The sequence below is a fragment of the Sphaerisporangium dianthi genome, assembly GCF_042654065.1.
GTDB classification, from domain to species: Bacteria; Actinomycetota; Actinomycetes; order Streptosporangiales; family Streptosporangiaceae; genus Sphaerisporangium; species Sphaerisporangium dianthi.
In genome coordinates this window covers 113083-156790 of the sequence record NZ_JBHSFP010000022.1, presented here as the reverse complement: position 1 = coordinate 156790, position 43708 = coordinate 113083, and the positions used below count along the sequence as shown (strand labels likewise).

Here is a 43708-nt window from a genome sequence, read left to right as displayed (position 1 = left end):
CCGGCGGCGAGGGCGGCGCGGGCGGCGGAGGCCGCCGCCGGGGCGGGGCGGGGGGCGCGCGCGGCGGCGGAGGCGTCGGCGCAGGCCGCGGTCACCAGGCACAGTCCGGCGAGCGCCGTGGCGGCGAGGGCGCCGCGCCTCGCGGGGCGGCGGAGCTGGTTGGGAGTGGTGGTGTGAATCATGGGACAGACCCTGCATGCCGGATATGAGGAACCTGTCAGGGACCGATCAGCTTCCGGTGGCGCCGGCCGAATGTCAGGAAGGTGTCAGCAGGTGGTGGTCATCCCGTGAGCTGGGGGCGGGCCGTGGCCAAGCGGGGGAAGGGCACGGGCCGGCTCGCCTAAGCTCGGCGATATGTGCGCTTATGTCGTGGTCGCGGAGGACGACGTCAAACAGGCGGAGCTGGTCCGCCGCTACCTCGAACACGAGGGCCACGAGGTCGTCGCCGTGTACGACGGCCGGGCCGCGCTGGACGCCGTCCGTGACCGTGCCCCCGACCTGCTCGTGCTGGACGTCATGATGCCCAAGGTCGACGGGCTCGACGTGTGCCGCGTGCTGCGCGCCGAGTCCGACCTGCCGGTGCTCATGCTGACCGCCCGCACGACCGAGGACGACCTGCTGCTCGGCCTCGACCTGGGCGCGGACGACTACATGACCAAGCCGTACAGCCCGCGCGAGCTGATGGCCCGGGTCCGCACGCTGCTCCGGCGCACCCGGGCGGCGGTCGCCGTCGCGCCGCCGCCGGTCGCGACGCTGCGTGCGGGCGGGCTCACCGTGGACCCGGCCCGCCACGAGGTGCGGGTGGACGGCGTGCCCGTCGAGTGCACCCCCGGGGAGTTCCAGCTGCTGGAGCTGATGACGTCCCAGCCGGACCGGGTGTTCACCCGGCAGCAGATCCTCGGTCACCTGCACGGGTTCGACCGCTACATCACCTCCCGCACGGTCGACGTGCACGTGATGAACCTGCGCAAGAAGATCGAGCCGAACCCGCGCAGGCCCGTGCGGCTGGTCACCGTCTACGGGATCGGCTACAAGATCGCCGCCGTGGGAGGGCGGTCACCGGGCGATGCCTGAGGCGCCCCGCGGGCTCCGGCGCACCGGCGGGGTGACGCCCGAGACGGGCCGGGTGACGCCTGAGATGGGCCGGGTGACGCCCGAGGCGGGCCGGGCGGCGCGGGAGGCAGGTCGGAAGACGGGCCGGGCCGCGCGGGAGGTGCCGCTGCGGCGGAGCCTGCTGGTGCGGCTGCTGGCCGTCTCGGTGCTGGTGTCCCTGTGCTCGATCGCGGCGACCGCCTGGCTCACCGTCCGCAGCACGAGCGTCGCGATCCGCCAGGAGCAGGGCCAGGCGCTGGCCGACGACACGCAGGTGTATGACGCCCTGCTCGGCTACGCGGCCGGCCACGCCTCCTGGGACGGCGCCGGGCCGACCGTGGCCCGTCTGGCGGCGCGCGTCGGCCGCCGGATCACCCTGACCACCGAGGACCGCAGGACCGTCCTGGACTCCGACCGCGGGCCGGTCACGCTGCCGGCCCGCCCGGCGGCCGTCATCGAGCCGCTCGCCGTCGACACCGCGCTCGCCGCCGGCGCGTCGTCCGGCCGCATCGACCCGCGCGCCGTCGGGCCGTTCCGGCTGCCCGCGGGGGAGCGGCGGCGGCTCCGCGCCGCGGCCGAGCAGCGGGCGATCTGCCTGCGCGCGGTGTTCGGCACCCCCGCCGACATCGTCTACGGGCCGAGCGGCCGCCCGCGTGTGGAGACCCACGACGTCGGCCTGGGCCTGGACTCGCGGTGCGGCAGCGAGGCGCTGGACACGCCGACCCGGACCGAGGCCGCGGCGCTCGGCCGGCTCACCGAGCTGGTCAACACCTGCCTCGCCCGGCACAAGGCGCCGCAGGTGCGGCTGGGCCTGGACTTCACCTGGACCCCGCTGCCCGGCCCCGTCCCCCAGCCCTCTCCCAGGCGGGTGGCGGCGGTCACGCGCGCCGCGTCCGAGGCGCGGGTGGTCTCGGTGCCGGGCGAGTACGTGCCCGGGTGCATCGCCGCGAGCCGCCGCGAGCAGCTCGCGCCGTACGTCGCGCCGACCGCACTGCTGTTCGTCAGCAGCCGCGGCGCCGAAGCCTCGACGATCTTCGATCTGTCCCCGGCCAACCAGGCGCGCATCGCCGGGGTCGCCGCGCTGGTGCTGCTGCTCACCGTGACCGTGACCGCGCTGGCCGGCGTCCGGCTCGTCCGGCCGCTGCGCGCGCTGACCGGCGCGGCGCGGCGCATGGAGGAGGGGGACGTCACCGCGCGCGTGGCGGTGACCGGCGGGGACGAGATCGGCACGCTCGCGGCGGCCTTCAACGCCATGTCCGAGCGGCGCGAGCGGCTGGAGGAACTGCGCAAGGCGATGGTCAGCGACGTCGCCCACGAGCTGCGCACGCCGTTGAGCAACATCCGCGGCTGGCTGGAGGCCACCCAGGACGGCATCGTCGATCCCGACAGGGCGCTGATGTCCTCGCTGCTGGAGGAGGCACTGCTGCTCCAGCACGTCATCGACGACCTGCGCGACCTCGCCGAGGCCGACGCCGGTGAGCTGGTGCTGCACAAGGAGCCCGTCGACCTGGCCGAGCTGCTGGACCAGGTGGCCACCATGCACCGGGGAAGGGCGCGGGCCGCGGGCGTCACGCTGTCGACCGAGGTGGACGGCGAGCCCGCGCTGGTCGCCGACCCGGTGCGGCTGCGCCAGGCGGTCGGCAACCTGGTGTCGAACGCGGTGCGGCACACCCCGGCCGGGGGAGCGGTACGCCTGCGCGCCCGCTGTGCGGACGAGCAGGCGGTGATCGAGGTCGCGGACACCGGCTGCGGCATCGCGCCGCAGGACCTCGGGCGGGTGTTCGAGCGGTTCTGGCGGGCGGACAGGTCGCGCAACCGGCGCACCGGCGGCAGCGGGCTCGGCCTCGCCATCGTGCGCAAGCTCGCCGAGGCCCACGGCGGCTCGGTGACGGCCTCCAGCGTGCTCGGCGAGGGTTCGGTCTTCACCCTGCGGCTGCCCACCCAGGGCTGAAGGGCCACGGGCCCGGGTGGGAGCCGGAGGTCGTGGTGCGCCGGCCGGTCGTCAGGGGTGCCGGCCGGTCAGGGGAGCTTCCATTCGACCGGGGCGGCGCCCTGCTGCTCCAGCAGCTGGTTGGCGCGGCTGAAGGGCCGGCTGCCGAAGAAGCCGTTGCGGGCCGACAGCGGGCTCGGATGCGCGGACTCCACGCACGGCACCTGGCCGAGCATCGGCTTGAGCGAGCGGGCGTCACGGCCCCACAGGATGGCGACGAGCGGCGTGCCGCGGCCGACGAGGGCGTGGATGGCCTGCTCGGTCACCTGCTCCCAGCCCTTGCCGCGGTGGGAGGCGGGCTTGCCGGGGGCGACGGTGAGCACCCTGTTGAGCAGCAGCACGCCCTGCTCGGTCCACGGGGTGAGGTCGCCGTTGGACGGCTGCGGGAGGCCGAGGTCGGCGATGTACTCCTTGAAGATGTTGACCAGGCTGCCCGGTAGCGGGCGCACCTCCGGGGCGACCGAGAAGCTCAGGCCGACGGGGTGGCCGGGGGTCGGGTAGGGATCTTGCCCGACGATGAGCACGCGCACCTGGTCGAAGGGCTGCTGGAAGGCCCGGAGCACGTTCTGCCCCGCGGGGAGGTACTGCCTGCCATCGGCGATCTCCTGGCGGAGGAAGTCGCCGAGCGTAGCGATGCGCTCGGCGACCGGCTCCAGGGCGGAGGCCCACCCGGACTCGACGACTTCGTTTAATGGACGAGCGGTCATGCCGGGATCTTAGCCGCGTGGCGGCCTGTCCGAGTGCCCATCGGCGGCGCCGCCGCGCGGCGGCGCCCGAATCGTCCGTTCACGGCTTGTCGGTCCACGGCGACGTATCCGCGTACCCGGGTGCCCACCTGCCCCCGCGAGACGGGCACCCGGTCGCGGTCACTTCACCGAGCCCGCGAGCAGGCCCTGGACGAAGTAACGCTGGAAGGAGAAGAAGAGCACCAACGGGATGATGAGCGACAGGAAGGCGCCTGGCGCGAGGATGTCGACGTTGGTGCCGAACTGCCGCATCTGCGACTGCAGGGCCTTGGTCATCGGCTGGGCGTCGGTGTCGGCGAAGACCAGCGCGACGAGCAGGTCGTTCCACACCCACAGGAACTGGAAGATGCCGAGCGAGGCGACCGCCGGCTTGGCCAGCGGGAACACCACCGTCGCGAAGATCTTCCACTCCGCCGCGCCGTCCATGCGCGCGGCCTCCAGCAGCTCCTTGGGGATGCCGACGAAGAAGTTGCGCAGCAGGAAGATGGCGAACGGCAGCCCGAACGCGACGTGGAACAGCACCACGCCCGGGATGGAGCCGAAGATGCCCGCCGCCCCGTACATCTTGGCGATCGGGATCAGCGCGATCTGCACCGGGACCACCAGCAGGGCGATGACCACGATGAACAGCGCGTCACGCCCGGGGAACTCCATCCACGCGAACGCGTACGCCGCCGCGGCGGCGAAGCCGATGACCAGGATGGTGGCCGGCACCGTGATGGCCACGGTGTTCCAGAACGACGAGGTGAACCCGCTGGCCAGCAGGTTGCCGTAGTTCTCGAAGGTGATCTGCGCGGGCTTGGTGAAGAGCGTCCACCACCCGCTCGCGGTGTTGTCGGCGTCGCCGCGCAGCGACACCACCAGCAGGCCGAGCGTGGGGACGAGCCAGAACAGGGCGAGCACGATCAGGACGAGCTGCACGAGCCCGCCGCCGAGCTTGTCGATCACCCTGGACAGGACGCCGCGACGGAGCGCGCCCGCGTCGCGGGCCGTCCCAGGCTGGGACGCGGTGAGGGTCGTCATGCCTGTTCCCTCCGGAACCGCCGGATGTTGATGGCCATGAACGGCAGGACCAGCACGAGCAGGAAGATCGCCAGCGCGCTGCCCAGCCCTTGGTTGCCGCCGCCGCCGAACGACACGCGCCACATCTCCAGCGCGATGACGTTGGCGTTCGGTTGCGAGGCTCCGGGGGCGATGACGAAGACCAGGTCGAAGACCTTCAGCGTGTTGATGATCATCGTCACCAGGACCACGAGCAGCACCGGCGACAGCAGCGGGATGGTGATGCGGCGGAACACCTGCCACTCGGTCGCGCCGTCGATGCGGGCCGCCTCCAGGGCGTCACGCGGGATGGCCGACAGGCCCGCCGCGATCAGCACCATGGCGAACCCGGCCCACACCCAGATGAACGCCCCGATGATCGCCGGGGTGATCAGCGCGGGGCCGAGCCAGGTGAGCCCGCCGAAGGGCTGGGCGAAGTTCGACTGCGGCAGCCGCAGCTGGTAGGAGCCCGCCGGCAGCCCGGAGAAGTGGAAGGTGCCGTCGGCCGCGGTCGTGGTGGTGCCCTTGACCGCGCCGCCCGAGACCGCCTCGACGGTCACTTCGGGCATGCCCTTCTCGGCGCCGTCGATCTGGTTGACCGTGCCGCCGCCGGGGGTGAAGTCCAGCCACACCGTGCCGGAGAGCTCCCCGGGCGCGGCGGCGGCGGGCTTGGCCGCGGCGGCGTCGGACGGCAGGGCGTCCGGCTTCATCCCGACCAGCGGGATCATCACCTGCTGTCCCGCCTGGACGGGCCGGCGGGTGAGCACCGCGCCCTTGTCCACCAGCGCCGGCGCCTGGTCGTTCTCCCGGGGACGCGCGCCGGGGTAGCCGCTGCTGGAGGCGAACACGTCGTGCACCGAGGTGATGACGGCGTTGGCGACGCCCTTGTCCGGGTCCTGCTCGTAGACCAGGCGGAAGATGACGCCGGAAGCGAGCAGCGACACCGCCATGGGCATGAAGACGATCAGCTTGAAGGCCGTCGCCCAGCGCACCCGCTCGGTCAGCACCGCGAAGATGAGGCCGAGGACGGTGACCAGGCTCGGCGCGACCACGACCCAGATCACGTTGTTCCGGATCGTGTTGATCATGCCTGAGTCGCTGAAGATCGCGCCGTAGTTCGCCAGGCCGACGAACGTGTCGCCGTTGGCGTCGTACATGCTGCGGATGATCGAGTAGACGATCGGGTAGATCACCCAGGCGCCCAGCATGATGACCGCCGGGAGCAGGAAGAGCGCGGCGGCCTTGGGCGAGGGGCCGAGGTTGCCCGAGCGGCCGTAGGCCGCCTTGGGCGTGGCGTTCCCCGTGGCGTTCCCCGTGGCGTTCCCCGTGGCGATCTCCGGCGGCGCGACGCCGGCGGTGCCGTCCTCGCCGGAGGCCGCGTCCTCCAGCGCGGGATGCGCTTTCCCGGCCTGTTCGGTGGCCGGCTCGGTCTCGTTGTTCTCGATGGGCTTGTTGGTCTGGATGGTCTCTTCTGGTCCGGGGGAGGCCCCGCGGGCGACGACGTCATCGTCGCCGCGCGGGGTCTGCGGGCCGTCCAACCGTTCGGTCACGGCCTGCGTCCCTACTTCTTCCAGGCCTTGGCGGCGTCGGACTCGAGCTTCTCCTGAATGCCCTTGATGTCCTTGGGGTCGCGCAGGAAGTCCTGGAGGGCCTTCCACTCACCCTTGCCATCGGTGCCGCCGAAGGCGCTCGGCGCCAGGTCCGACATGTCGTAGCGGACGGCGTCGCCGGCCGAGATGATCGTCTGCCCGAGCTGCTTGGTCAGGTCGTCGGGGTAGTTGTCGGGGGAGACGTTGCGGTTCGGCGACAGGTAGCCGGGGAGCTTGGCCCACACCGAGCCGCCCTCGGCGGAGGCGAGGTACTCCAGCAGCGCCATGGCGCCCTTGGACTCCTTCAGCGCCACCGCGGTGTCGCCGCCGAGGATGACGGGGTCGGTGTCGCCGGCCTTCGGGAACGGCATGATCTTGGCGTCCTCGCCGACCTTGGCGCCGGACTGGACGGCCGAGACGGCGACGAAGTCCGCCTCGATCACCATGGCGGCCTTCTTCTGGCCGTAGACCTGGGTGGCGCAGGTCGGGAAGTCGGTCTGCAGGGCGCCGGAGGAGCCGCCGTACATGAACTCCTTCTTGCCGAAGATCTGGGCGATCTTCTCCAGCGCCGTGGTCACCGAGGCGTCGGTCCACGGGATCTCGTGCTTGGACAGCTTGTCGTAGTTGTCCGGGCCCGCGGTGGAGAGGTAGACGTTCTCGAACAGGTCGGTGAGCGTCCAGCCCGAGGCGGCGCAGAGCGCGAACGGGGCGGTGCCGGAGTCCGCCAGCGTCTGGGCGGTCTTGCCGATCAGGTCGTCCCAGGTGGTCGCGGGCTGGGCGCCGGCGTCTTCGAACGCGGGGGCGCGGTACCAGATCAGGGACTTGTGCGCGGCCTTGACCAGCACGCCGTACACCTGGCCGTTGGCCGAGCCGAGGCTCTTCCAGTACGGGCTGTAGTTCTGGTCGATCTGGGCCTGGACCTCGGTCGACAGCGGCTTGAGCGCCTTCTGGTCGGCGTACTGCTGCACCAGTCCGGGCTGCGGCAGGATCGCGATGTCGGGCGGGTTGCCGCCCTGGATGCGCGGGCCGAGGTAGGCGCCGGTGTCCTCACCGGTGGACGCGTAGTTGACCTTGGCGCCGGTCTTCTCCTCGAACGCCTTGAGCACCTGCTCGAAGTTCTTCTGCTCGTCGCCGGTCCACTTGGCCGCGATCTCGATCGTCGTCCCCGCGAGGGACTTGGCGGCCGGGGCGCTGCTGGCGCCGGCGCTGGTGGAAGGCGTGGTCTCGCCGGACTGACCGCCGCACGCGGTGGCCGCGAGCATGAGCCCGGCCACCACCGCAGTCGTCTTGGCACGCATGATGGTGCTACCTCCTGTTGAGGCCCAGAAAGTGAATGTTGAGTTTTGGGATGAAAGGGAGTGAACGGGGGGATCGCCCTCGTCTATGGGGTGCGGATGATCTCGCTGAGCTGCTGCTTCAGGGTCGCGACGGTCTCGTCGCTGGGTTTCCTGAGGTTGAGCGCGTCGGAGACGGCGCTCGATATCACCAGGCTGACCTGGTCGTATTTGGAGCTGACCGGCCTTGGCCGGGCAGACATGATGCTCTGCTTGAGCACCGGGAGATAGGGATAACGCTTGATGAGGGCCGGGTCGTCGTACAGCTCGGCCCACACCGGGGGGAAGGAGCCCTCGGTGAGCACGCTGCGCTCGTTGGCCAGGCCGGTGAAGTAGCGGATGAACTCAAGGGCCGACTTCTGGTGTTTGGAGTACGCGCTGATGGCGAGGTTGAGCCCGCCGAGCGTGCTCGACCCCGGCCCGTCGAGGCCGGGCAGCCGGGTCACCGCGAACTTGCCGCCGATGCTCGAGCGCTTGGCCGGCCCGTACGCGTGCGGCCAGTTGCGGGCGAACAGCAGCCTGCCCTGCTGGAAGGCCAGCCGGGACTCCTCCTCCTTGTAGGCGAGGGACTCCTGCGGGATCCAGCCCTGGCGAAGCCCGCCCACCAGGAATTCGAGGCCGGTGGCGGCGGTGCCGAGGTCGAGGGTGACCCTGGTGCCGTCCGCGCTGAGGATCTGGCCGCCCGCGGACTGCACGGCTTCGGCGAAGTTGACGGTCAGGCCCTCGTAGGGAAGGAACTGGCCGGCATAGCCGTCCAGCTGGTACTTCCTGCCGAGGCGGACGGCCTGCTCGCGCAGCTCCGCCCAGGTCCTCGGCGGCTTGAGGTGCTCGGCGTCAAGGATGTCCTTGCGGTAGTAGAGCAGCCCCGCGTTGCTGGTGTAGGGGACCGCGTAGAGCTTGCCCTGGTAGAGGGCCGTGTCCACGACGGGCGCGAGCAGCTTGTCCAGCGGGAACATGCTCCGGTCGAGGGGGACGATCCAGCCCGCGTCGGCGAACTCGGCCGTCCACACCACGTCCAGCCCGAGCACGTCGTAACGCTCGCTCTTGGCTTGGAGGTTGGCCACCATCTGCGCCCTCTGCTCGTCGGCGGCCTCCGGCAGCTCAAGGAGGCTGACCTGCTCCTTGGGGTGCGTCCGGTTCCACTTGTCGATGAGGGGCTGGATGTAGCCGGTCGTGTCGCGCCCGGTCGCGAAGGTCATCGGACCCGAGCCGTCCGTGGCCCCGCTCTGCGCCGCGTCGCTCTCGCCGAACCCGGCGCAGCCGCTGACCAGCAGCGCTGCGATGAGTAAGGGAGCGAGGCGGCGCACGTGTCCTCCGGGTTTTGTTTGGGTTACATGCGTGTTATGTAGATGCATGCATGTTATGCATAGCGATAATGTGGACGTCAACGGATTAGTCCGTAACACATAGGTAACGCGAGGCCCGAGGGAGGTGGGGCGTGCGGCTCCAGTTGCTGGCGCTCCTGGCGAAGGAACCTGCCCACGGGTACGAGCTGAAACAGGCGCTCGAACAGATCTTCGGCACCGCCTATCCCTCTCCCAACATCGGGCAGATCTACGTCACGCTGGGCCGCCTGGAGAAGGACGGCCTGGTCCGCAGCGTCGACGTCGAGCAGTCCAACCGTCCGAACAAGAAGGTCTACTACTGCACGGGCATGGGCCGCGAAGCGCTCGACGAGTGGGTCGACTCGCCCACCGAGGGCCCGCGGGTCAGGGACGAGTTCTTCATGAAGCTCGTGCTCGCGCCCCTGACGGGCATCGCCGACCGCATGACGCTGATCAACCGGCAGCGCCGGCATTACCTCGCGATCATGCGCGATCTGGTAGAACTCGCCGATCAGACCGATCAGGACAACCGCCCGGCGCATCTGCTGATCGAAGGTGCCATGCTCCATCTCCAGGCCGACCTCGACTGGCTGGAGCGTTGCCAGGAGGATCTGCTCTGACGCAGTAGAAGCAGGAGAGAAGTGGTGAGCGACCAGTGAGCACCGCGCCCCCCGTCCCCCCGGGCGACATGAACACGCCCGCGCTGCACACGGTCGGCCTGGTGAAGGTCTACCAGGCCGGCGGCGGCCTGCCGGTGCACGCGGTACGCGGCATCGATCTGCAGGTGGCACGTGGGGAGTTCGTCGCCATCATGGGCCCCTCGGGCTCGGGCAAGTCCACGCTCGTCCACATGCTCGGCGGCCTGGACGTCCGCACCAGCGGCGAGATCTGGATCGACGGCCGCCGCGCCGACACCCTCAACGAGAGCGCCTGGGCGATCCTGCGCCGTCAGAAGATCGGCTTCGTCTTCCAGTTCTTCAATCTGGTCGACAACATGACGGTCGCCGACAACGTCGAACTGCCCGCCCTGCTGGCCGGAGCGTCCCCCAAGCACGCGCGCGAGCGCAGGGAGTACCTGCTGGGCAAGCTGAAGCTGACCGACAAGGCCGACTCGGCTCCGGGCCGGTTGTCCGGCGGTGAACAGCAGCGCGTCGCCCTGGCCCGGGCGCTCGCCAACCAGCCGCAGGTCCTGCTGGCCGACGAACCCACCGGCAACCTCGACAGCAGTAACACCCGCGACGTGCTGAGCCTGCTCGGCGAGGTCCACAGGGAGGGGCAGACGATCGTCATGGTCACCCATGAGGCCCGCGTCGCGGGCCTGGCCGACCGCGTCGTCACCCTCATGGACGGCCAGATCATCGACGACGGCGTCATAGCCCCCACCCGCCGCCGCAAGACCGGCCCCGGCGACGTCGTGGAACTCCGCGGATGACTGGGCTCAAGGGCGGCTTCGCCCTGCGCGAGCGGAGCGAGCGCCATGAGTACTGGCGAAGCCGCGCCGGCGCTCTGAGGGAGGAAGGCGGAAGTGCGAGGGACGAGTGCTTTCGCCTGACGAGTGAAGAGCGTCGGCTCAAGGGCGGCTTCGCCCTGCGCGAGCGGAGCGAGCGCCATGAGTACTGGCGAAGCCGCGCCGGCGCTCTGAGGGAGGAAGGCGGAAGTGCGAGGGACGAGTGCTTTCGCCTGACGAGTGAAGAGCGTCGGCTCAAGGGCGGCTTCGCCCCGCGCGAGCGGAGCGAGCGCCATTAACACGGCTGAGAGGCGGTGGATCCGGGCTGATCTGCGGGCGCGGCGGGCGCAGGCGTTGCTCACCGTCCTCGCGGTGGCGGGCATCGTCACGGCGCTCATCACCGCGGCCACGCTGCTGGAGGACGGCACCAACCCCTGGCGTGGCCTGTTCACCAAGGGCAACGGCGCGCATGTCTGGCTGCACACGCAAGACGCCCCCGATCCCGCCGTGCTCAGGGCGCTGGACGGGGTCACCGACATCGCGGGCCCGTACCGCAGCGCGCCCGCGACCCTGGTCCAGGGTGGGAAGAAGACCCCGGTCACGTTGCAGGAGATGGCCGCCGTGCTCCCGTCCGTGGGCCGCCCCGTCGTGCGCGAGGGCCGCTGGCTCGACCCGGGGGACGCGCGGGGCGTCGTGGTGGAGCGCTCGTTCGCCCGCTCGGCGGGCCTGCGCACGGGCGGCCCGTTCTCGGTCATCGGCCTGAACGGCGCCACGCACGGTCTCACGGTGATCGGGCTGGCCGAGAGCGGCGACCAGGGCTTCTATCCCGAGTGGACGCCGGGCGTGGCCTGGTCGCTGGCCGGCACGCTGGAACAGGTGGAGCCCGCGCTCGGCCGCAGCGAGTCGGTGACGGGCCTGCGCCTGGCCGACCCGGACGACACCTCGCTGGTCGTCCAGCAGGCGATCACCAAGCTGGCGGGCCAGGTGCAGCGGGTGTCCACCTGGCGCGAGGTGCGCGCGTCGATGGAACTGGACAACCGGCTGCTCGGGGTGCTGCTGGCGCTGTTCGGCGTGGCCGGGCTGGTGGCGGCCGCGCTGGCCATCGCGAACGTGACCGGCGGCCGGGTGCTGACCCAGTGGCGTGACATCGCGACGTTGAAGTCCCTGGGGTTCACCCGCCGTCAGGTGGTACGCATGCTGGTCGTCGAGCACGGCACGCTGGGGTTGGCCGGCATCGCGGCCGGGGTGCTGTGCGGGCGGCTGATCACCGTGTACGCGCTGACGGACACGGTGGTGGTGCCGTTGTCCTCGGCTCCGCTGCTGGCGATCGCGTTCGGCACGGCACTGGTGGTGCTGGTCGCGGTCTGGCTGCCCGCCTGGCGCGGCGGCCGCACGCCCGCGCTGCCGGCGGCCCCGGTGGCCCCGCCGCGCGGCCACCTGTCGCGCATGGCCCGACTGGCGCTGCTGGTGCGGCTGCCGCCGGCGCTGGTGCTCGGGGCGCGGGACGCCTTCACGCGCAGGCTGCCGGCGTTGCTGACGGCGTTCGGGCTCGCCATCCCGATGATGCTGATCACGATCGGTCTTGGCTGCTGGGCGACGCTGGACGCCTTCAAGGCCCATCCCGAGCAGGTGGGCCAGGCCGCCGCGCTGACCGTCCGGCCGGGGAGCGTGACCGCCACGGACGCCAACCGGATCGCGCTGGCCGACGCCGACGTGGTGGCGGCCTATCCGGGGACGGAGGTCGACGCGCTGGTCCCGGGCCAGACGCGCACCGTGCGCACCCGGGCCCTCGGCACGGTCACCGATCCCTACCCGTACTCGGTGGTCGAGGGGCGCATGTTCCGCGACCGTGGCGAGGCCGTGGCGGGGCAGGGCCTGCTCGACCTGCTGCACGTCCGCATCGGCGACCGGACGCGGCTGACGATCGGCGGCACCCCGCTGATCGTCCGTTTCGTCGGGCGGGTGCTGGAGCCCGAGCAGGACGGCGAGGTGCTCTCGGTCGCGCTGGACACCCTGGCGCCCAAGGACGCGCTGCCGCCGCAGTACCACAGCCTCGCGCTGCGGCAGGGCGCCGACCCCGCCGACGTGCGCGCGCGCCTGCAGGCGCAGGGCTTGGAGGTGTCCCAGGCGGTGAACCCGGCGGACCGGCTGTCGGCGATCAGGGTGATCATCGTGGCGCTGGTGGCGGTGCTGGCCCTGCTGGGGCTGGCCAACCTGCTGACGGCGAGCGCGGTGGGGCTGCGCGACCACGCGCTGGACCTGGCGGTGCTGAAGGCCATGGGGCTCACCCCGCGGCAGGTCATGGGCACGCTGGTGACCGGGACGGGGCTGCTCGTCGTGCTCGGGGTCGTCGTGGGCGCGGCGGTGGGGGCGTTCGTCTCCTCCGGCCTGATCGATCTGCAGGGGGCGGCCAGCGGCATCGGGGCGGGCATCGGCCGCGCGCCCAGCCCGGCGACGCTGCTCCTTGCCGTGCTGACGGCTGTCGGGGCGTCCTTGCTCGTCGCGTTGATCCCCGCCCGCAAGGCGGCCCGGGCCCGCATTCCGGTCACGCCGCGCTAGAGCATGTCCCGTCGTCGTCCCTTTATTACGTTCGTGTCGATACCAGAGGCTAAGTGAGCGATCTCCGGATGAGTCCGGTGTGTACGGGCTAGCATGTGCCGGGATCCCGGTGTGAACAGGCGGGTCGACGGAAGCAGGGTGGGATGGGCGTGTCTGACCGCGGCGAAGACTGGAACTGGACCAAGAACGACGGCGCCGGTCCGCCGCCCGAGATAGACATCACCAAGCCGAGCATCGCCCGCGTCTATGACTTCTTCCTGGACGGCAAGGACAACTTCGCCGTGGACCGGGAGATCGGCGAGATGACCCTGCGCATCGTCCCCGACGCCAAGGAAGCCGGCAGGGCCAGCCGGCGCTTCCTGCAGCGGGTCGTGCACCACCTGGCCGCCGAGGAGGGCATCCGCCAGTTCATCGACCTCGGGTCCGGCCTGCCCACTCAGGGCAATGTGCACGAGGTCGCCCAGCGGGTCGACCCGTCCGCGCGCGTGGTCTACGTGGACAACGACCCGATCGTCCTCACGCACGGCCGGGCGCTGCTGGCGACCAACGACACCACCACCGTCATCCAGGCCGACATCCGCGACCCCGAGGCGATCTACGCCAACGCCACGCTGCGGAGGTTCATCGACTTCAGCGAGCCGGTCGGCCTGCTGATGTTCAGCATCCTGCACCACCTGCACGACGACGAGGACCCGTGGGGCATCGCCGACCGGCTGCGCGAACCGCTCGCGCCGGGCAGTTTCCTCGCCATGGCGAACTTCTTCGACGCGCAGGACGAGCATCCCGAATCGTCCAAGCAGGCCGAGACCATGGAGAAGGTCTTCAACGAGCACCTCGGCACCGGCAGGTGGCGTACCCGCGAGGAGCTCATGCGCTTCGTCGGGGACTTCGAACTGCTGGAGCCCGGCCTGGTGCCGCTCGCGGACTGGCGCCCCGAGCCCGGGGAGTCCTGGGAGCGCTCGGCCACCTACTACACCTTCTCCGGCGCCGTCGCCCGCAAGCCCTGACCCGCAGGCCCTGACCCGCAGGCCCTGACCTGCGAGCCGTGACCCGCGGGCCGTGAGCCGTGGCCCGCAGGCCGCGAGCCGGTGACCCGCAGGCCGTGACCCGCGGGCCGTGAGCCGTGGCCCGCAGGCCGCGAGCCGGTGACCCGCAGGCCGTGACCCGCGAGCCGCGAGCCGTGACCCGCCGCGTCCCGGCCCGGGGGGCGATCTATGCGGTGTTCCCGGCGGCCGCGGCCACCGGGAACGGGAAGTGCCGCCGGCGCTCTCAGGGGCGGTTGAGGGAGAACCAGTAGAAGCCGTGACCGGGCAGCGTGAGCAGGTAGGGCAGGTCGCCGATGACCGGGAAGCCCACCCCGCCCCGGCACTCGACGGGGGTCATGCCCGCGAACCGCCGCAGGTCGAGCTCGACCGGCTGCGGGTGCTTGGAGAGGTTGTTGACGCACAGCATGCGGTCGTCGCCCTCCTCGCGGACGAAGGCCAGCACGCTGTAGTTCGGCGACCACAGCTCGGTGTAGGCGCCGGTGCCGAACACCGGGTGCTGCCGCCGCACCTCCAGCATCTTCCTGGTGAAGTGCAGCAGCGACGAGCCGCTCTTCGTCTGGGCCTCGACGTTGACGGCCTGGTAACCGTAGATCGGGTCCATGACGGCCGGCAGGTACAGCCGTCCGGGGTCGCCGCTGGAGAAACCGGCGTTGCGATCGGGGCTCCACTGCATCGGCGTGCGGACGGCGTCGCGGTCCTCCAGCCAGATGTTGTCGCCCATGCCGATCTCGTCCCCGTAGTACATGACGGGCGAGCCGGGCATGGACAGCAGCAGAGCGGTGAACAGCTCGATCTGGTCGCGGTCGTTCTCCAGCAGCGGCGCCAGCCGGCGGCGGATGCCCAGGTAGGCGCGCATGCGCGGGTCCTTGGCGTACTCCGCGTGCATGTAGTCGCGCTCTTCCTCGGTGACCGTCTCGAGGGTCAGCTCGTCGTGGTTGCGGAGGAAGATGCCCCACTGGGCGTTCTCGGGAAGCTTCGGGGTGCGAGACATGATCTCGGAGATCGGCTCGCGCGACTCCCGGCGCACCGCCATGAAGATGCGCGGCATGAGCGGGAAGTGGAAGGCCATGTGGCACTCGTCGCCGCCGGTGGTCGGGTCGCCGAAGTACTCCACGACGTCCTCGGGCCAGCCGTTGGCCTCGGCCAGCAGCACCCGGTCGGGGTACAGGCGGTCGACCTCGGCCCTGACGCGCTTGAGGTAGGCGTGCGTCTCGGGCAGGCCCGAGCAGGCGGTGCCCTCGCGCTCGAACAGGTAGGGCACCGCGTCCAGGCGGAACCCGTCGATGCCGAGGTCCAGCCAGAACCGCAGGACCTCCAGCATGGCGTCCTGAACCGCCGGGTTCTCGTAGTTGAGGTCCGGCTGGTGGTGGAAGAACCGGTGCCAGTAGTACTGCCCGCGCACCGGGTCGTAGGTCCAGTTGGACTCCTCGGCCCCGACGAAGATGATCGGCGCGTCCGGGTAGCGGGACGGGTCGTCCGACCAGACGTAGAAGTCGCCGTAGGGGCCGGTGGGGTCGTGCCGGGAGGCCTGGAACCACGGGTGCTTGTCGCTGGTGTGGTTCATCACCAGGTCGGTGATGATCCGCAGGCCCCGCTTGTGCGCCTCTTCGATCAGTTCCACGAAGTCGGCCAGGTCGCCGAACTCCTGGAGGATCTTCATGTAGTCGGCGATGTCGTAGCCGCCGTCGCGCAACGGCGACTCGTACAGCGGCAGCAACCACAGGCAGTCGACGCCGAGCCACTGAAGATAGTCGAGCTTCTCGATCAGACCACGCAGATCGCCGGTGCCGTCACCGTTGGAGTCGCGGAAGCCGCGGACCAGGATTTCGTAGAAGACGGCTCTCTTGTACCACCGGGGGTCTGATGAGATGAAGTCCTCGGAAACGGATTCCGGGCATGGTGAAGCGCTCATAGGTATCGCTCGCATCAAGGGAGTAGGGCGGTACAACACAGGGGCTCGCGCCGTCGGAGCCGTCATCCCTGCGGCTCCCGCCCGACGCCGGCACCGAAGGGGTGGCTCGGTGCTCAGCGTGTTTCGGCGCTGTTTCGCGGAAGACTAGCAGGCCATTGCGGACCTCCGAAGACGATCAGTGGAGGTCGCTCAGCGTGCCGGACGCGTAATCGAGCGCATCCCTGTGAATGCTCGCGTAATACTGTGACCACCCTCCGTGTCTCCGCTGATGGCACACGGATTTCGCCGGTGTCTGTGAACGGCTTCACAAGGTCGCGGCCCAGGGGGGCGTGAGGTCGCCCAGCGTGTCCTCGTAGTCGGTCAGCCAGGAACCGAAAAGCACCAATCCACGGAGCCAAAACCTCGAGTTCCACGAGGCGAACGCCGTCAGGGCGTCCGGGCCGCCCGCCACCACCGCGAGCATCGGCTCCGACAGCAGGCCGGGCACGGTCGCGGCCTTCACCAGCATCCGGTGGTTCCACTCGCGGGCGGCCGGGCCGTTCGAGCGCAGCGGCACCCGCCGGTGCGGCAGCGCGCCGTTGGTCGACGGCAGGGCGGCGATGCGCGGGCCGGCCGCCCGCAGGATCTCCCGGTAGAACCGCCCGCCCTCCTTGCGGTCCACCGGCACCGACAGGGCGGCGTCGAAGAACTCCGGGTGCAGGAACGGGAAGACCGGGGTGACCTCCGGGCCGACCAGGTTCACCGGGGAGCGGGCGATGCCTCGTGCGGTCCGGGTGTGCAGCACACTCAGCGGCAGCTCGGAGCGGTGCCCGCGCAGCATGGACGTCGCCTGGTCGAAGGCCGTGCCCACCCGCTCGTCGACGAAGGCCAGCGCCCGGTCCGACAGCATCGGGAGGTGAGGCTCACCGGTCGCCAGCGCCGCCAGCAGCGCGGCCCGCCGGTCGGCGGAGGTGCCCGCGCCTACGGCGTCGGCCGTGATCAGGAAGTTCTTCATGAGCGGACCGCCCGCCAGCCCGTCCACGACCGCCCGGCCGGCCTTGTGCACCTCGCGGGCGAAGGGGGAGTACCAGGCGTGGTGGCTGGTCAGGTATTCGAGCCTGCGCGCCGCCCACCGCGCCTCGTCGGGGTAGGCGGCCGCGTCCTGCGGGACGATGCGGTGCGGGATGCCCAGCTCGCGGGTGACGTACCGGGCGAAGTCGATGTCGTTGTCCAGGCCGTCGTCCGGGCTCGTCGTCCACGACACCACGTCCATCTTGCGCGCCACCGCCACCGAGGCGAGCAGCCGCGAGTCGTATCCGCCGCTCACCGGCACCAGCAGCGGCCGGTCGTCGAACGGCTTCAGCGCCTCGTGCAGCAGCGCGACGATGTCCCCGCCGGTGACACCCCGGTCGAACGGCTCCTCGCGCACCCACCGGGGGGCCCGCCTGTCCACGCCGATCTTGCGCGCGGCACGGGACCAGACCAGGGCGGTCGCGCCGGGCAGCCGCTTGACCTGCCGGTAGGGGGTGTCCTCCAGCAGCGGGTAGGTCAGCTTGAAGATCGCCGCCCAGGCGTCCCAGTTCACCTCGTACGGACGGCGCGCCAGCGCCAGCAGCGGCTCGATGTTGCCGGCGAAGTAGACGGCGTCCCCCTCCGGGCCCGTCTCGGCGAGGTAGTACACGTCGATCAGCCCGAAGGCGCCGGTGTGCAGGGTCACCGTGTCCGGCTCGTCGATCAGGCCGGGCGTCTCCCACGTCTCGGCCACCGCCCACCACGGCAGGGCCTGCGACGGCCGCCCTTCCGCCCACGCGAACCGCGCGCCGCCCGAAGGCGGACGGCCGGACCCCGGGCCGGCCGTGGCGGAGGCGGGCGCGCCGGCCGCCGGGGAGCCCGCGGAGAAGGCGCCGTCCCCGGAGCCGGTCGAAGGAACGGGAGGGGCGCCCGAACCGGGCGAGACGGCGTAGGGGGCCAGCGGCGCGGAGCTGAGCAGGGCCGCGCCGGGCGTCCGGTGCACCTCCCGCACGGCGGGGCCCGCCCCGCTGAGCGCCTCAAGGCGCGCGGGGTCGTAGGCGCCGATGGCTCCGCAGACGTACGGCCGCGCCGCGTGATCCGGCCACTTCCCGTTGCGCACTGTGACGCCTCCCCTCAGCGAATACCTGCCGAGTGTACGGACTTGTGGCAGTTCGAGATGGTCGGGCCGGATCTGCGATTATTCTTGCTCGACGTCTGGGGACACGGTGATGGCATGAGTGAAGAGTTGGACGGCACCCGCCGGGCCCTCGAAGCGGCCGTGGCGGCGGCTTCGGGCGCGGCCGAGCTCACCCGGCTGCTGGCCGACTACCAGGAGCGGCTCGCGCGCGCGGCCGTCTCCGAGGCCGAGGCCCTGACCCGCCTGCGGGAGGCCGAGGCCAGGCTGAGGACCGCCGAGAAGCAGGTCGCCCAGCTCGCCAAGAACCTCGCGGAGCAGCGCTACCAGACCGAGGCCGCCCAGTGGCGCCTGGAATCGGTGCAGGCCAGCCGGTGGTCCAAGCTCGGCGACGCCATCCACACCAAAAACCCCGGCCAGGTCGCCCGGACCCTCCGCGACCCCATCAGCAAGCGCCCCGCGCCCAAGCGGTCCGACTTCGCCCCCACCCCGCCTGCCGTCGAGGCCACGCCGGTGGCGCCCCTCGCGCCCCGGACGGCGGGCCCCGAGGTCTCCACGCCCATGGCCGAGGGCTTCGTCGTCCCCAAGGGCCCGCTGACCCGGCCGTACCTGACCGTAGCCGCCATCGTCGACCGGCAGTCCGAGGCCCTGTTCCGGTACGAATGGCGCCAGGTCACCAACTTCGGCCCCGACAACTGGCAGGCCATGCTCGACCAGCACCGGCCGCACCTGCTGTTCGTCGAGTCCGTCCAGCCCGGCCCGCGCCAGGGCAACGGCGGGCGGTGGCTGGAGGAGCTGGCAGGCCGCACCCGCGGGTTGCGCGACCTCGTCGAGGAATGCTCGCGCAGGGGCATCCGCACGATCTTCTGGCACTCCGGCGGCCCGCTCTCGACGGCCGTGCCCATGGCCTCCCTGTTCGACCGCGTGCTCGCCACCTCCGAGGCCAGGGCGCGCGAGTGGCGGGCCGCGCTCCGGCACGACCGCGTAGGCGTCCTGCCGCACGCCGTGCAGCCGCGCGTCCACAACCAGATCCCCGCGGCCGGCGAGCGTGACGGCGTGGGCCTGCTCGGCACGGCCGTCCTCGGCGATCCGCCGCCGGACGCCGGCTGGCGGCCGCTGGTCACCGGCAAGGCCACCTACGACGACCTGCTGACGGCCTACCGCGCCGTCTCGATGGTGCTCGCCGGCCCCGACGCCGACGCGCGGACCATCGAGGAGATCTCCGCCTGCGGCACGCCGATCATGCAGCTCACGGCCCCCGTCGACCAGGCGTCCGTGCCGCGGGCGCTCGACTCGGTCCGCGACTACCTCGCCGCCGGGGCCGAATGCGCCACCGAGGCCCACCTGGCCTGGCGGTCCACCGTGCCGGTGACCCCGCTGCTCGATCCGGTACTGGACGCCGCCGAGCTCGCGTCGGTGCGCAACTCCGCGACCGTCACCGCCGTCGCCGCCGTGTCAGGCCCCGCCGCACTCGACCACCTGCTCGCCCAGCTGGAACGCCAGGTCCGCCTCCCCGGCCAGCTCGTCATCGTGACCGACGGCCTCGACCCCGCCACCGTCGAGAAGGCGGTACGCGACCGCCTGCCGGGCGCCCGCCGCGACGCACCCTGGCCAGGGACATTCGGCTCCGCGGGGTTCGAGGACCTGGTCGTCCGCGAGGCCGGGACGCCCATGACCCGCGGCGCCGCCCTCGACCGGGCTCTGCGCCTGGCCGACGGCGACCTCGTGGCCGTCCTGGACCCCCGCGACCTGTACGGCGAGCACTATCTGGCCGACCTGGCGCGGTACTTCGCCGCCGTGGACGCCGAGATCGTCGGCAAGGCCTCGTTCTACGCCCACATCACCGACACCGGCGCCACGCTCCTGCGCCAGCCCGGAGCCGAGCACCGCTTCCTCCCCGAACTCGCGGGCGCGACGCTGCTCGCCCGCCGCCCCGCGCTCGTCGAACTCGGCATCGCGGACATGTCGGAGGAGTGGGACGAGGTCCTGATGCGCCAGTGCCGCACCGACGGCGTCCGCGTCTACTCGGCCGACCGCTACTCCTACGTCTGCCGCCGCCCCTCCACCGAAGGCCGCCTCCTCGTCTCCGCCCACTTCGAAGGCTACGTCCACCCCGATTCCCTGGCCCTGATCTGACGATCCGGGCAAGGTCCTCGCCTACGCGCGCCGCGCGCACTCCGGCTCGGCACTTGATGCGCGGGCGGTGGTCTGGTGGCCGGTTCGGTGGCGGCCCGGGGTCGTTCCGATGATGGCGGTGAACGCCGCGATGAAGCCGCTGGGGTTGGCCCATCCGCAGGCGTAGGCGGTCCGGGTGATGTCGTGGCCGTCGGCGAGGAGCACGAGCGCGTGGTAGACGCGTAGCTGTGTGCGCCATTCGTAGAAGGTCATGCCCAGCTCGTCGCGGAACAGCCGGCTGAGGGTGCGGGGGCTGGCTCCGATCGTCTTCCCGAGTTCGGCCAGCGAGGTGTTGTCCGCCGGCTTCTCGTGCAGCATCCGGGCGACGGCTCGCAGCCGGTCGTCCTGTGGCTCCGGCAGGTGCAGGGGCTGTTCGTGCGCTTCGCGTAGTTCGTCGACGAGGACTCGAAGGAGGCGCGAGCGCGCGGAGCGGCCGTAGCCGGGCGCGGCGTCGTCGTGGTCGCGGGGGCCGGTCAGGGCGAGCAGGACCTCGCGGGCGAGGCCGGAGGCCAGGAACACGGCGGGATGCTCTGGTAAGAGCCGGGCGAGGGACGGTGCGAGAAAGACGATGCGCATATCGGTGTCGCCGTGGGCGCGGTGGTGGTGCGTGAACCCGGCGGGGGTCCAGGCGACCCGGTTGGCGGGGACGACCGACGTGCCGCGCTCGGTGTGGACCGCCAGGACGCCGGCGGCCGCGTACACCAGGTGTCCCCGTGCGTGCGATCGCACCGCGCTCGTTCCGCCGGACGGCCACAGGTGGCGCCCGCCGGACGGCCACACATGTGACGTCACGCCGGCGGCCGGGTCGCGGTGAGATTGGCGGCGAACAGGCATCGGTTGGCATTCTATCGGTGGCCGGCCATCCCCTGATCTGGTGACACTTCCTCCATGCGGAGTGGTCCTCGGTCGCACAGAGCGCCCGACCGGACCACACGTCATCGAGGCGGCGTGCCTTGACGCCTCCTCTTCGAGAAGAAGGAGAAACGCATGGCGACGTTCGTCCTCGTGCCCGGCGGCTGGCACGGCTCCTGGTCGTTCGAGGCGGTGGTACCGCTGCTGGAGCGTGCCGGTCATGCCGTTCACGCCCTGACCCTGACCGGTCTGCGGCCGGACGACGACGACGCGACGGTGGCGACCGCCAACCTCGACACGCACGCCGGCGACGTATTGAGCCTCCTCGATCGTGCCCGCGTCACCAGCGCGACGCTGGTCGGCCACAGCTACGGCGGGATGGTGATCGCCGCCGCCGCCGATCGCGCCGACGGCCGGGTCTCGCGACTGGTGCATCTCGACGCCTATGTGCCGCGCGATGGCGAGTCGTGCTGGTCGTCGACGACCGAGCGCTACCGGGAGGCGTTCGTAGCCGGCGCCGCGACCACCGGCTACGCCGTCCGGCCGCCGGACGGCGGCGATCCCCGCCGCCGTCCCCATCCCCTCGCCTCGTTCCTGCAGGCGATCCGGCTCACCGGCCCGCCCGCCCAGGTCCCCCGCCGGGAGTTCGTCTACTGCTCGGGATGGGAGGACCGGACGCCGTTCGCCGGACTCCGCAGCCGGCTCCACGCCGATCCCGGGTGGCAGGTCCACGACCTTCCGACCGGCCACGACGCGATGCGTGAGGCCCCGGAGGCGGTCGCCGCGCTGCTGCTCGGCGAACGCGTCGCGAATGCGCCGGCGCACGGGCGGCGGACCTGCCACTGAGGGCCGCGCAAGCCCGGTTCGTCGGGCGGCCGATGCGGGCCGCCCGATGTTGCGTGTAAAGAATTCTGTACATGAAGTCAAAGATGACATACATTGGAGGTGTCAAAGATTCTTAACATCACGGAAGGCTGATCATGACGCACGAAGAGAAACGCGCGTGGATCCGGCTGTTCGCCGCCGTGGTCTCGTACGGCGTCTACCTGGCCGTCGTCCTGGGACGCGCGGGCGGGCGTCCCTTACCCGACGTGCCCTACGCCACCGTGCTGCTGTGGACGGTGGGCGCGAGCATCGCCGCGGCGATCGTGGCCGAGATCGTGCTCGGCGCCGTGACCCCGGGCGCGTCCCGCGCCAAGGACGTGCGCGACCGCGAGATCGGGCAGCGCGGCGACCACATCGGCCAGTCGTTCGTCGTCATCGGCGGGGTCGCGGCGATGCTCATGGCGATGGGCGGATGGCATCAGTTCTGGATCGCCAACGTCATCTACCTGTGCTTCACCCTCTCGGCCGTCCTCGGCAACGTCGCCAAGATCGGCCTGTACCGCGGGGGCTTCCCCCAATGGTGAAGGCGACCCGTGTCACCAACCGCATCCGCGCGCTGCGCTTCGAGCACGGCGAGATGACCCAGGCCCAGCTCGCCGAGCGCATCGGCGTGACGCGGCAGACCATCCTCGCCATCGAGCAGGGCCGCTACTCGCCGTCCCTGGAGATGGCCTTCCAGATCGCCCGGGTGTTCGGCGTTCCCCTCGACGACGTGTTCCAGTATCCCGACTCCGCGGAGGAGACATCATGAAGGCGATCACTCAGAAGGTGTACGGCTCGGCCGACGTGCTGGAGCTGCGCGACATCGACCGGCCGCCGATGGGCGACGACGAGGTGCTCGTCCAGGTGCGCGCGGCCGGCGTGGACCCGGGCGTGTGGGTCTGCATGACCGGCAGGCCCTACGCCGCGCGCGCCGCGTTCGGGCTGCGCGCCCCCAGGGTGGCGGTGCGGGGTCTCGCCCTGGCGGGCGTGGTGACGGCGGCCGGCTCCGGCGTCACCCGGTTCCGGCCCGGCGACGAGGTGTTCGGCACCTGCCGCACCGGCTCGTTCGCCGAGTACGCGACCGCGAGATGGACGCGTCTGGCCGCCAAGCCGCCCGGCATGTCGTTCGAGCAGGCCGCGTCGGTGCCCATCTCCGGGGTGACGGCGCTGCAGGGCGTGCGCGACGCCGCCGCCGTGCGACCGGGACAGCGGGTGATGGTCATCGGCGCGGCGGGCGGCATCGGGTCGTTCGCGGTGCAGATCGCCAAGGCGTCCGGCGCGCGGGTGACCGGCGTGTGCGGCCCCTCGAAGGCCGACCTCGTGCGCTCGCTGGGCGCCGACGACGTCATCGACTACACGCGTGAGGAGGTCGACCGCGACGGGCCGCGGTACGACGCCATCATCGACACCGCAGGGTGCCGCCCGTTGTCGCTGCTGTGCCGCGCCCTGACGGCGCGCGGGACACTCGTGCTGGCCGGCGGCGGTCATGACGCGGGCGGGCTGCTCGGTGGCTACACCCGTCAGCTCCGCGCGCCGCTGATGTCGATGTTCACCGCCCGGCGGTTACGCGGCCTTGTCTGCAAGGAGCGCGCCGAGGACCTGGAGGAGCTGGCACGTCTCATCGAGTCCGGCGCCCTCACCCCGGTCGTCGGCCGCACCTACCCCCTCCACGACGCCGCCGACGCCATCCGCCACCTCGCCCAGGGCCACCCGGCCGGGAAGATCATCCTCACCGTCCCGTGACCGCCGTCCAGGGCCGGAGTTTCTCGGGATTGCGCACCGCCCAGATGCGCGTGATCCTGTCGCCCGCGACGTCGAACGCGAACACCGTCAGGGTGACGCCGTCCTGCTGAGCGACCAGGCCGGGCCGGCCGTTGACCGTCCGTTCCAGGAACATCATGCCGCCGGGCGCCCGGCGGGCGATCTCGAGCAAGGCGCGCGCGATCTGGTCGCCGCCTTCGATCGGACGCAGGAAAGTGGTGGCGAGGCCGCCGCCGTCGGCGATCGCCGTGGCGCCGGGGTCGAGCAGGCCGATGAGAGCGTCGATGTCCTTGGCCTCCCAGGCCACCTTGAAGGCCCTGACGACGGCGGCCTGCCGGACCGCCGGAGTCGAGGGAACCGCGGAGTCACGGATGCGGCGGCGGGCCGAGGAGGCCAACTGGCGGCAGGCCGCCGGGGTGCGGCCGACGATCTCCGCGATTTCCGCGAAGGGGTACCGGAAGACGTCGTGGAGGATGAACGCGACGCGCTCGGCGGGGGTCATCGACTCGAGGACGACGAGGAAGGCCATGTTGACCGACTCGTCGAGAGTGACCCGGTCGGCGGGGTCGGCGGTGGCGCCGCCCGGCCGCCCGCCGATCCACTCCGTGGGTTCGGGAAGCGGCTCGGGGATCCATTCGCCCACGTAGCTCTCTCGCCTGGCTCGTGCCGAGCCGAGCAGGTTGAGGCAGACGCGGCCGGCGACCGTCGTCAGCCAGGCGCCGGGTGACTCGACGGCCTCCCGCTGCCGCAGGGACATGGCGTACCAGCGGGCGTAGGTCTCCTGTACGGCGTCTTCGGCCTCCGCCAGGGAGCCCAGCAGCCGGTAGGCGAGATTGATCAGCTGACGCCGCTCGCCCATGATCGCGTCCAGGCCTGGATCGGGCCGGCCGTGTCCTGGTCCTGGCCCGGATCGGGTGGTCATGACGTCACCGTCCTCCCTCGGTCGCATCCGCTCTCACAGGTCCGACAAGACGGCGCCCAGGAATGTGAGGCCGGCGCGTCGCCTCACATTCCTGGGGCTCGCGTTGTCGTACCGGTGAGACGGACGCATCATCCAGCGAGCAGGAAGCCTGCCACAGCGCGACCGCTCGTCCCGTCTCTGGAGCGCGCCTCGCGCCGGCACCCGTCCACCGTCACGGACCCGTCGGCGCGGGCGTTTCGTACGGACCGTGCGGCGGCGGCCCGACGCCACCCGCGCCGGTTCGATGTGACAAGGAGCAAAGGGAACGATGAGAGATTTCGAGGCCATCGCCGACCGTGTCGAGATCGAGGCGCTGCGCGGCGAATTCACCGACGCGGCGATGATGCGCGACCGCCCCCGCCTCGCGTCGCTGTTCACCGTGGACGGCGCGCTGCGGATGCCGAACATCCCCGCCGAGCTGGTCGGCAGGGAGGAGATCCTCGCCGGGGGCGAGCGGCTGCAGGCCCAGTGGGAGTTCTTCGTCCAGAACACGCACCCGGGCATGATCCAGATCGACGGCGACACCGCGACCGGCCGCGCCTACATCCAGGAGCTCGCGCGCACCCGCGATGGCCGACAGGGACAGAATCACGCCATCTACCACGATCGATACCAGCGCACCGGCGACGGCTGGAAGTTCGCCGAGAGGCTCTACGAGGTCAGGTACCTCGACACCAGCCCGCTGGCAGGCTCGGCGCCCCACGCGGCCGGGGCGCACGCGAGCCCGCCGGCCGGGAACACGGTGTCGTCGTTCACCGATCCGGCGCCCGCGGAACGCCTGGAGCGGGTGGCCGCCGCGCTGAAGGCGAACAATTTCGCCGTCGAGATCCTCGATGACGCGGCCGCCGCGCGCGCCCGCGTCAAAGAGTTGATTCCCGAGGGCGTCGGCGTGTTCACCGGGGCCAGCGAGACCCTCCGCCTGTCCGGCATCGACGAGGACATCAACGCCGGCGGACGTTACGATGCCGTCAAGTCACGCACCCTGGGCATGGACCGCGACGCCGGCGCCCGCGACATCTGGCGGCTGATCGCCAGTCCCGACGTCATCGTGGGCAGCGTCGCGGCGGTCACCGAGACCGGCTCGCTCGTGATCGCCTCGGCCAGCGGAGGCCAGCTGCCCGGCTACGCCGGCGGCGCCGGCCGCGCGATCTGGGTCGTCGGGGCGCAGAAGGTCGTACCCGATCTCGACGCGGCGCTGCGCCGCGTCGAAGAACACTGCCTGCCGCTGGAGAACGTCCGCGCCCAGGAGGCCTACGGGCGGCCCAGCGCCGTCAACCGCCTGCTCATCCTCAACGCGGAACTCGAGCCCGGGCGAGGCACCGTCTTGTTGCTCAGGGAAGCCATCGGATTCTGAGGCTCCCCTCGGACCGCTCGAGCCTCCGGCCGCACGGATCGCGGCCTTCGGACGGTACGGTCGGCGCCCGGCGCCGGGGTCCGGCGCCGGGCGGGGGTCAGCGGAGGCCGGTGGCCCGGGTGATGGTCTGGGTGATGCCGTTGCCGGCGGAGTCCTTCGTGCTCGCTCTGAGGGACATGAAGGCCGCGTTCTTGGGGGCGGACAGGCGGTAGCGGCCGTCGTGGTCGCAGGTGGCGCGGTGCCAGGTCCTGCCGTCGTCGTAGGACAGGTCGAGGGTGATCGGGCCGATGCGCCCGGCTCCCACGGCACCCGGCAGTGCGGTGGCGGAGACGGTCAGGGCGGCGTTCCTCGCCGCCTTGCCCGCGCCGTCGGTGGTGATCTCGTAGTCGAGCTGGACCAGCGGCAGGACCGCCTGGACGTCCGGTGCGGGGGCCCGCGAGCCGAAGGTCCACTCGGTGCGGGTGCTGGAGGAGTACGGGCTGAACGCCGCGTCCCGGCTGTTCTCGACGACCAGCCGGTAGGGCAGCTTGCCGTCGGCGGGCGCCGTTCCGCCGACGACGGTGCCCGTCCCCTGCGCCAGCCGCGTCTCACCCTGGTACAGGGTGAGAGTCTGCCGGCTGAGCTGGTAGTCCATGGACATGCCGACGTGGTCGGAACCGCCGTAGCCGGGGACGTCGAGATTCAACCAGTTCCCGCTGCGGCTGGGCAGCTTGTAGTTGTCGTTCAGGTGGGGACGCTCGATCGGCTTGAACCACTCCTGCGACTGGGTGCTGCCCGGCCGGTAGGTGGCCCGCGGCTCGATCTCGTAGATCAGCCCGTCGATGTAGGCCTCCTGTCCCCAGGCGTTCGCGCCGCCGGTGGAGACCCAGTCGACGCGCTTGCCGTTCACCGGCTCCCGCATCGTGAGGCCGATGCCCCATTCCGAGTAGGAGGGCCAGTCGAAGCGGTACTCGCCGCCGCCTCGCGCCGGGTCCGGGCTGTCGAAGGTGACGTCCACCCGCGCCAGGTTCTTCGGGCCGCCCCGCACGACCATGTCGGACGGGATCGTGTTGTGCCAGGTCCGCATGAGGTCGTAGACATACGGGCTGACGGGCTGCGAATCGACCGTGAGCGTGCCGCGGCCGCCGCGGACCTGCTCGATGAGCTTCTCGCCCTCGTCGGTGCTGAGCAGCGCGACGTCGATCGAGGCGGGAGTGAACGGGTCGAGGCTGTAGGGGCGCACCCGCCGTCCCGGCTCGTCGTTTCTGACCAGCAGGAGCTTCGCCCCCGCTCGCGCCGCGGCCGTCGCCTGGTCGGCGTCGCCGACCGTGCCGTTGCGGCGCACCACCACGGCCTTGCCGCGCGCGTCGAGCCCGGCGTAGTCCGCGCTCGCGCCGTCGCCGGCGAAGACGGCGGGCAGCTTGTGGCGGCCCTCCGGCAGCGGGGTGATCGCGTCCTGCCGCAGCACGTCGGTGAAGTCGGTCGTCCGGGTGGAGACGCTCAGCGCGGGCAGTTCCTTGCGCCACCGCGCGGAGAGGTAGAAGTCGCCATGGGTGACCTCGTCGGTCGTGGGCTGGGCCCAGAGGCTGTCGAAGCTGGTCTGGACCTCCATGTAGTCGCGCCAGGACCAGCCGCCCATCGAGCGGAAGTACTCCAGGCGCTGGTAGGTCATCTCGGTCTTCTGCGGGGTGGTCATGTCGACGCGGCGGATCTTCCCGGCGTCGAGCGTGACGGTGGTGTCCCGGTCCATCCTGACCTCGGGGTCGCCGAGCAGCGCCATGCCCTGCGAGTTCGGGCCGTGCACGCCCTGGACGGTCTTGAAGGACAGCACCGAGTACACGTCGTCGGGCAGGTACGTCTGGGCCGTGCCGGACTCGTCGATGATCCAGAACTCGGGGAGGTCCTGGCCCGACCGGAGGAGCTGGACGACACCCCGCATGGGCCGGCCCTGCGCGTCCTTGAGCACCATGGTCAGCTTGTGCGCCACGTCGCCCAGCGACACGGCGGTGTGCGCGGCCACCTTCCCGTCCGGGCCGGTCGCCATGATCTGGCCGCTGTAGCGTCCGTTCCCGGTCGCCGGGGAGCCGTCGATCGTGACGGTGACCCCGGCGGTGCCGTGCGCGGGGACGACCACCCGGCCGGTGGACAGCCGGAACATCCCCTCGGGGGCGTTCGGCGCCGCGACGGCGAGATCGAGGGTGACCGGGGAGCCGGTGATGTTGGTGTAGGTCACCGGGCGCTCGACCGCGCCGGAGGCGCCCGCCCGCACCTGCCCGGCGAAGGCGGCCGCCGAGGCGAGGACCCCCGCGCGCGAGGCCGCCGCGACGTCCAGCCGGCCGCTGCCGCCCTGGAAGGCGTCGTAGGCCGGGGTCGGCAGTGAGCTGCTGGCCAGCAGGTCCTTCAACTGGCCGCCGCTCAGCTCCGGGTGCGCGGCGGCCAGCAGGGCCGCGGCGCCCGCGACGTGCGGGGTGGCCATGGAGGTGCCGCTGAGCGTCTGGTAGTCGCCCTCGCCCTCGGGCGCGTACCGGGAGCGCGCCGCGAGGACGTCGACGCCGGGCGCGGTGATCTCGGGCTTCAGGGCTCCGTCGCCGACGCGCGGGCCCTGGCTGGAGAAGGACGCGGGCGAGTCGGCGGAGTCGACCGCGCCCACCGTCAGCGCCGCGTCCGCCGCTCCGGGGCCGCTGATGCTGTAGGGGGCGCCGGTGTTGCCCGCGGCGACCACGAACAGCGCTCCGGTCTGGGCGCTGAGGCGGTCGACCGCCGCGCTCAGCGGGTCGGTGCCGTCGGACGGGACGTCCGAGCCCAGGCTCATGTTGATCACCTTGGCGCGCTGCTCGACCGCGGCCCATTCCATGCCGGCGAGCACCCAGGAGTCCATTCCTGAGCCGCTGCTGGACAGCACCTTGCCGATGTGCAACTCGGCCCCGGGCGCCACGCCCTTCTCGCGGCCCTCGGAGGCGGCGCCGGTGCCGGCGACGGTGGAGGCGACATGCGTCCCGTGCCCGTTGCGGTCCTCCACGTCCTCCTGCGGCACGAAGCTGCGCGTGGCGGCCAGGCGGCCGGCCAGGTCGGGATGGCCGGTGTCCACGCCGGTGTCAAGGACGGCGACGTCCACGCCCTGCCCGGTGTCACCGCCCGCCCACACCTCGGGGGCGCCGATCTGGGCCGTGGTGTCGGCGAGGTCGGCCTTCACCAGGCCGTCCAGCCAGATGCGGGCGATGCCGCCGGCGAAGGCCGGCTTCGCGGGGGCGGCCTGCCGGGCGGCGCCGGCGGGGGCGCCGGTGACCGCGCTCCAGAACTCGGCCGACCGGGCGCGCTCTTCGGAGAGGGCGGCGCCTTGGACGCCGGCGAGGTCCCGGACCCGGGTCGCGCCCGGGGGCGGACCGGCCGGGCGCAGGCCGGGGGCGTTCTGGGTGTAGGAGACGATCAGCGGCAGCCGGTCGCGGCGCGCGTCGTCGTACCCGTCGGCGATGAGGTCGCTGATGTCGAACAGCCGCCGGTCCAGGATGCCCTCGGCCACATAGGGGAGGACGGACTCGGGGTAGACGTAGAGATCGCCTCCCGATTCCGTCACGTGCGCCTGGGCCGGCGATCCGCCGGGGCCGCGGACGACGACCGTGCCGCCGGACCGTCCCGGCTCGGGGGACCGGCGGGTGGTGACGACGTCCCCGGTGACCAGCGTGACCGAGTGGGTGCCGGGCGGCACGCCGTCCGAGGCGGCGCGGGCGGCGCCAGGGGAGGTGGGGGGATGGGGGGTGTCCGCCAGAGCGGTGACCGGGCTCGCCAGCGCGAGGACGGAAGCGCCGGCGATCGCCAGCATGCTCCAGCGGCTGTGTGCTTGTTTCAAGGGGGTCCCTGCATTGGATCAACAGTGCGGGGATGATTGTGGCCTAAAGCCGTGCGGTACACCATTCGCGAGTAATGCCGGATTTCCACCGCCCAGTGTCCGTCACCTACCGATCGTCCGGGGGACCCGGTGACCGTCGTCATCCATGCCCCGGCGGGACCGCCCACGCTCGCGGGCCGCTCCTCCCGTCCGACAGATCAGGTCGCCGCCGTGGGCGACCGGCCGGTCATCAGGTGACGTGGAGGGAGCCGTCCTCGTTGAAGTCGAAGGCGCCCCAGGCGACCTCCCAGAGGTAGTCGTCGGGGTCGGTGAAGTAGCCGGCGTAGCCGCCCCAGAAGGTGTCCTGCGCCGGTTTGACGATCTCGGCGCCGGCGGCCGCCGCCAACGCCAGCACCTCGTCGACCTGGTGGCGCTCGCGGACGTTGTGCGCCAGCGTGATGCCGGTGAACTTCGACCGTGGCACGTCCCAGCCGGGGCCGGCGTCCTTCGCCAGTTCGGCGTACGGGTAGAGCGCGAGCGTGACGCCGGAGGTCTGGAAGAAGACGACGCCCTCCTCGGGCGTGCGCGTCGTCGGCAGCCCGAGGCCGTCCCTGTAGAAGTGGTACGACCGTGCGAGATCGGTCACCCCGAGGGTGATGAGCGAGACCCGAGCTTCCATGCGCCTCAGTATGCCGCCGCCGGCGAGATCGCCGGTGGACTTCTCGCGGCGCGTCCCGGCGAGGCCGCCGCCCGCCGGTCTCGGGAACCACCGCTCACGCGGCTCCCGGAGCGCGCCCGGCCGCGGTGGTCGCGCGGCGTGGACGGTGGTCACTCGGAGGGGAGGAGGTACCTCCACGAGAGGGCGTAGGTGTGATCGTGGTGGTCGCGGTAGAGAGGCCAGGCGGCGGTCTTCGGGTCGCGGCGGACGAGACGGACCACCGCGCGGGCCTTCGCGCCGGACAGGCGCCTGATGGCGACGGACTCGTTGGTCGCGGACGGCTGGGGGACCGGACCGGGCCACGGCCCGCCGTTCTCACCCGTACGAGGCTGGGCGACCAGGAGGACGCGGCCGGCGGTGTACGGGGAGGACGTGCGGGCCACCCGGGCGGCGAGGCCGTTCATCGTGTCGAGGGCGTGGTAGAGGGCGGCCGGGTAGGCGTGTTGCGACCGGGTCTCCTGCAGGGCGTAGGCGGTGACCGACCGCATGGCGCCGCCCCTGCGGACGGCCAGCACCGTCGTCGTGGCGTCGAAGATGCGCGGACCGGCGGTGGGGGAGGGGGTCGGGGCCTGCCCGGTGAGATCGCCGCGGAGGGAGCGGACCAGGGCGGTCACCTCGGCCGGTCTCAAGGTGATACGCCGCTCGGCGTCCGCGACCACGAGCCCGTCGCCGTAGACCGCGATCTTGGGCGGCCTGATCTCCCTGCGGGCGGTGGCGGCGAGTCCGCCGAACGACTCCCACTGCGCCACCAACCGGCGCGCTTCACCTTTCGGCCGGCCGGAGGCGTCGGCCCGGTCCGCGGTCGGCTCGGTCGTGGCCGCCGAGCACCCGGCGAGGGTCATGGCCAGTATGGCCAGTAACGCGGTGGCCGTTCTCGCAGCGAGCAGGCATCTCATCGTGGCTCCTTGTCGGCGGCCCCAGGCACGAGGTTCCCGGTGACCCCGGCGCCGAATCATGCCGTTGGGGCGGTGTACGGGACGCTCATGCCCTTAACGAGCCGGTGGACGAGACCGGTTCATGAAAGACGGCGCCCGGCGAGGGGAGGAGCGCCGAGCCGACCGGCCGCACCGGGGACGGTGGATTGACATGTGACTCAAAGGTCACCTAATTTGACGAGGTGACGGACGACGACCGCGTGTTCAAGGCCCTCGCGGACCCGACGCGCCGGTTCCTCCTCGACCTGCTCTTCGAGCGGGACGGCCGCACGCTCACCGCGCTCGAGTCGGAGCTGGAGATGACCCGCTTCGGCGTGATGAAGCATCTGAAGGTGCTCGAAGAGGCCGGGCTGGTGGTCGCGAGGCGGTCGGGACGGGAGAAGCTCCACTTCCTCAACCCGGTCCCGATCCGGCTGATCCACGACAGGTGGATCGACAAGTACACCGAGCGCCAGGTCAGGGCCCTGGCCGATCTGAAGGCAGAACTGGAGAACGAGGCATGATGACCGCCGCTCCGTCCCCCGCCGCGACCCAGGTCTACCGGGTCTATATCAAGGCCACCCCCGAGCGCGTCTGGGACGCCATCACCAGACCCGAGTGGACGGCCCGCTACGGCTACACCGGCCTCGCCGACTACGACCTGCGCCCCGGCGGCGCGTGGCGGATGCGCGCCACCGAGCCGTTCAAGGCCGCCTGCGCCGCCGACGGGCGCCCGGTCCCCGACGTGATCATCGAGGGCGAGGTCCTCGAGGTCGACCCGCCCCGCAGGCTCGTCACCACGTACCGCATGCTCATGGACCCGGAGATCGCCGCCGAGCGGGTCACCGTGGTCACGCACGAGATCAAGGAGCTGCCGGGCGGCGTGTGCTCCCTGACCCTCACCCACGAGCTGGAAGGCGCGCCGAAGCTCGCGGAGCTCGTCGGCGGCCAGTGGGAGGACCATGGCGCGGGCGGCGGCCACGCCTGGATCCTCAGCGACCTCAAGACGCTGCTGGAGACCGGCAAGACCTTCGCGGAATGAGCGAGGCCGCGTCGCCCGCTCATGGCCTGGCCGCTCGCAGCCGGGCCATGAGCGGGCGGGCCGTCATCGGGCGGGGCCGATGACGGGTGACCACTCCCGTACGGCGGCCACTTCGACGCCGGGCGTCCGGTAGTACGGGTCGGCTCCGATGATGGCGTCCAGCTCCGCGCGTTCCACGTCGAAGACGAGCAACGCGCCGGAGTCGTCCGCCCAGGGGCCGGCCGCGGCCAGCCGGCCTTCCAGGTGCAGGCGGCCGAGCAGCGCGCGGTGCGCGGGACGCGCCGAGAGACGCTCGGGGGACGGGGTGAAAACGAGTTCGACGATCATCACGCACCCGACGGTAGGTTCTCGGAGATGGCCTGGTCTGTATCACCCGATACCGCGGACGGATGGCGGTCCCTGGCCGGCGTGCCGCTGCTCTCGCAGGTGGGGGACGACCGGCTGCGCGCGCTCTGGGACGCCTCGGCGGCGCGCCGGTACCCCGCCGGAGAGGCGCTGCGCAACGTCGGGGACCCGGCCACGCACCTGCTGCTCCTGCTGCGCGGGCGGGTGGCGGCCACGGCCACCACCCGGTCAGGGCGAGTGGTCCGGTTCGGCGCGTGGGACGGCCCTCGCGCCCTGGACAAGGTCGCCGTGATCGACGGCCGCGGGCACACCGCCACCCTCACCGCGCTCACGCCGTGCACCGTACGGAGCCTGCCGCGAGACCGATTCCTGGCCCTGGTGGACGACGCGCCGTCCGTACGCGGGCATGTGCTGCGCGTCCTCGCCGCCCATGCCCGGCACCGCCAGCAGCAGTTCGCGACCACGGCGACGCTTCCCGCCGAGGCCAGGCTGGCTTCGTGGCTGCTGGATCAGGCGGCCGGGCGGCCCGGTCCGGTCGCCCTGCCGGGTACACAGCAGGTCGTGGCGGACCTGCTGGGCGTCACACGGGTGACGATCAACCGCGTGCTGTCGCGACTGCGCCGCGACGGCCTGATCGAGATCGAGCACGGCACGGTGTCCATCCTCGCGCCGGAGCTTCTCGCGTTGCGGGCCGAAGGCCGAGGCCGCTCCACGGCCGCGGCGGGCAAGGGCGGGTGACGGCCGCGGCCGCTATTCGGTCGCCGTCCTCTCGGAGGGCGTCAGACTGGCGGGGTGGAGTCGGCTGGTGGGGCGGAGGTGGGCATGGACGCACTGCGCGCCATCCTGGGGGCCCCTCCGGTGCCCGAGGGGTCGTGGGAGCGGGACGCGGTGTACGTCTCGACGGCGGCGCTGCGGCGGGCGGGCGGGCCGGCGCGCGAGGTGGCCGAGGGTCTGGCGGCGCGGCTTCGCGCCGTGCCGGGGGTGCGGACGGTCGAGGCGCGGCCGAACGGCTTCCTGGTGATCGAGGTCGCCACGCCCGGCGAGATCGTCCCCGAGATCCTGGCCGAGCCGCCGAGGCCGGCGCCGGCGCCTCAGGGAGGGCGGGCGGCGCCGTGGCCCGACAGGCCGCGCACCTGGAGCAATCCCGGCTTCGTCGTGAGGTACGCCTATGTGCGGGCGGGGGCCGTCCAGCGCTGGGCGCGCGATCTCGGCATCGGCGTGCCCCTGGGGTTCGGCGCCGGCCTTCCGGAGCCGCCCCCGGGGAAGCCCGGGGAAGGTCTGGGGGCGCCGGGTGGAGGTCTGGGGGAGCCGGAGAACGGATGGGGTTTCCGGGCAGGCCTGCTCGACGGGCCGCGCGATCGGGCCGTGCTGCGGGTGCTGGCCGAGCTGCCGAGCAGGCGGGCGGGCCGCGACTCCGGCCGCCCGGCGTACCTGGAACGGCTGGCCGAGGCCTATCACGACGCCTTCGAGCACGCCCCGGCGATCCCCAAGGGGGACGAGACGCCGACCGGCACCCATGTCGCACGCCTGTGCATGGCGCGGGCCGTCCGAAAAGTTCTAGGGGAGGGGTTGGCCGAACTCGGGCAGACCCCTCCCGTCAAAATATGATAAAAACCGCCAAACAGCAGTAAGTGGTACGCCATGCGGCCTGCCGCTGTGAAGATCTTCCGTATCGCCGTCTCGCCAGGTGGGCATAGGGCGCGGGGGAATCACAGGGTCGGATAGCCTCGTTCGGGTGAGTCGATTCGCCCATCCGGCCGGTGACCGGCACGCCGAGGTGCTGCCCGAAGACCGCCCTCCTCAGGCCCCTGCCGACCTCAACACGCTCGTCCCCACGATCTGGCCGCGAACGTCCGGCCGCGTGGACGGCGCCGTCACGATCGCCGGCGTCGACGTCCGTGACCTGGCCCGCGAGTACGGCACGCCTCTCTACGTCGTGGACGAGGACGACTTCCGCTCCCGGTGCCGCGACTACAAGGCCGCCTTCCAGGGCGAGGACGTCTACTACGCGGGCAAGGCGTTCCTGTGCAAGGAGGTCGCCCGCTGGGTCGACCAGGAGGGCCTGGGCCTGGACGTCTGCAGCGGCGGCGAGCTGGCCGTGGCCCTGAGCGTCGGGTTCCCGCCCGAGCGCATCGCGCTGCACGGCAACAACAAGTCGTACGCGGAGCTCGAACGGGCGCTCGCCGCCGGCGTCGGGCACATCGTGGTCGACTCCTTCCAGGAGATCGCCCGCGTCGGCTACCTCGCCGACAAGCTGGGCGTACGGCCCAAGATCCAGATCCGGGTCACCACGGGCGTCGAGGCGCACACGCACGAGTTCATCGCGACGGCCCACGACGACCAGAAGTTCGGCCTGTCGCTCAACAGCGGCGCGGCGGCCGAGGCCGTCCGCCGGGTGCTCGCCCTCCCGCAGCTCGAACTGGTCGGCCTGCACTCCCACATCGGCTCGCAGATCTTCGACACGGCGGGCTTCGAGGTGGCGGCCCGGCGCCTGGCCGTGCTGCTGACGGAGATCAAGCAGGAGCACGGCGTCGTCCTGCCCGAGCTCGACCTCGGCGGCGGGTACGGCATCGCCTACGTCGAGGGCGACGACGCCCCCGACATCAAGGTGATCGCCGACAACCTGCGCATGATCGTGACGCGGGTCTGCGAGGACGCCGGCCTGCCCGTCCCCCGGCTCACCGTCGAGCCCGGCCGGGCCATCTCCGGCCCCGGCGGCGTGACGGTCTACGAGGTCGGCACGGTCAAGGACGTCGAAGGGCTGAGGTCCTACGTCAGCGTCGACGGCGGCATGAGCGACAACCTGCGCACCGCCCTGTACGGGGCCGACTACACCTGCGTGCTCGCGTCGCGGGCCAGCGAGGCGAGGCCCACGCTGTCGCGCGTGGTGGGCAAGCACTGCGAGAGCGGCGACATCGTGGTGCGCGACGTGTGGCTGCCGGGCGACCTCACCGCCGGCGACCTGCTCGCCGTGCCGGCCACCGGCGCGTACTGCCGGTCGCTCGCGCACAACTACAACTACCTTCTCAAGCCCGCCGTGGTGGCGGTCAAGGACGGCAAGTCACGCGTCATCATGCACAGGGAGACCGAGGACGACCTGCTGAGGGGGCAAGTATGAAACCGGTCGAGCCCGAAGGGCCGCGCGCGCCGAGATCGGCGGCGGAGCCCGGCGAGGGCGAGGACGCCGCGGCCGCGGAAGCCCGGGGCAGGCACGAGAGACCGGGCGACCCCGGGCCGCCGAGGCCGCTGAAGGTCGCGCTGCTCGGCTGCGGCGTCGTCGGCACCCAGGTGGTGCGGCTGCTGCGCGAGCAGGCCGACGACCTCGCCGCCCGCATCGGGGCCCCGCTCGAGCTGGCGGGCGTCGCGGTCCGCAGGCTCACCCGCAAACGCGACGGCGATGTCGACCCGGCGCTGCTGACCGTCGACGCCGAGGCCCTGGTGACCAGGGACGACATCGACATCGTCATCGAGGTGATCGGCGGCATCGAGCCGGCCAGGTCGCTGCTGCTGGCCGCCATGTCCGGCGGCAAGTCCGTCGTCACCGCCAACAAGGCACTGCTGGCCGAGGACGGCGCCACCCTGCACGGCGCGGCCAAGCGGCACGGCGTCGACCTGTACTACGAGGCCAGCGTGGCCGGGGCGATCCCCCTGCTCCGCCCGCTGCGCGAGTCGATGGCCGGCGACCGCGTCCACCGCGTTCTCGGCATCGTCAACGGCACCACCAACTACATCCTCGACAAGATGGACTCCACGGGCGCCTCGTTCACCGACGCGCTGGAGGAGGCCCAGTCGCTCGGGTACGCCGAGGCGGACCCGACGGCGGACGTCGAGGGCTTCGACGCCGCCGCGAAGGCGGCCATCCTGGCCGAACTGGCCTTCCACAGCCGGGTGACGGCCGCCGACGTGCACCGCGAGGGCATCACCGAGATCACCGCGACCGACGTGGCCAGCGCCAAGGCCATGGGGTACGTCATCAAGCTGCTCGCCATCTGCGCCCGCTCCGACGGCGGCGGCTCGGTCGGCGTGCGCGTCCACCCCGCGATGATCCCGAGGAGCCACCCGCTGGCCGGGGTCCGCGAGGCGTACAACGCGGTGTTCGTGGAGGCCCAGTCGGCCGGGCAGCTCATGTTCTACGGCAAGGGCGCGGGCGGCGCGCCGACGGCCTCGGCGGTCCTCGGCGACCTCGTGGCCGTGGCACGCAACCGCATCGCCGGCACCCACGGCCCGCAGGCGTCCACCTACGCCGACCTGCCCGTCCACCCGATGGGCGAGACGGTCACCCGCTACCACGTGTCGCTGGACGTCGCCGACAAGCCGGGCGTGCTGGCCACCGTCGCCGAGATGTTCGCCAAGCACGACGTTTCCATCCAGACCGTGCGCCAGGAGGGCCGCGGCGACGACGCCCAGCTCGTCCTGGTCTCCCACCGGGCCAGCGACGCCGCGCTTTCGGCCACAATAGACGGGCTGCGCGAACTCGGCATCGTCAGAGGCGTGACGAGCGTGATGCGCGTCGAGGGCGACGAGCTGCCCTGACCCGGGCGTGCCCGGGGGCGCCGTCCCCGCGCGCCCTCGCAGGTCCTGGGCGTCTTCCGGCGCCCCGGCCTCGCGGGCCCTTGGGCGTCGTCTTCCCCCGTCTCCCCCGGCGGGGCCGGTAGTGAAAGGTGAGGCGTTGGCAGAGGGCGACCCGACACCGCTCGGCTACGTGCGCACGCCGACGGCCGATCCGGCCGAGCTGTCGTTCTCAGGCGCCCGGCCGCTGCTCGCGGGCCAGGCCGCCGGCCTGCCGCTGACCGCCGCCGACATCGTGCCGCTGCGCGCGCTGGAGGGCCTGCGCGTCCGCTGGCCGCAGGCGGGCGGCGCGGGCGCGGCCGGGACGGCGGGTGCGACCGAGGCGCTCCAGACCGTCCATGCCCTGGCGGCGGCCGGGGTCCCCGTGCACGCGGACGACGCGCCCGCCTGGGTCAAGGAGGCCGACCCCGACCTCGCCGCGCTGCTCGCGTCCTGGGCGCCGGGCCCGCGCGAGCGGTCGGTCCGCTCGGTCGCCGACCTGCGCAGGGAGGAGCACAGCCTGCGGCTCCGCCGGCACGCCTCGCGCGCGTCGGCGACGACGGGCGGGGCGACGCCCAAGGTCAGCGTCGTGATGTCCAGCAAGCGGCCCGGGCTGCTCGCGTCGGCGCTCGCCCAGATCGCGCGTCAGCGCCATGCCGAGGTCGAGCTCGTCCTCGGCCTGCACGGCGTCCCCGCCTCCCACGAGGACGTTCGCCGCGCCGTCGCCGGCTTCCCTCTGCCGCTGACCGTGGTGGAGGCCGACGAGGCGACGCCGTTCGGCCAGGTGCTCCACGAGGCGGCGGCCAGGGCGAGCGGTGACGACATCGCCAAGTGGGACGACGACGACTGGTACTCCCCTGAGCACCTGTCCGACCTGCTCATGGCACGCGCGTACAGCGGGGCCGACATCGTGGGCACGGCCGCCGAGTTCTTCTACCTGGAGCCGCTGAACGTCACGGTCCGGCGCACGGACTACACCAGCGAAATATGGTCCGATCACGTGGCCGGCGGTACGATCTTCCTCGCTCGTGAGAAATATCAGGAGATAGGCGGTTTCGAGGGGGTGTCGCGGGGGGTGGACGCCCAGCTCCTCAAGACCGCCCACGCCGCCGGAGCCCGCATCTACCGCACCCAGGGGCTCGGGTACGTCCTGCGCCGCTCGGTCGCCGCGGGCCACACCTGGCAGCTGCCTCTCGCGCACTTCCTGCGCGTCTCGACGAACCAGTGGCGTGGCTTCCGGCCGAGCCGCATCCTGGAGACGCCGTGACCCGCGCCGGAGGACCCGTGCCCCCGCCAGGTGGAGATACCGTGACCCGCGCCGGAGGACCCGTGCCCTCGCGAGGTCGTGACGTCGTCCACGTGGTGTTCTCGGCCGGCCTCGCGCGCGTGACGTGCTCCGCCGACCTCGTGCCCCGCCACATCCTGGGAACCTCATGAGCAGCCAGATCCTGCGACCCGACGAAACGGCGCCCGAGCAGGGCGGCCTCGCACCGGGTGATTCCGTGCCGGGCAGTCCTGTGCCGGGCGGTCCTGTGCCGGGCGGCTCCGCGCCACGGCTGGTCCGCGGCAACGACTACACCGTGCTCGACCCGCCCGAGCTCGGCGCCTTCCCGCCGAGCCTGCGGGTGAGCGTCGTCGTGCCCGCCTACAACGGCCAGGACAAGCTCGACCTCGTCCTCGCCGGCCTGGCCGCGCAGACCTACCCCGAGGCCCTCACCGAGGTCCTCGTCGTGGACAACGGCAGCAGCCCGCCGCTGCGACTGCCCGAGATCCGGCCCGCCGGCACCCGGCTGATCGTCTGCGAGGTCCCCGGCCGGGCGAACGCCCGCAACGCCGGCCTGGCGGCCGCCACCGGCGACGTCGTCCACTGGCTCGACTCCGACGTGGTCGCCGACCGGCACGAGGTCGAGGCGCACATGCGCTGGCACCACCTCGCCCCCTACCTGGTCGTGACCAGCTACCTGCGGTTCACCACGGCCCCGCTGCCCGCTCCCGAGGTGGTCAGGTCCACCGCCGACCTGGGAGGCCTCTTCGAGCCCGCCGAGCCGCACGAGTGGCTGGTGGACCTGGTGCGGCGCACCGACGGGCTCACCGCGAACCCCGGCAGGGCCTTCAGCCTGCACGTCGGCGGGGCCACCTCGGTCGGCCGCCGGCTCATCGAGACGGCCGGCCCCATGGACGAGGAACTGTTCCTCGGCCAGGACACCGAGATGGGTTACCGCCTGGCCCAGGCCGGAGCGGTGTTCATCCCCGAGCCGCTCGCCCGGGGCTTCCACCTGGGCCCGTCCATGCGCATGCGCGACAAGCAGCCCATCGACCGGGTCAGCCACGCCCTGATCGGCGATCGCATCCCTCAGTACCGCTGGCTCCGCGCGCACCCGGCCCGCCAGTGGAAGGTGCCCTACCTGGAGGTCGTGGTCGAGGCCGCCGGGTACGAGGACACCCGCGCCACCGTGGACGCCGTGCTGGCGGGCACCGTGCCCGATGTGTCGGTGCTGCTCACAGGCCCATGGGAGACCTTCGAGCCCGAACGCCGGGCACCGCTCACCGACCCCCGCCTCGACCTCGCGCTCATCCGGGGCCACTACGCCCATGAGGGCCGGGTGCGGTTCGCGCCGACCGCCGCCGAGCGGGTGGCGCCGTTCCGGCTGTGCCTGCCCGCCGGGTGGGTGCCCGAGGAGGACACCCTGGCCAAGCTGCTGGACCTGGCGGTGGACGACGGCCACGGGCTGGTCGGCGTCCTGCTCGCCGAGTCGCCGGACGGTCTGGCCACGGCCCGTCTGGAACGCCGCGCCGCCTTCGCCCGCGCCGCCTTGGTCCTCGCCCCTCCGGCGTCCGCCGGCGCCACCGGCGCCGCGGTGTCGTGGCCCGCCGGTGCCGCGTCAGGCGAGCGGGCCGGCGATGCGATCGGCGATGCGATCGACGACGTGGTGGACGAGGTCTACGGCGCGCTGTGGGTCGACGGAGAGAAGCTGGGGTTCGTCCCCGCCGCGCAGGCGGTGGCCGCCAAGGGGCGGCGGATGGCCTACCGCGCCCGGCTCGAGACCGAGGCCGAGGTGGTCAAGCTGACCAAGGAGGTCGAGCGGCTGCGCGGCCAGGTCGGCAAGTGGCGCGACGAGGCGGGGCGGTGGCGCAAGAGCGCCGTCGACCTGCGCCGGGAGGTCGGGGGGCTGCGCCGTGAGGTGGCCCGGCTCAAGGCGGGCCGGCTGCGCACCATGATCAAGCGGATCTCCGTGCGGCGCGGCGTCCCGGCGCCCAGCGAGCCGCTGAACGGCCCCGCGGCCTCGGCGGGCGGCGCCCCGGGCGCCGCGGCCGACGTCGAACGCGCGAACGGCACCCCGCCCACGGGCGAGTGACCGGGCGGCCCTGGCCGCGAGGGCGCATGATTTGCGGGGGAGGGGCATATCGGCGGGCGAAGACGTCCCCGGGCCCTCTCATGAAGCTCCCAGCTTCCTTGTATAGGGTCGGCTCCGGCGGCGAAAGGAACCGACGAAGGAGCGATCATCTTGACCGCCTCCCCACGGACGAGCCCGGCACGTCACAGGCCGGCGGGCGGCAGGCACACGGCGGCGAAGGCTTCGCGATCATGACCGGCGCGGGCGGCAGGCCGCTCATCCGGCACAACGACTACTCCCCGCTCACACCGCCGCCGCTCGGCGCGTGGACTCCGTCCCTGCCGGTCAGCGTGGTCATCCCCGCGTACGGCGGGCAGCACCGGCTCGACCTGACGCTCGCCGCCTTGGCCGCGCAGTCCTACCCGTCCGGCCTGATGGAGGCCGTCGTCGTGGACGACGGCAGCGAGCCGCCCCTGCGACTGCCCGACATCCGGCCGCGGAACACCCGCCTGGTGCGAAGCACTCCCGGGGGGTGGGGCATCGCGCACGCGCTGAACACCGGCGTGCGCCTCGCCGAGGGCGAGGTCGTCCAGCGCCTCGACTCCGACATGGTGATCTGCCGCGAGCACATCGAGGCGCTCATGCGCTGGCACCACCTCACCGACTACGTGGTCACCATCGGCGGCAAGGTCTTCGTGGACGAGCCGCCGCGCACCGCCGCGCAGGTGCACGCCGCCGTGCGCGACGGCGCCTTCGACACGCTCTTCGACCTTGCGAACGCCGTCCCGAGCTCCACGGAGGCGACGATCCGGCGGCTGGACGGGCTGCGTGCCAGCAAGAACCCCTACCACGTCTGCACCGGGCCCACCGTGTCCTTCCGCCGCGAGCTCTTCGAGCAGGTCGGCGGCCTCGATCCCCGGGTGCTCAGGGGCGAGGACACCGAGTTCGCCTACCGGCTCGCCATGAGCGGCGCCGTGTTCGTGCCCGACATGGAGGCGCGTGCCGTGCACCTGGGGCTGCCCGCCCAGCGCGTCGACACCGACGCGACCGTCCGGGTCGTGGCCCCCTATCTCGCCCAGCGCGTCCCGCTCCGCCGTGACCTGCGCAAAGAGGCCGGCCGGCGCTGGCTCGTGCCGTACGTCGAGGTCGTCCTCGCCGTGGAGGACCGCACCGAGCCGCAGGTGCGGGCCGCCGTGGCCGCGGCGCTCGGCGGCAGCCTCCCGGACGTGCGCGCCACGCTCGTCGCGCCGTGGGACCGGCTGCCCGAGGGGCGGCACCGCGTGCTGGACGACCCCGACCTCGAACTGCGGCTGATCCATGAGCAGTTCCGGTACGACGAGGGCGTGCTCCTCGCCCCGGCGGCGCCGGACCTCGCGACCATCCCGTTCCGCTACACCGGGCCGGTCGACGTGCCGCTGCACCGTCGCTCGCTGGAAGTCATGATCAGGATGATGGCCGAGGACCGTGCGGGGCTGCTCGTCGTGGAGTTCCCCGACGGCCGGACGGCGCGCATGGAGCGCACCGACGCCGTCAACCGCGCCCGCCTGCTCGCAGGCCCCGGCGAGGAACTCGCCGAGGTGATCGAGCGGACCCATGGGGTACGCCGCGCTCCCGCCGCCAAGTTCTGGCCCCCGTCCCCGAGCGCCGCCGGCCCCGCGGCGGCGTCCGCGTCCGCCGGGCCAGCGGCGGCTTCCGCGTCCGCCGGGTCCGCGGCGGCGTCCGGGCCGGAGGGGAAGAAGCTCGTCAAGCGCCTGCGCACGGCGTTGCGAGGCCGCTAGCCCCTCTGGTTTCCCGCGGTGGGCATGGTCCCGGTGGACGGCTCGGTCCCCGCGGCCGGGACGGCGCCGGTGGGCGGGACTGTTCCGTGGGGCGGGGTGGTGACGGTGGCCGACGCGGCCGCGTGGCACGCGCCGCGGCCGTCGGCCCGTGCGCGGACGCGGCCGGAGGAGACGCGGACCGCCACCTCGGTCTCGTCGCTGACGGCGGGCACGCCGGCCGCCGCCGCCACGGCGCCCGTCTCGTCGTGCACGACCCGCAGGCGGGGCCACACCGGCGGCGGGAAGGCCCGGCGCAGGCAGGCGCGCAGCTCGGCGACGGTCAGACGGGCCAGCGGGGCCAGCTCGCCGGGGTCCCCGGTGACCAGGACGAGGGTGATCACGGCGTTGGGCGGCGCGGCTCGGACGGCCTCCTCGGCGGCCCCCAGCCGGTGCAGTCCCAGAACGGCCACGACGCCGTCGTCCGTGAGCTCCACCGGTTCGTCCCGGACGGCGTCCACGACCGGCGGCGGGGACCACGGCTCATCGGCGGGGCGCGCCTGCGAGATGAACGGGATGTGCGGAGGCCGCCACACGTCGCCGAGATCGAGTCCGGCGAGATGCTCGCAGACGCCGACGACGTTGAAGGGCTCGACGAAGCCGGGCGCGGCGGCGTCGAGCTGCGCGGCGCCGTGCAACGTGGTGAGCACGGACTCGGCCTGGCGTACCAGGCGCCCGGCCGGCTCCCCGGCGGGGCGCAGCCGTTCGAGGGCGAGCCCGAGCAGCAGCGCGTCGAGTTTCATCAGCTGCGCGAACGGGCGGCGGGTGCGCTCGTCGGCGAGGATCTCCGGCATGAGGTCCATGCCGAGCCGGGCCGAGCCGGGCCGCGCGTCGGTGGTGAGGGGAAGCCGGGTGAGCCAGGCGCGGGCGAACGCGCCGAGCGCCTCGCGAGTGGTGTGACGCGGCTCTGAAGCCGCAGGCTCGGGCACGCGTTCCGCCAGGTCGGCCAGGACGGCGAAGTAGAGCGCCCGCTTGCCGGGGAAGTTGGAGTAGACCGCGCCGCGGGTGAGA

Annotated in this window: 36 protein-coding genes (1 of these 36 cut by a window edge); 21 read left to right on the top strand and 15 right to left on the bottom strand. The window is 72.4% G+C overall.

Features of this window, described 5'->3' with window-relative positions; translation table 11 throughout:
* Window positions 1–182: hypothetical protein (locus ACFO60_RS27225; RefSeq protein WP_380845162.1), on the bottom strand; the 182-nt coding region annotated here is incomplete at its 3' end.
* 172 nt (window positions 183–354) lie between these two features.
* Between ACFO60_RS27225 and ACFO60_RS27220 the strand changes: the two genes are divergently transcribed.
* Entirely contained in the window at window positions 355–1074 is a 720-nt protein-coding gene (locus ACFO60_RS27220) for a response regulator transcription factor (protein WP_380845159.1), read from the top strand.
* A complete protein-coding gene (locus tag ACFO60_RS27215; RefSeq protein ID WP_380845156.1) occupies window positions 1067–3043 on the top strand; it encodes a HAMP domain-containing sensor histidine kinase in 1977 nt (658 codons plus the stop codon). Before ACFO60_RS27220 ends, ACFO60_RS27215 begins: the two co-directional genes overlap by 8 nt.
* Window positions 3044–3111: 68 nt before the next feature.
* Here the strand turns inward: ACFO60_RS27215 and ACFO60_RS27210 are convergent, their stop codons facing one another.
* The 5 genes from ACFO60_RS27210 to ACFO60_RS27190 all read right to left on the bottom strand — a co-directional run bounded on the left by ACFO60_RS27210 (window position 3112) and on the right by ACFO60_RS27190 (window position 9099).
* Entirely contained in the window at window positions 3112–3789 is a 678-nt protein-coding gene (locus tag ACFO60_RS27210) for a uracil-DNA glycosylase (RefSeq protein ID WP_380845153.1), read from the bottom strand.
* Between the two features lie 159 nt (window positions 3790–3948).
* Window positions 3949–4851: a carbohydrate ABC transporter permease gene (locus ACFO60_RS27205; RefSeq protein ID WP_380845150.1), complete on the bottom strand. Its 903-nt coding sequence runs from the start codon at window positions 4849–4851 to the stop codon at window positions 3949–3951.
* A complete protein-coding gene (locus tag ACFO60_RS27200) occupies window positions 4848–6419 on the bottom strand; it encodes a carbohydrate ABC transporter permease (RefSeq protein ID WP_380845147.1) in 1572 nt (523 codons plus the stop codon). The genes ACFO60_RS27205 and ACFO60_RS27200 overlap by 4 nt, the downstream gene beginning before the upstream one ends.
* A gap of 11 nt (window positions 6420–6430) precedes the next feature.
* Window positions 6431–7756 carry an ABC transporter substrate-binding protein gene (locus ACFO60_RS27195; protein WP_380845144.1) on the bottom strand — a complete coding sequence of 442 codons (1326 nt, stop codon included), beginning with the start codon at window positions 7754–7756 and terminating at the stop codon, window positions 6431–6433.
* Between the two features lie 83 nt (window positions 7757–7839).
* Window positions 7840–9099 carry an ABC transporter substrate-binding protein gene (locus ACFO60_RS27190; RefSeq protein ID WP_380845141.1) on the bottom strand — a complete coding sequence of 420 codons (1260 nt, stop codon included), beginning with the start codon at window positions 9097–9099 and terminating at the stop codon, window positions 7840–7842.
* A 131-nt stretch (window positions 9100–9230) separates the two neighbouring features.
* On the opposite strand from ACFO60_RS27190, the gene ACFO60_RS27185 reads away from it, so the two are divergent.
* From ACFO60_RS27185 to ACFO60_RS27170, 4 genes are all read left to right on the top strand, one after another.
* The gene (locus ACFO60_RS27185; protein ID WP_380845138.1) at window positions 9231–9737 is read left to right on the top strand and encodes a PadR family transcriptional regulator; all 507 of its coding nucleotides are present in this window, start codon (window positions 9231–9233) and stop codon (window positions 9735–9737) included.
* A 68-nt stretch (window positions 9738–9805) separates the two neighbouring features.
* Window positions 9806–10549, top strand: a complete 744-nt coding sequence (locus tag ACFO60_RS27180; RefSeq protein WP_380845177.1) for an ABC transporter ATP-binding protein — start codon at window positions 9806–9808, stop codon at window positions 10547–10549.
* A gap of 369 nt (window positions 10550–10918) precedes the next feature.
* Window positions 10919–13123, top strand: coding sequence for an ABC transporter permease (locus tag ACFO60_RS27175; RefSeq protein ID WP_380845135.1), 2205 nt, complete (start codon window positions 10919–10921; stop codon window positions 13121–13123).
* Between the two features lie 143 nt (window positions 13124–13266).
* The gene (locus tag ACFO60_RS27170; protein ID WP_380845132.1) at window positions 13267–14130 is read left to right on the top strand and encodes an SAM-dependent methyltransferase; all 864 of its coding nucleotides are present in this window, start codon (window positions 13267–13269) and stop codon (window positions 14128–14130) included.
* A gap of 262 nt (window positions 14131–14392) precedes the next feature.
* Here the strand turns inward: ACFO60_RS27170 and treS are convergent, their stop codons facing one another.
* The gene (treS, locus tag ACFO60_RS27165; RefSeq protein ID WP_380845129.1) at window positions 14393–16081 is read right to left on the bottom strand and encodes a maltose alpha-D-glucosyltransferase; all 1689 of its coding nucleotides are present in this window, start codon (window positions 16079–16081) and stop codon (window positions 14393–14395) included.
* 304 nt (window positions 16082–16385) lie between these two features.
* On the bottom strand, window positions 16386–18191 hold the full coding sequence (locus tag ACFO60_RS27160; RefSeq protein ID WP_380845126.1) for an asparagine synthetase B family protein: 1806 nt from the start codon (window positions 18189–18191) through the stop codon (window positions 16386–16388).
* A 114-nt stretch (window positions 18192–18305) separates the two neighbouring features.
* Between ACFO60_RS27160 and ACFO60_RS27155 the strand changes: the two genes are divergently transcribed.
* Window positions 18306–20342, top strand: coding sequence for a hypothetical protein (locus ACFO60_RS27155; RefSeq protein WP_380845123.1), 2037 nt, complete (start codon window positions 18306–18308; stop codon window positions 20340–20342).
* Between the two features lie 21 nt (window positions 20343–20363).
* Here ACFO60_RS27155 and ACFO60_RS27150 read toward each other — a convergent pair whose 3' ends face one another.
* Complete coding sequence (locus tag ACFO60_RS27150; RefSeq protein WP_380845120.1) at window positions 20364–21110, bottom strand: AraC family transcriptional regulator; 747 nt, start codon at window positions 21108–21110, stop codon at window positions 20364–20366.
* A gap of 258 nt (window positions 21111–21368) precedes the next feature.
* Between ACFO60_RS27150 and ACFO60_RS27145 the strand changes: the two genes are divergently transcribed.
* From ACFO60_RS27145 to ACFO60_RS27130, 4 genes are all read left to right on the top strand, one after another.
* Complete coding sequence (locus ACFO60_RS27145) at window positions 21369–22079, top strand: alpha/beta fold hydrolase (RefSeq protein ID WP_380845118.1); 711 nt, start codon at window positions 21369–21371, stop codon at window positions 22077–22079.
* A 134-nt stretch (window positions 22080–22213) separates the two neighbouring features.
* Window positions 22214–22642, top strand: a complete 429-nt coding sequence (locus ACFO60_RS27140; protein ID WP_380845116.1) for a hypothetical protein — start codon at window positions 22214–22216, stop codon at window positions 22640–22642.
* Window positions 22636–22869, top strand: coding sequence for a helix-turn-helix transcriptional regulator (locus tag ACFO60_RS27135; protein ID WP_380845114.1), 234 nt, complete (start codon window positions 22636–22638; stop codon window positions 22867–22869). Before ACFO60_RS27140 ends, ACFO60_RS27135 begins: the two co-directional genes overlap by 7 nt.
* Window positions 22866–23843, top strand: coding sequence for an NAD(P)-dependent alcohol dehydrogenase (locus tag ACFO60_RS27130; protein ID WP_380845112.1), 978 nt, complete (start codon window positions 22866–22868; stop codon window positions 23841–23843). Before ACFO60_RS27135 ends, ACFO60_RS27130 begins: the two co-directional genes overlap by 4 nt.
* Here ACFO60_RS27130 and sigJ read toward each other — a convergent pair.
* Window positions 23830–24783 (bottom strand): RNA polymerase sigma factor SigJ, encoded by a 954-nt coding sequence (gene sigJ, locus ACFO60_RS27125; protein ID WP_380845110.1) that lies wholly within the window; start codon window positions 24781–24783, stop codon window positions 23830–23832. The genes ACFO60_RS27130 and sigJ overlap by 14 nt on opposite strands.
* 307 nt (window positions 24784–25090) lie before the next feature.
* On the opposite strand from sigJ, the gene ACFO60_RS27120 reads away from it, so the two are divergent.
* Window positions 25091–26176 (top strand): LUD domain-containing protein, encoded by a 1086-nt coding sequence (locus ACFO60_RS27120; RefSeq protein WP_380845108.1) that lies wholly within the window; start codon window positions 25091–25093, stop codon window positions 26174–26176.
* Window positions 26177–26273: 97 nt separating this feature from the next.
* On the opposite strand, the gene ACFO60_RS27115 is transcribed toward ACFO60_RS27120, so the two are convergent.
* The 3 genes from ACFO60_RS27115 to ACFO60_RS27105 form a co-directional block, all read right to left on the bottom strand.
* Window positions 26274–30002 carry a S8 family serine peptidase gene (locus ACFO60_RS27115; protein WP_380845106.1) on the bottom strand — a complete coding sequence of 1243 codons (3729 nt, stop codon included), beginning with the start codon at window positions 30000–30002 and terminating at the stop codon, window positions 26274–26276.
* A 229-nt stretch (window positions 30003–30231) separates the two neighbouring features.
* Window positions 30232–30660 carry a VOC family protein gene (locus tag ACFO60_RS27110; RefSeq protein ID WP_380845104.1) on the bottom strand — a complete coding sequence of 143 codons (429 nt, stop codon included), beginning with the start codon at window positions 30658–30660 and terminating at the stop codon, window positions 30232–30234.
* A gap of 149 nt (window positions 30661–30809) precedes the next feature.
* A complete protein-coding gene (locus tag ACFO60_RS27105; RefSeq protein WP_380845102.1) occupies window positions 30810–31595 on the bottom strand; it encodes a hypothetical protein in 786 nt (261 codons plus the stop codon).
* A gap of 221 nt (window positions 31596–31816) precedes the next feature.
* Between ACFO60_RS27105 and ACFO60_RS27100 the strand changes: the two genes are divergently transcribed.
* Window positions 31817–32137, top strand: a complete 321-nt coding sequence (locus ACFO60_RS27100; protein ID WP_380845099.1) for an ArsR/SmtB family transcription factor — start codon at window positions 31817–31819, stop codon at window positions 32135–32137.
* A complete protein-coding gene (locus ACFO60_RS27095) occupies window positions 32134–32655 on the top strand; it encodes an SRPBCC domain-containing protein (protein WP_380845096.1) in 522 nt (173 codons plus the stop codon). The genes ACFO60_RS27100 and ACFO60_RS27095 overlap by 4 nt, the downstream gene beginning before the upstream one ends.
* Window positions 32656–32718: 63 nt before the next feature.
* Here the strand turns inward: ACFO60_RS27095 and ACFO60_RS27090 are convergent, their stop codons facing one another.
* Window positions 32719–32982 carry a YciI family protein gene (locus ACFO60_RS27090; RefSeq protein ID WP_380845174.1) on the bottom strand — a complete coding sequence of 88 codons (264 nt, stop codon included), beginning with the start codon at window positions 32980–32982 and terminating at the stop codon, window positions 32719–32721.
* A 27-nt stretch (window positions 32983–33009) separates the two neighbouring features.
* Between ACFO60_RS27090 and ACFO60_RS27085 the strand changes: the two genes are divergently transcribed.
* The 7 genes from ACFO60_RS27085 (at window position 33010) to ACFO60_RS27055 (ending at window position 42661) form a co-directional block, all read left to right on the top strand.
* Window positions 33010–33738 (top strand): Crp/Fnr family transcriptional regulator, encoded by a 729-nt coding sequence (locus ACFO60_RS27085; RefSeq protein ID WP_380845093.1) that lies wholly within the window; start codon window positions 33010–33012, stop codon window positions 33736–33738.
* A gap of 84 nt (window positions 33739–33822) precedes the next feature.
* Window positions 33823–34608 (top strand): anticodon-binding protein, encoded by a 786-nt coding sequence (locus ACFO60_RS27080; RefSeq protein ID WP_380845090.1) that lies wholly within the window; start codon window positions 33823–33825, stop codon window positions 34606–34608.
* A gap of 127 nt (window positions 34609–34735) precedes the next feature.
* The gene (lysA, locus tag ACFO60_RS27075; protein WP_380845087.1) at window positions 34736–36118 is read left to right on the top strand and encodes a diaminopimelate decarboxylase; all 1383 of its coding nucleotides are present in this window, start codon (window positions 34736–34738) and stop codon (window positions 36116–36118) included.
* The gene (locus ACFO60_RS27070) at window positions 36115–37533 is read left to right on the top strand and encodes a homoserine dehydrogenase (protein ID WP_380845084.1); all 1419 of its coding nucleotides are present in this window, start codon (window positions 36115–36117) and stop codon (window positions 37531–37533) included. Before lysA ends, ACFO60_RS27070 begins: the two co-directional genes overlap by 4 nt.
* Before the next feature lie 136 nt (window positions 37534–37669).
* Window positions 37670–38815, top strand: coding sequence for a glycosyltransferase (locus ACFO60_RS27065; RefSeq protein WP_380845081.1), 1146 nt, complete (start codon window positions 37670–37672; stop codon window positions 38813–38815).
* A gap of 166 nt (window positions 38816–38981) precedes the next feature.
* Window positions 38982–40904 (top strand): glycosyltransferase, encoded by a 1923-nt coding sequence (locus tag ACFO60_RS27060; protein ID WP_380845078.1) that lies wholly within the window; start codon window positions 38982–38984, stop codon window positions 40902–40904.
* A gap of 230 nt (window positions 40905–41134) precedes the next feature.
* Window positions 41135–42661, top strand: coding sequence for a glycosyltransferase (locus ACFO60_RS27055; RefSeq protein WP_380845075.1), 1527 nt, complete (start codon window positions 41135–41137; stop codon window positions 42659–42661).
* On the opposite strand, the gene ACFO60_RS27050 is transcribed toward ACFO60_RS27055, so the two are convergent.
* A protein-coding gene (locus ACFO60_RS27050) for a TetR/AcrR family transcriptional regulator (RefSeq protein ID WP_380845072.1) crosses the window boundary here: on the bottom strand, window positions 42658–43708 show its 3' portion. It continues 128 nt past the right edge of the window; 1051 of the gene's 1179 nt are visible here — the last part of the coding sequence; its start codon lies beyond the right edge, outside the window; it ends in the stop codon at window positions 42658–42660. The genes ACFO60_RS27055 and ACFO60_RS27050 overlap by 4 nt on opposite strands.

Excerpts from the sequence above, each read along its gene's own strand:
- ACFO60_RS27220 (WP_380845159.1), top strand. The coding sequence starts at position 355 with ATGTGCGCTTATGTCGTGGTCGCGGAGGACGACGTCAAACAGGCGGAG.
- ACFO60_RS27215 (WP_380845156.1), top strand. The coding sequence starts at position 1,067 with ATGCCTGAGGCGCCCCGCGGGCTCCGGCGCACCGGCGGGGTGACGCCC.
- ACFO60_RS27210 (WP_380845153.1), bottom strand. The coding sequence starts at position 3,789 with ATGACCGCTCGTCCATTAAACGAAGTCGTCGAGTCCGGGTGGGCCTCC.
- ACFO60_RS27205 (WP_380845150.1), bottom strand. The coding sequence starts at position 4,851 with ATGACGACCCTCACCGCGTCCCAGCCTGGGACGGCCCGCGACGCGGGC.
- ACFO60_RS27195 (WP_380845144.1), bottom strand. The coding sequence starts at position 7,756 with ATGCGTGCCAAGACGACTGCGGTGGTGGCCGGGCTCATGCTCGCGGCC.
- ACFO60_RS27180 (WP_380845177.1), top strand. The coding sequence starts at position 9,806 with ATGAACACGCCCGCGCTGCACACGGTCGGCCTGGTGAAGGTCTACCAG.
- ACFO60_RS27170 (WP_380845132.1), top strand. The coding sequence starts at position 13,267 with ATGGGCGTGTCTGACCGCGGCGAAGACTGGAACTGGACCAAGAACGAC.
- treS (WP_380845129.1), bottom strand. The coding sequence starts at position 16,081 with ATGAGCGCTTCACCATGCCCGGAATCCGTTTCCGAGGACTTCATCTCA.
- ACFO60_RS27155 (WP_380845123.1), top strand. The coding sequence starts at position 18,306 with ATGAGTGAAGAGTTGGACGGCACCCGCCGGGCCCTCGAAGCGGCCGTG.
- ACFO60_RS27145 (WP_380845118.1), top strand. The coding sequence starts at position 21,369 with ATGGCGACGTTCGTCCTCGTGCCCGGCGGCTGGCACGGCTCCTGGTCG.
- ACFO60_RS27140 (WP_380845116.1), top strand. The coding sequence starts at position 22,214 with ATGACGCACGAAGAGAAACGCGCGTGGATCCGGCTGTTCGCCGCCGTG.
- ACFO60_RS27135 (WP_380845114.1), top strand. The coding sequence starts at position 22,636 with ATGGTGAAGGCGACCCGTGTCACCAACCGCATCCGCGCGCTGCGCTTC.
- ACFO60_RS27130 (WP_380845112.1), top strand. The coding sequence starts at position 22,866 with ATGAAGGCGATCACTCAGAAGGTGTACGGCTCGGCCGACGTGCTGGAG.
- sigJ (WP_380845110.1), bottom strand. The coding sequence starts at position 24,783 with ATGACCACCCGATCCGGGCCAGGACCAGGACACGGCCGGCCCGATCCA.
- ACFO60_RS27120 (WP_380845108.1), top strand. The coding sequence starts at position 25,091 with ATGAGAGATTTCGAGGCCATCGCCGACCGTGTCGAGATCGAGGCGCTG.
- ACFO60_RS27110 (WP_380845104.1), bottom strand. The coding sequence starts at position 30,660 with ATGGAAGCTCGGGTCTCGCTCATCACCCTCGGGGTGACCGATCTCGCA.
- ACFO60_RS27105 (WP_380845102.1), bottom strand. The coding sequence starts at position 31,595 with ATGAGATGCCTGCTCGCTGCGAGAACGGCCACCGCGTTACTGGCCATA.
- ACFO60_RS27095 (WP_380845096.1), top strand. The coding sequence starts at position 32,134 with ATGATGACCGCCGCTCCGTCCCCCGCCGCGACCCAGGTCTACCGGGTC.
- ACFO60_RS27090 (WP_380845174.1), bottom strand. The coding sequence starts at position 32,982 with ATGATCGTCGAACTCGTTTTCACCCCGTCCCCCGAGCGTCTCTCGGCG.
- ACFO60_RS27085 (WP_380845093.1), top strand. The coding sequence starts at position 33,010 with ATGGCCTGGTCTGTATCACCCGATACCGCGGACGGATGGCGGTCCCTG.
- ACFO60_RS27080 (WP_380845090.1), top strand. The coding sequence starts at position 33,823 with ATGGACGCACTGCGCGCCATCCTGGGGGCCCCTCCGGTGCCCGAGGGG.
- ACFO60_RS27070 (WP_380845084.1), top strand. The coding sequence starts at position 36,115 with ATGAAACCGGTCGAGCCCGAAGGGCCGCGCGCGCCGAGATCGGCGGCG.
- ACFO60_RS27060 (WP_380845078.1), top strand. The coding sequence starts at position 38,982 with ATGAGCAGCCAGATCCTGCGACCCGACGAAACGGCGCCCGAGCAGGGC.
- ACFO60_RS27055 (WP_380845075.1), top strand. The coding sequence starts at position 41,135 with ATGACCGGCGCGGGCGGCAGGCCGCTCATCCGGCACAACGACTACTCC.